The sequence below is a fragment of the Algibacter sp. L1A34 genome (genome assembly GCF_009796805.1).
Taxonomy (GTDB): Bacteria; Bacteroidota; Bacteroidia; order Flavobacteriales; family Flavobacteriaceae; genus Algibacter.
In genome coordinates this window covers 1,434,215-1,491,885 of record NZ_CP047029.1, presented here as the reverse complement: position 1 = coordinate 1,491,885, position 57,671 = coordinate 1,434,215, and the positions used below count along the sequence as shown (strand labels likewise).

General features: G+C 33.6%; 44 protein-coding genes and 1 tRNA gene (2 of these 45 running past the window's edge). 26 read left to right on the top strand and 19 right to left on the bottom strand.

The window, feature by feature from the left end:
- The 9 genes from GQR97_RS06505 to GQR97_RS06465 all read right to left on the bottom strand — a co-directional run.
- Window positions 1-246, bottom strand: partial view of an alpha-amylase family glycosyl hydrolase gene (locus GQR97_RS06505; protein WP_158846646.1) — the 5' portion only. It extends 1,416 nt beyond the left edge of the window; 246 of the gene's 1,662 nt are visible here — the first part of the coding sequence; it begins with the start codon at window positions 244-246; its stop codon lies beyond the left edge, outside the window.
- 53 nt (window positions 247-299) lie between these two features.
- Window positions 300-2,180 (bottom strand): alpha-amylase family glycosyl hydrolase, encoded by a 1,881-nt coding sequence (locus tag GQR97_RS06500; RefSeq protein WP_158846644.1) that lies wholly within the window; start codon window positions 2,178-2,180, stop codon window positions 300-302.
- 51 nt (window positions 2,181-2,231) lie between these two features.
- A complete protein-coding gene (locus tag GQR97_RS06495) occupies window positions 2,232-3,203 on the bottom strand; it encodes an alpha/beta hydrolase (protein ID WP_158846642.1) in 972 nt (323 codons plus the stop codon).
- Window positions 3,204-3,223: 20 nt separating this feature from the next.
- Window positions 3,224-5,176 carry a glycoside hydrolase family 13 protein gene (locus GQR97_RS06490; protein ID WP_233267615.1) on the bottom strand — a complete coding sequence of 651 codons (1,953 nt, stop codon included), beginning with the start codon at window positions 5,174-5,176 and terminating at the stop codon, window positions 3,224-3,226.
- Between the two features lie 18 nt (window positions 5,177-5,194).
- Entirely contained in the window at window positions 5,195-7,306 is a 2,112-nt protein-coding gene (locus GQR97_RS06485) for a glycoside hydrolase family 97 protein (protein ID WP_158851626.1), read from the bottom strand.
- 16 nt (window positions 7,307-7,322) lie between these two features.
- Window positions 7,323-9,629 (bottom strand): glycoside hydrolase family 65 protein, encoded by a 2,307-nt coding sequence (locus tag GQR97_RS06480; RefSeq protein WP_158846640.1) that lies wholly within the window; start codon window positions 9,627-9,629, stop codon window positions 7,323-7,325.
- A gap of 94 nt (window positions 9,630-9,723) precedes the next feature.
- Window positions 9,724-10,386, bottom strand: a complete 663-nt coding sequence (gene pgmB, locus GQR97_RS06475) for a beta-phosphoglucomutase (protein WP_158846638.1) — start codon at window positions 10,384-10,386, stop codon at window positions 9,724-9,726.
- Window positions 10,387-10,394: 8 nt separating this feature from the next.
- Window positions 10,395-11,762, bottom strand: coding sequence for an MFS transporter (locus GQR97_RS06470; RefSeq protein ID WP_158846636.1), 1,368 nt, complete (start codon window positions 11,760-11,762; stop codon window positions 10,395-10,397).
- A gap of 164 nt (window positions 11,763-11,926) precedes the next feature.
- Window positions 11,927-13,000 carry a LacI family DNA-binding transcriptional regulator gene (locus tag GQR97_RS06465; RefSeq protein ID WP_158846634.1) on the bottom strand — a complete coding sequence of 358 codons (1,074 nt, stop codon included), beginning with the start codon at window positions 12,998-13,000 and terminating at the stop codon, window positions 11,927-11,929.
- Between the two features lie 237 nt (window positions 13,001-13,237).
- On the opposite strand from GQR97_RS06465, the gene GQR97_RS06460 reads away from it, so the two are divergent.
- From GQR97_RS06460 to GQR97_RS06435, 6 genes are all read left to right on the top strand, one after another.
- Complete coding sequence (locus tag GQR97_RS06460) at window positions 13,238-16,159, top strand: SusC/RagA family TonB-linked outer membrane protein (RefSeq protein ID WP_158846632.1); 2,922 nt, start codon at window positions 13,238-13,240, stop codon at window positions 16,157-16,159.
- A gap of 11 nt (window positions 16,160-16,170) precedes the next feature.
- On the top strand, window positions 16,171-17,772 hold the full coding sequence (locus GQR97_RS06455; RefSeq protein ID WP_158846630.1) for a RagB/SusD family nutrient uptake outer membrane protein: 1,602 nt from the start codon (window positions 16,171-16,173) through the stop codon (window positions 17,770-17,772).
- A gap of 20 nt (window positions 17,773-17,792) precedes the next feature.
- Window positions 17,793-18,920, top strand: a complete 1,128-nt coding sequence (locus GQR97_RS06450; RefSeq protein WP_158846628.1) for a SusE domain-containing protein — start codon at window positions 17,793-17,795, stop codon at window positions 18,918-18,920.
- Window positions 18,921-18,945: 25 nt separating this feature from the next.
- Window positions 18,946-20,412, top strand: coding sequence for a SusE domain-containing protein (locus GQR97_RS06445; protein WP_158846626.1), 1,467 nt, complete (start codon window positions 18,946-18,948; stop codon window positions 20,410-20,412).
- Between the two features lie 144 nt (window positions 20,413-20,556).
- On the top strand, window positions 20,557-23,916 hold the full coding sequence (locus tag GQR97_RS06440; RefSeq protein ID WP_158846624.1) for an alpha-amylase family glycosyl hydrolase: 3,360 nt from the start codon (window positions 20,557-20,559) through the stop codon (window positions 23,914-23,916).
- Window positions 23,916-24,623 carry a hypothetical protein gene (locus tag GQR97_RS06435; RefSeq protein WP_158846622.1) on the top strand — a complete coding sequence of 236 codons (708 nt, stop codon included), beginning with the start codon at window positions 23,916-23,918 and terminating at the stop codon, window positions 24,621-24,623. The genes GQR97_RS06440 and GQR97_RS06435 overlap by 1 nt, the downstream gene beginning before the upstream one ends.
- Before the next feature lie 106 nt (window positions 24,624-24,729).
- Here GQR97_RS06435 and GQR97_RS06430 read toward each other — a convergent pair whose 3' ends face one another.
- From GQR97_RS06430 to GQR97_RS06400, 7 genes are all read right to left on the bottom strand, one after another.
- Window positions 24,730-25,536, bottom strand: a complete 807-nt coding sequence (locus GQR97_RS06430; RefSeq protein WP_233267614.1) for an endonuclease/exonuclease/phosphatase family protein — start codon at window positions 25,534-25,536, stop codon at window positions 24,730-24,732.
- A gap of 57 nt (window positions 25,537-25,593) precedes the next feature.
- The gene (locus tag GQR97_RS06425; protein WP_158846618.1) at window positions 25,594-27,180 is read right to left on the bottom strand and encodes a family 16 glycosylhydrolase; all 1,587 of its coding nucleotides are present in this window, start codon (window positions 27,178-27,180) and stop codon (window positions 25,594-25,596) included.
- 93 nt (window positions 27,181-27,273) lie between these two features.
- Window positions 27,274-28,800, bottom strand: a complete 1,527-nt coding sequence (locus GQR97_RS06420) for a SusD/RagB family nutrient-binding outer membrane lipoprotein (RefSeq protein ID WP_158846616.1) — start codon at window positions 28,798-28,800, stop codon at window positions 27,274-27,276.
- Window positions 28,801-28,891: 91 nt separating this feature from the next.
- Window positions 28,892-32,077, bottom strand: a complete 3,186-nt coding sequence (locus GQR97_RS06415; RefSeq protein WP_158846614.1) for a SusC/RagA family TonB-linked outer membrane protein — start codon at window positions 32,075-32,077, stop codon at window positions 28,892-28,894.
- Window positions 32,078-32,374: 297 nt separating this feature from the next.
- Window positions 32,375-35,143, bottom strand: coding sequence for a triple tyrosine motif-containing protein (locus tag GQR97_RS06410; protein WP_158846612.1), 2,769 nt, complete (start codon window positions 35,141-35,143; stop codon window positions 32,375-32,377).
- Between the two features lie 480 nt (window positions 35,144-35,623).
- Window positions 35,624-35,697, bottom strand: a tRNA-Ala gene (locus GQR97_RS06405).
- A 5-nt stretch (window positions 35,698-35,702) separates the two neighbouring features.
- Window positions 35,703-36,497 (bottom strand): universal stress protein, encoded by a 795-nt coding sequence (locus tag GQR97_RS06400; RefSeq protein ID WP_158846610.1) that lies wholly within the window; start codon window positions 36,495-36,497, stop codon window positions 35,703-35,705.
- 118 nt (window positions 36,498-36,615) lie between these two features.
- Between GQR97_RS06400 and GQR97_RS06395 the strand changes: the two genes are divergently transcribed.
- The 3 genes from GQR97_RS06395 (at window position 36,616) to GQR97_RS06390 (ending at window position 38,724) form a co-directional block, all read left to right on the top strand.
- A complete protein-coding gene (locus tag GQR97_RS06395) occupies window positions 36,616-37,950 on the top strand; it encodes an MATE family efflux transporter (protein WP_158846608.1) in 1,335 nt (444 codons plus the stop codon).
- A 42-nt stretch (window positions 37,951-37,992) separates the two neighbouring features.
- On the top strand, window positions 37,993-38,169 hold the full coding sequence (locus GQR97_RS19665) for a hypothetical protein (RefSeq protein WP_199269913.1): 177 nt from the start codon (window positions 37,993-37,995) through the stop codon (window positions 38,167-38,169).
- Window positions 38,170-38,268: 99 nt separating this feature from the next.
- Window positions 38,269-38,724 (top strand): 6-pyruvoyl trahydropterin synthase family protein, encoded by a 456-nt coding sequence (locus GQR97_RS06390; RefSeq protein ID WP_158846606.1) that lies wholly within the window; start codon window positions 38,269-38,271, stop codon window positions 38,722-38,724.
- Window positions 38,725-38,943: 219 nt separating this feature from the next.
- Here GQR97_RS06390 and GQR97_RS06385 read toward each other — a convergent pair whose 3' ends face one another.
- Entirely contained in the window at window positions 38,944-39,960 is a 1,017-nt protein-coding gene (locus GQR97_RS06385; protein ID WP_158846604.1) for a TQO small subunit DoxD, read from the bottom strand.
- Window positions 39,961-40,679: 719 nt separating this feature from the next.
- Between GQR97_RS06385 and GQR97_RS06380 the strand changes: the two genes are divergently transcribed.
- The 17 genes from GQR97_RS06380 (at window position 40,680) to GQR97_RS06305 (ending at window position 56,504) form a co-directional block, all read left to right on the top strand.
- Window positions 40,680-43,247 (top strand): tetratricopeptide repeat protein, encoded by a 2,568-nt coding sequence (locus GQR97_RS06380; RefSeq protein ID WP_158846602.1) that lies wholly within the window; start codon window positions 40,680-40,682, stop codon window positions 43,245-43,247.
- A gap of 6 nt (window positions 43,248-43,253) precedes the next feature.
- Window positions 43,254-43,667 carry a polymer-forming cytoskeletal protein gene (locus tag GQR97_RS06375; RefSeq protein WP_158846600.1) on the top strand — a complete coding sequence of 138 codons (414 nt, stop codon included), beginning with the start codon at window positions 43,254-43,256 and terminating at the stop codon, window positions 43,665-43,667.
- Window positions 43,621-43,857 (top strand): AtpZ/AtpI family protein, encoded by a 237-nt coding sequence (locus GQR97_RS06370; protein WP_317164126.1) that lies wholly within the window; start codon window positions 43,621-43,623, stop codon window positions 43,855-43,857. Before GQR97_RS06375 ends, GQR97_RS06370 begins: the two co-directional genes overlap by 47 nt.
- On the top strand, window positions 43,854-44,249 hold the full coding sequence (locus GQR97_RS19965; RefSeq protein WP_410488936.1) for a DUF6168 family protein: 396 nt from the start codon (window positions 43,854-43,856) through the stop codon (window positions 44,247-44,249). Before GQR97_RS06370 ends, GQR97_RS19965 begins: the two co-directional genes overlap by 4 nt.
- Before the next feature lie 91 nt (window positions 44,250-44,340).
- Window positions 44,341-45,441 carry a F0F1 ATP synthase subunit A gene (atpB, locus tag GQR97_RS06365; protein WP_158846596.1) on the top strand — a complete coding sequence of 367 codons (1,101 nt, stop codon included), beginning with the start codon at window positions 44,341-44,343 and terminating at the stop codon, window positions 45,439-45,441.
- A gap of 37 nt (window positions 45,442-45,478) precedes the next feature.
- The gene (atpE, locus tag GQR97_RS06360) at window positions 45,479-45,670 is read left to right on the top strand and encodes an ATP synthase F0 subunit C (protein ID WP_199269912.1); all 192 of its coding nucleotides are present in this window, start codon (window positions 45,479-45,481) and stop codon (window positions 45,668-45,670) included.
- A 75-nt stretch (window positions 45,671-45,745) separates the two neighbouring features.
- The gene (locus tag GQR97_RS06355) at window positions 45,746-46,246 is read left to right on the top strand and encodes a F0F1 ATP synthase subunit B (protein ID WP_158846594.1); all 501 of its coding nucleotides are present in this window, start codon (window positions 45,746-45,748) and stop codon (window positions 46,244-46,246) included.
- A 6-nt stretch (window positions 46,247-46,252) separates the two neighbouring features.
- Entirely contained in the window at window positions 46,253-46,789 is a 537-nt protein-coding gene (atpH, locus tag GQR97_RS06350; protein ID WP_158846592.1) for an ATP synthase F1 subunit delta, read from the top strand.
- A 27-nt stretch (window positions 46,790-46,816) separates the two neighbouring features.
- On the top strand, window positions 46,817-48,397 hold the full coding sequence (gene atpA / locus GQR97_RS06345) for a F0F1 ATP synthase subunit alpha (protein WP_158846590.1): 1,581 nt from the start codon (window positions 46,817-46,819) through the stop codon (window positions 48,395-48,397).
- A gap of 106 nt (window positions 48,398-48,503) precedes the next feature.
- Window positions 48,504-49,364, top strand: coding sequence for an ATP synthase F1 subunit gamma (gene atpG / locus GQR97_RS06340; protein ID WP_158846588.1), 861 nt, complete (start codon window positions 48,504-48,506; stop codon window positions 49,362-49,364).
- 142 nt (window positions 49,365-49,506) lie between these two features.
- Window positions 49,507-50,007, top strand: a complete 501-nt coding sequence (locus tag GQR97_RS06335; protein ID WP_158846586.1) for a hypothetical protein — start codon at window positions 49,507-49,509, stop codon at window positions 50,005-50,007.
- A gap of 58 nt (window positions 50,008-50,065) precedes the next feature.
- Window positions 50,066-51,529, top strand: coding sequence for an oligosaccharide flippase family protein (locus GQR97_RS06330; protein ID WP_158846584.1), 1,464 nt, complete (start codon window positions 50,066-50,068; stop codon window positions 51,527-51,529).
- A 16-nt stretch (window positions 51,530-51,545) separates the two neighbouring features.
- A complete protein-coding gene (gene dut, locus GQR97_RS06325; RefSeq protein ID WP_158846581.1) occupies window positions 51,546-51,980 on the top strand; it encodes a dUTP diphosphatase in 435 nt (144 codons plus the stop codon).
- Between the two features lie 49 nt (window positions 51,981-52,029).
- Window positions 52,030-53,049: a sugar phosphate nucleotidyltransferase gene (locus GQR97_RS06320; protein WP_158846579.1), complete on the top strand. Its 1,020-nt coding sequence runs from the start codon at window positions 52,030-52,032 to the stop codon at window positions 53,047-53,049.
- A 103-nt stretch (window positions 53,050-53,152) separates the two neighbouring features.
- A complete protein-coding gene (locus tag GQR97_RS06315) occupies window positions 53,153-54,508 on the top strand; it encodes a tetratricopeptide repeat protein (RefSeq protein ID WP_158846577.1) in 1,356 nt (451 codons plus the stop codon).
- Window positions 54,508-55,278, top strand: coding sequence for a DUF4292 domain-containing protein (locus GQR97_RS06310; protein WP_158846575.1), 771 nt, complete (start codon window positions 54,508-54,510; stop codon window positions 55,276-55,278). Before GQR97_RS06315 ends, GQR97_RS06310 begins: the two co-directional genes overlap by 1 nt.
- Complete coding sequence (locus GQR97_RS06305; RefSeq protein ID WP_158846573.1) at window positions 55,275-56,504, top strand: murein hydrolase activator EnvC family protein; 1,230 nt, start codon at window positions 55,275-55,277, stop codon at window positions 56,502-56,504. The genes GQR97_RS06310 and GQR97_RS06305 overlap by 4 nt, the downstream gene beginning before the upstream one ends.
- A 4-nt stretch (window positions 56,505-56,508) precedes the next feature.
- Here GQR97_RS06305 and GQR97_RS06300 read toward each other — a convergent pair whose 3' ends face one another.
- Together GQR97_RS06300 and GQR97_RS06295 are read right to left on the bottom strand one after the other, a co-directional pair.
- Complete coding sequence (locus tag GQR97_RS06300; protein WP_158846571.1) at window positions 56,509-57,219, bottom strand: ABC transporter ATP-binding protein; 711 nt, start codon at window positions 57,217-57,219, stop codon at window positions 56,509-56,511.
- Between the two features lie 6 nt (window positions 57,220-57,225).
- Window positions 57,226-57,671, bottom strand: the 3' portion of a protein-coding gene (locus GQR97_RS06295; RefSeq protein ID WP_158846569.1) for a DUF5687 family protein. It continues 1,027 nt past the right edge of the window; the window shows 446 of its 1,473 coding nt (coding positions 1,028-1,473); its start codon lies beyond the right edge, outside the window; the stop codon is at window positions 57,226-57,228.

Sequence of the window (57,671 nt, the reverse complement as noted above, 5' to 3'; positions counted from 1 at the left end):
TTGAGTAACACCTTTTAAATCCCCACCTTCAAAGCCACGGAGTTTACCCGTTTTAGCAGTCCTATTAAAGTTAATATCGTTAACTGTATCTGCGTTATTAAAACGGTCCGTAAGCAAAAAATAAACATTAGCACCTTCCCAAACAAACGGCGTTTTGACTTCGGGCTTAACAACTTCTGTTTTTACAGTTTTATTGCAACCTGTTAAAATAAATAGAACTATAATGGTAGCTAAAATTTGTTTCATTTTAATATGTTTTTTGTGTTTTAACCTCCTAAGACCTAAAGAAAGCTAGTAGTTTATTTCATTTTTAAGATGAAAGATTCTAAAGGCATTAAATTAATATTGACATTGCCGAGTCCATTTTCAACTACTAATTTTAATAGAACCTTATGATATAATTGATCTTCAAGCTCATATTCCCCATCAGATAACTGCCATGATTTAATAATATTTTCAGGTATTTTTAAATGAAAGTCAAATCTGTTTTCAGAATCAAAATTTGAAACAACGATAACCTTTTCAGAATCACTATAACGCACAAAAGAAAACAATTTATCAGTATAGTTTTCTGTGTGTTCTCGATTATACTGATGGATATCGGCATAATCGCCCATTAATGCAGAACTATTTATTGTAAAATTTAAAAGACGTTTATAAAAATCTCTCAAACCTTTTTCAGACTCGGTTAATTGTCCACCATCAAACTTTTTATCATTAACCCAACGTTGGTGAGCAGGAACTCCAATATAATCAAAAATCGATGTTCGGGTAGGCGCTCCAAAACCAGGCTCTTCGGAGGCGTCCTCACCTACTTCTTGTCCAAAATAAATCATTACTGGAGCTGTAGTTGATGTTGCCGAAACTACCATAGCAGGCTTTCCTTTTTCCGCTTTGCCAGCAAAATCAGGACTAGCGATACGTTGCTCATCATGGTTTTCTAAAAAATGAAGCATATGATGTTCAATATCTGCCAAATCACTTAGAATAGGCGGAATATTATCCGTTTTCCCATAACCCTGTACCACATGTTTTAATGTATCATAAAACTGTACTTTATCATACAGATAATCCATTTTTCCTTTTTTGATATAATCGCGATATAAGCTAGGCGTGTAAACTTCGGCTAACAAAAAAGCATCTGGTTTTTTCATTTTTATAGACGAATTCATATAACTCCAAAATTCGACCGGTACCATTTCGGCCATATCATAACGAAATCCGTCGACCCCAAAACCTAACCAATACAATGCAATATCTCTAAATTTCATCCAAGAATTCGGAACCATTTTATCTTCCCAAAATTCAAAATGTTTTTTATAATCTTCATTTTCAAATCCATCAGGTAATTCATCAAAATACTTTTCTCCTTCGGGCGAAATTCCATAATTTATTTTTACAGTTTCGTACCAATCGTTCATATTTGGCTTAGAAGCACTTGTGCCATTACCAGTCCACTTAGCAGGAAACTCAAGAAACTCACCATCAGCCAACACATTCTTCTCGCCACCCAAAGGCATATATTGGTGTTCCCAATCTGGCACCTTAAACATTTCGTTAGGGTTATAATAAAAGTTATTATTCGCATCGAAAACTACTGTTTTATTATCATTTTCGCCAAAATCCTTTATGCCTTTTGGTCTCGAAATACTTTTGTAATTTCTCGCAACATGGTTAGGCACTATATCCATAATAACTTTTAATCCAGCCGCGTGTGTACGATCAATTAAGGCTTTAAACTCCCCTAATCTATTTTCTACATTTACTGCTAAATCTGGATTTACATTGTAGTAATCTTTAACTGCATATGGCGAACCTGCACGACCTTTTACCACATCGGGATCGTCGTTAGAAATACCGTATTTGGCATAATCGGTAATTACATCGTGATGTGGCACACCTGTATACCAAATATGAGTTACTCCTAAATCTTTTATTTCATTTAAAGCTTTGTCTGTAAAATCGTTAAACTTACCTACACCATTTTCTTCAATGGTTCCCCATGGTTTATTATTAGTATTTGTATTACCAAATAAACGTGTAAACACTTGGTAAACTACTTCTTTTCTATTCATTACTCTGTTCTCTTGCTCAATGGTTTTATCCACCACTTTTTCTTCATTATTACAACTTAATCCGATAAATAAAAATACAACTATGATATATTTTACAGCTTTCATTTTGTGATTTTTTTTTAAACAAAAAAAGATTCTATTATTAACCTTCTAACCCTAGTTTTTTAACAAAAAAACTAATGGAACATCTAAACGTTTATTCCATGAATTCTCGGAATGATCAGCGCCTTCAAACTCAATATTCGCAGAGTTTTCACTAGTATATCCATTAACTTTTAAAATTCTATTTATTTCGGGTGTAAATTTTGGGTAATATGCATCTAATGTCTTTGTACCATAATCAAAGTATATCTTATGTGATTCCGGATTAGGCAAGTTGTTTTCCATATAATCTAAAATTGCTTTTGCCACCGGGTTGTTTTCTTTTGGTTCAGCACCCTCCCAATGTGTAGACAAACAAGCTGCTCTTCCAAAAATATTTGGGTATTCGCATATTGCATACATACTCATAAGCCCTCCCATACTTGAGCCAGAAACCATGGTGTTCTCTTGGTTTGTAAATACCGAAAATTCAGAATCGATTATTGGTTTTAACTCTTCAACTAAAAATTTTAAATAATTATCACCATTAAAATTCAAGCTAATTTTTTGAGATTTAGCCTCATTTATTATAGCCTCTTTATCAACATTGGTTAAGTAACCAAAAGCTTTCTGAGGAAATAAATCTTGCCATCGAATTTCGGGAATATTGTGAATACCAACTACAATAAAATCTTTAATCTTACCTTCCTTCACCAATTGTGTTGCCCATTCATCTACTTTCCACTCTTGCTTATTCCATGTGGTTGTAGAGTCGAATAGATTTTGCCCATCGTGCATATAAAGCACAGCATATTTTTTATCTTTTGAATAATTTTCGGGCAACCAAATATCGACTGGTCTAGATTTTATATATTTTGAAGATAGACTATCTATCCTTAATAATGCTCCGCTATACAATTGAGCGTTTGGTAGTTTTTTAGCATGTATATTAATCATTGTTTCTTCTTTAATTAACCTCTCTACTTTTGAAGTTTCTTTACACGAAACAAAAAGTAAAAACGTAATTATAATGATGTTTAATTTCATTTTATAAGTGCATTAAAGTATTACAACTTGGTTGTAAACATCAAACTTCCTTTTTCATTTAAAGTCATACTATCTTCCCAAACAAAGGTTTCGTCTGTTATAATATTTTTCAAGGTTTTACCTTTTAACCCAACTTCTGCATAACGATTTAAATCGAGTGTTATAGGCGTTCCATTTTTATTAATAATATGAAGAACCACCTCATCTCCAAGTATTCTAAACAGAAAATAAGTTCCCTGAAACGGTGCAAAATGCAACGTTTTACCATTATGAATAGCCTGACTGTTCTTTCTGAAATTTAGCAATTTTTTCAAATACAATTGCATGTCTTTTTGAACATCGCTTAACCCTTCTCCCGTAAATACATTTACCTTATCTCCTTGCCAACCCCCAGGGAAATCGGTTCTAATTAATCCATGATCGCCAGGTTTTTCAAAATCATTCATTAATATTTCGGTACCATAATAAATTTGAGGAATCCTAGGTAAAGTTAAAATATAACTCAACGCCATTTTCGTATTAGGAATATCACCTTTAAGTTGCGTAAAAATTCGACTCATATCATGGTTATCCGGAAAAACCATAAGGTCTTTCGGCGAAGCATAATAAAAATCGTTTGCCAAACCTTCATACATTCTTATTAAGCCTTCATCCCATGTTTCATCTTCATTTAAAGCTTTTACAATTGAATTCTGCATAGCAAAATCCATCGGTGATTTTAAATTTGAATCGTAACCATCTCGGTTATTTGCACCTTCTTGCCAGTAACCAATAAGTAATGGATTTATGGTCCATTCCTCTCCAACTATTGAAAAATTAGGGTATTCGGTCATGATACTTCCTGCCCAATGACTCATAAATGCTTTATCAGAATACGGATAAGTATCTTGACGAATTCCATTTAAACCAGCCGTTTCAACCCACCAAATACTATTTTGAATAATGTATTTAGCCATAAACGGATTGCGTTGATTAAGGTCTGGCATAGCCGAAACAAACCAACCATTAGTCATTTCTTCTTTATCAATTTTAGAAGCGTATAAATCTTGATTACTTGTGCGTCTGTGATTAGATGTTTTTAACTCGCCACCATTCTCAAAGTTTTCCTGATAATTCAGCCAATCTCTAAAAGGCAAATCCTTCATCCACCAATGCTCACTTCCACAATGATTAGCAACTTGATCCATTATTAGTTTTATACCATGAGCCTTACTTTTATTAGCCAATTCTAGATAATCATCTAGTGTTCCAAAACGTGAATCTATTTGATAAAAATCTGTCATTGCATAACCGTGATACGATGAGTTAGACATATCGTTCGTTAATAGCGGGCAAGGCCAAACGGCAGTAAAACCCATATCATCAATATAATCCAAATGTTCGATTATTCCCCTTATATCACCACCGTGGCGTGCATAATCATTTTTTCTGTCGATATTTTTTTCGCGAAGTTCTTCATCTGTATCATTACCAGAATTACCGTTTGCAAACCTATCGGGCGTGATTAAATAAATAACATCACTACTATCAAAACCAACGAATTCATCAGCTGGTTTTTTACGCGATTTCAATTCGTAAGTTTGAATTAATTCATTTCCGTTTTCAAACTTAAACGTTATGTTGAATTGTCCAGCTTTAGTTTCTTTTGAAATATCTAAATCGATAAAAAGATAGTTTGGACTATCTGCTTTATTTACTTTTTTAATTGAAACGCCTGTATATAAAATTTCTGGTATAGCTTCTGAAATATTTGGATGCTTTACCAACAATTGCACCTCGGTATTTTTAAAACCTATCCACCAATTCATTGGTTCTATGCGTTCAATCTCATTTTTATACTCGATATTGGATACAGCAAGAGACTCTTCTTCTAAAATTGAAGTTTTCTCTTCTTGATCACAAGACATATTCATTCCGAAAAAACAAAAAGTTAAAAATGAAAACCACGAATTTTGAATATTTAGATAGTTCATATTATATATGTTTTGAACCTATTTAACTTCCATAATACTAATTGCATAACCTCCGCCAGGAGCCGATAATTGCGATAATTTAGATTTACTCGTTACCGTTTTCGTAGTAATTTTATAAGCCTGCGGATTGGTTTTATAATGCGCGTCTTTGGCATCGGCATAAATAATTGCTTTATATTTTTTTCCTTTTTCTAAGAAATCGAATTTAATAGTCGAAACCCGAGATTCATTACCGTTTACATTACCAACAAACCAATTGCTGGAACCTTTTTCTTTTCGAGCAATAGTAACATAATAACCAGGTTCGGCTTCTAAATACACGCTCTTATCCCAATCGATAGCCACATCTTTTATAAACTGAAAGGCATCCATAAAACGCTCGTAATTTTCTGGCAAATCGGCTGCCATTTGTAACGGCGAATAAATCGTTACATAAAGCGCTAATTGATTGGCGATAGTACTATTTACATGCGAATTATTATTTGGATTAAGCTTGCTGATATCCATTTCAAAAATACCTGGCGTATAATCCATAGGTCCGCCAATTAAACGCGTAAACGGCAATACAGTAACATGGTTTGGTTTAGAACCACCAAAGGCTTGAAACTCGGTTCCTCGAGCAGATTCATTCCCAATTAAATTTGGGTACGTTCTGCTAATCCCCGTTGGTCTCACTGCTTCGTGCGCATTAACCATAATCTCATAATCTGCCGCTTTTTCTACACAATATTGAAAATGGTTTACAATCCATTGCCCATAATGATGCTCACCTCGTGGTAACATATCTCCAACATACCCACTTTTTACAGCATCGTAACCATTATCTTTCATAAACTGATAAGCCTGATCTAGATGTCGTTCGTAATTACGCGAAGAACCGGAAGTCTCGTGATGCATAATCATTTTTACACCTTTAGATTTCGCATATTTATGTATAGCTTCTACATCGAAATCTGGGTATGGCGTTACAAAATCGAATACATAATCTTTCGATTTCCCAAACCAATCTTCCCAACCTTCATTCCAACCTTCAACCAAAACACCATCAAAACCATGCTCGGAAGCAAAATCAATATATTGTTTCACTTTAGTATTATTTGCTGCATGCGTTTTATTTGGTTCCACTTTAGTGTAATCTGTAATACCGAGTTCCACACTTGGTAATTCGTCTGTATATTGCCAAGAACTTTTTCCTGTAATCATTTCCCACCAAACACCAATGTATTTCACGGGTTTAATCCAAGATGTATCTTCAATTTCACAAGGCTCATTTAAGTTTAATGTTATGTTAGACGCTAATATATCTCGAGCATCATCACTTATCATAATGGTTCTCCAAGGCGATGTGCATGGCGCCTGCATATAACCTTTATCACCTATAGCATCTGGTGTTAACCAGGACTCGAAAATCATGTTTTCATCATCTAAATTAAGATTCATACAAGAATAATTAACAAGCGCAGCTTCGTGTAAATTAATATATAAACCATCGGCAGTTTTCATTATTAAAGACGTTTGCACTCCTGTTTTAGAATACTGCTCTTGCGATGCGTTATCGGTTAAAGCTGTATCGAACAAACCTCTAATTTCTGATAATTTTGATTCTGTAAAATCGTATTCCTGAGAATCATAATCCCCTGGAATCCAAAAAGCCGTGTGATCTCCAGTCATGGCAAACTGCGTTTTTTCTTCTTTAATTACAAAATAAACAAGGTTTTCTTGTGACGGAAATTCATACCGAAAGCCCAATCCATCATTAAATAAACGAAAACGGATAATCATTTTTCTATCCGTTTCATTCTGAGTTAGAGTGATTGCTAATTCGTTATAATGATTACGAATATCTTTGGTTTCACCCCAAACTGGCTGCCATATATTATCGAAAGTTGCAGTTTCTGTATTTGAAATTTTGAAGTCGTTTAATAACGATTTTTCATCATCTTTCAACTCCAAGCCTAAATGACTTGGTTTAATTACCGGTTTGCTTTTATACCCCAACTTATAGGTTGGCACACCATTGAACTCTAACGAAAACTGCATATTTAATTCGCCATTGGGCGATTTCAGCTCTTGAGCATTTCCTAGTATTACAGAAAACAAAACAGCAATTATCAATATAAATGACTTCATCATTTTTTATTTTTATTTAAACAGTTATTAAACTATTTGGTGAAATACTTACGGGTACATTGTTGACTAGAATTTCCAAATCCGAATTACCTTCCAATTCAAATTTTGTATCGTTTTGATTAACATTAACTTTTAAAATTTGATTTCTAAAATTTACTTTAAATGAATAATCATCCCATTCTTTCGGTATTTTAGGAGTGAAAGAAAGCATATCATTTTTAACACGCATACCACCAAAACCTTCCACAATACTCATCCATGTTCCAGCCATTGAAGTAATGTGTAAACCTTCGTGAACTTCATTATTATAATCGTCTAAATCTAGACGTGATGTACGCAAATAGAAAGTATATGCTTGTTCCATTCTATCCAGTTTTGCCGCTTGAATACTATGTACACAAGGTGATAATGAACTTTCGTGAACTGTAAAAGGTTCGTAAAAATCGAAATGACGTTCCAATTCTTCATCGGAAAATTGATCTTCAAAAAAGTAAAGGCACTGTAAAGTATCGGCTTGTTTGATATATGGAGAACGTAAAATACGATCCCAACTCCATTTTTGATTTATTGGTCGTTGCGCTTTCTCTAAATGAGCTACTGTAATTAATTCCTTGTCTAAAAAACCATCTTGTTGCAGATACACTTGTTTTTCTTCTGAAAAAGGAAAATACATGTTTTTAGCAACAGCTTTCCATTGGGTTAATTCATCTTCCGACAACATAACCTTATTCATTATTCTATTAAAATCGGAAGGATATTCACTTTCAACCTTTAAAACATTTTCTAAAGCATATTTAAGACACCATTGCGCCAAATAGTTAGTATAAAAGTTATTATTTACGTTGTTTTCGTACTCGTTTGGTCCTGTTACTCCTAAAACAACATATTTGTTTTTATCTGAAGAAAAAGTGGTACGTTGCTCCCAAAAACGAGCAATTCCAATTAAAACTTCCAAACCTTTTTCGGGAATATAGCTATAATCGCCCGTGTAACGGTGGTAGTTAAAAATGGCAAACGCAATGGCGCCATTTCTATGAATTTCTTCAAAAGTAATTTCCCATTCATTATGGCATTCTTCGCCATTCATGGTTACCATTGGGTATAAAGCTGCTCCGTTTGTAAAGCCTAATTTTTCAGCATTTTCAATCGCTTTTTCCAAATGATTATAACGGTACTCTAGTAAACTTCGAGCTACGTTTTGGTCTTTGGTGGCCATATAAAATGGGATACAATACGCCTCGGTATCCCAATAAGTGCTACCACCATATTTTTCTCCTGTAAAACCTTTTGGACCAATATTTAATCTAGAATCTTTACCTAAATATGTTTGATTTAACTGGAAAATATTAAATCGAATACCTTGTTGCGCTTTTACATCACCAGAAATTGTAATGTCTGACATGCTCCAAATACGTTCCCAAGCTTGTTTTTGCTCTTCTAATAATACATTGAACCCCTTTTCCGTAGCTGAATTTAAAACGTTTTTTGCAGCTAAGACAAGCTCGTTTTTATCATGATTTGTATCCACAACATAACCACCAAACTTATTGATAGTGTAAGTTTCCCCTTGTTTTATTTTTTTTGAATAACTGAAAGAAACCGTATTAGATTCTGTTTTAATAATTGGATCGATCGATAAAGACTCTCCATTTATAAAAACCTCCGATTCCATAAAAGTACAGGTATGAAATTCGGTTTTCATGGTTTTGGCTTCAATAAAAGCCTGATTTCTTTCATTACAAATATTTAAAGTATCCCAAAATTTATCGTCCCAATTGGTATCTTCATTAGTAATTCCAGAGTCTAAATAAGGTTGAAATATAATTTCAGCATCAGAATTTATAAGCTTTACGCTGTATTCAATTGCTCCAACTTCATCCAAATTCAAACTTAAAAAACGTTTAGTTTCCACCTCAACAACAGTATTATTTTGAAGTGTTGCCGTAAAACTACGAGACAACCAACCCGCTTTCATGTTAAGTTCTCTTCTAAAATTTTCTACGGTTTTACAAGTATGCAAATCGAGTTGTTCTCCATTAATTGATACATTAATACCAATCCAATTTGGTGCATTCAACACTTTTGCAAAATATTCAGGATAACCATTTTTCCACCAACCTACACGCGTTTTATCTGGGTAATACACACCAGCAATATAACTACCTTGAAACGTTGCGCCTGAATATTGCTCTTCAAAATTAGCACGCTGCCCCATGGCACCATTTCCAATACTAAATAAACTTTCGGAAGATTTTACGCATTCGGCATTAAAACCTTCCTCTATAACGGACCAATTATCTGGTTTTATATAATCTTGATTCATTTGTTTTATATTTTGAGATTAAAGAGAATAAACAGTTTTTCGATAACCGAATACTTTCTACTTTCCTTCTTCTATATTCTTCTTTCTAAACTATTTATTTTTTCTTACTTATTATTTTCTCAATAAAATCGGAAGGAATTTCCGTTAGATCATTAAAATTATAATCCGCTTCACTTAATGTATTCTTATCACCAATTCCAACAGAAACCATATGCGCTCTATTTGCTGCTTCTACTCCTGCAATCGCATCTTCAAAAACGATACAATTTTCGGGTTTAAGGTTTAGTTTTTCGGCACCTATTAAAAACACTTCGGGATCTGGCTTAGCTTTAGAAACACTATTTCCATCAACAATACCATTAAACCTTTCAAACAAACCAACTTGTTTCAAAATTAATGGTGCATTTTTACTAGCAGAACCAAGTACGTATTTAACGCCTAATTCATCTAAAGTATCTAGTAATTTTAAGGCACCAGGAAGAATTTCATCTGCTCCCATTTTTGTGATATAGGTGAGGTAATGCTCATTCTTACTTATTAAATATTCTTGTTTTTTTTCTTCGGAAAGCGTAACGTTTCCAAGACTTAATAAAATTTCTAAAGAACGTACACGGCTAACACCTTTTAGCAATTCGTTGTTTGCCTCTGTAAACTCAAAACCTAAACTATCGGCAAGACTTTTCCATGCTAAATAGTGGTATTTTGCGGTATCTACAATAACACCGTCTAAATCGAATATTACTCCTACTGTATTCATTTTTCTTTTTATGATTGATATGAAATGGCTGATTTATTTGTAATTAAGAAATTACATAAGCCTGCAATTATTAAACTTCCTCCTGCCACAAGCATGGCATTAATGGCTTGATCGCCAATTAAACTTGACACATAATTGATACCTCCAAGAGCTGCAATTATTTGTGGAATAACAATAAACATATTGAAAATCCCCATGAACATACCCATTTTTTTTGGGTCTACCGAACTAGACAACATAGCATAAGGCATTGATAAAATACTACCCCAAGCAATACCGACTAAAGCAAAACAATACTTTAAATTTTCGGGACTCGAAATATAATACATACCAATAAAACCAAGGCCTCCTAAGATAAGCGACCCCATGTGAACATATTTTCGGTTAATATTTCTTTTTGATGTATAAAACGTTAAAAGCAAAGCAAAAACCATAGACGTTAATCCATAAATACCCATAGCCGAACCGACTAAATTCGATGCTTTTTGAAATGTTGTATTTGCGACATTAAAAGCTTCTTTTTGAACAAGAACACTCATATCATAACTTGCTTCAACGGGAGCAGGTGCATTAAAAATATGCTCGGTTAATGCTGGGTTTGCCATACTCCACATAGTAAAAAACGCAAACCAAGAAAAGAACTGGATAATACCCAACTTTTTCATGGTCATAGGCATATTACCAATGTTATTTATAATATCTGGAATGAATTGATTTTTCTTTTGTTTCTCCTTTTCAAAAGCTTCCATATCCTCTGGTGGATATTCCGAAGTTGTGAAAATAGTATACAAAACACTTAACAAAAACACAACTGCACCAATACCAAAAGCTACTTTTACCGACATAGGAACCACGCCTTGTGGCGCAGCATCCGAAACGCCTAATTGCGAAACCATCCAAGGTAAATTACTAGCCACCCAAGTACCAATACCAATAACTAAGGTTTGTACAACAAAGCCATATGAGCGTTGAGATTCTGGTAATTTATCGGCCACTAAAGCTCGAAAAGGTTCCATTGAAATATTGATGGAAGCATCTAGAATCCATAAAAACCCAGCAGCCATCCAAAGTGCAGAAGAATGCGGCACAAAAAACAAAGCAATAGAACTTAAAACGGCGCCTACTAAAAAATATGGGCGTCGGCGACCTAATTTTGAATGCCAAGTTCTATCACTCATATAGCCAATAATGGGCTGTACAAGCAAACCTGTTAAGGGTGCAGCAATCCATAACAATGGGATATCGTCATGACTGGCGCCTAATGTTTGAAAAATTCGAGACATAAAGCCTCCTTGAAGTGCAAATCCGAATTGAATTCCTAGAAATCCGAAACTCATGTTCCAAATTTGCCAGAAACTTAATTTACGCTTTTCCATTAAATAGTATATTATGGTTAATACTATTTGATAAGCGGTTTTATACCAATTTCAGTAAAAATGAAGATTGATATAACTTATCAAAACTTAAGTGAGGAGTGAAAATATAAGTTTTGATTTCGCTGTAAAGATATGAAAGATTTTAAATTTTCAAAGAAAAAAAATCATTTAGTAGATTCTCTTTCAATTATTTCGGTTTCAATTACTAGTTTTATAAAGTCGGCTTTTCTGTTATTATTTGCGATAAATGAATCCGGTTCCACATCGTCCGACTCCAATCTATCTATCAGTAAATTAGCGGCTTGCTCACCTATTTTCTGCCCATGTTGACTTACTGTTGTTAATGTTGGCGTGGCATGTTTTGAAAGCACACCATCTGTAAAACCAATAACTTGAATATCATCCGGGATATTATATCCTAATTTTTTAGCAACCTTCATTGCTGTAATAGCATAGAGTTCGTTTACAGCAAAAACCCCATCGATATTTGGGTTTAATTCAAAAAACTTACTTATTTCATTCTCTAAAAAATCAAGATGATCTGCAAAATTTAAACTATCATTAATTTTTAAAATCAGATTTGAATTCGGCTCAATTTGATTCCGTTCTAAAGCCTCTAAATACCCCTGAGTTCGCAACCTACCAACACTAACATAATCCATGGTGGTTAAAAGTGCTATATTTTTGCAACCGTTACTAACTAGCATACTCACTGCTTTTAAAGCTCCATTAAAATCGTCCACAATAACCTTATCACAATCTACTTCACTCACAACCCTATCAAACATTACAATTGGCATGCCTTGATTTATTGTGGCATGAAAATGATGATAGTCTTGTTTAAGCAATGTTTCCTTAGAAATAGAAAGAATAAAGCCGTCAATACTTCCATTGGCAAGCATTTCCATATTTATAATTTCTTTGGTAAACGACTCGTTAGAAAGCCCAACAATTACGTTATACCCGCGTTTATTTGCTACTCTTTCAATACCAAAAATAACGGTAGAAAAGAAATGATGAACAATCTCTGGAATAAGAATACCTATTGTTTTCGTCTTTCGGTTTTTTAAACTGAGTGCTATATTGTTTGGTCTGTAATTGTAAAGTTTAGCAAATGCCTGAATTTTTTGTGTTGTGTCTTCGCTAATTTCTTTGCTACCGCTTAAAGCTTTAGAAACCGTTGATATTGAGACTTCTAATTCGCGAGCAATTTGTTTAAGGGTTATCTTTCTTTTCATTGAAGTAAAATAACAAAAAATATACTTAACGCCATATAGATATTTCATTATTTAACACAGTCTGTTTCTATGAAATTCACAATTTAAGAGCTAAATAATGAAAACTTATCAACACGAAAACGTTTTCGCTAGGAATTTCGTAACTCAAAATTACAGTTTAACTTTCTCTTTACATATTTTTAACACGAGGATTGAAAATATAAACAACTAATTTAGACATTAATTAAACTAATTTGTATGAAGACAACTATTAAAAGATTGCTCTTCTTTTTACTGTTTGCACCTACTTTAATGTTCGGGCAAACTAAGCTAAAAGGAACAGTAACAGAAAAAGCAACTTCTATTCCACTTCCTGGGGTAAATATTGTAATTAAAGGTACCTCAACGGGAACAGCAACAGATTTTGACGGTCATTATCAACTTGAAGCTAATAACGGCGACATCCTTGTTGTTACTTATGTAGGCTTTCAATCACAAGAAATTACATATTCGGGACAAGCATCACTTAACATTGAACTTAGTGAAGATGCTGCTCAACTTAGCGAAATAGTAGTTATTGGATATGGTTCTACCACTAAAAAAGACGCCACTGGCTCAGTAGAAGCCATAACTTCGAAAGATTTTACTAGAGGAAACATTGTAACACCAGAAAACTTATTAAGCGGCCGTGTATCGGGTGTTAGCGTTACCACAAGCGGTGCGCCGGGTTCTGGTTCTCAAATTAGAATTCGTGGTGGTTCATCTATTAATGGGTCTAACGATCCACTTATTATTATAGATGGCTTACCAATAGATAACAATAGTGTAAAAGGATCGCGTGGTGTTTTGGCAAGTATTAACCCAAACGACATCGATTCTTTTTCTGTTTTAAAAGATGCTTCAGCAACAGCTATTTATGGTTCTAGAGCATCAAACGGTGTTATTATTATTGTAACTAAAAAAGGTAAATCTACATTTAGCGCAACTTATGATACGCAATACAGTTTTGGCGAAATAGCTAACCATATCGATGTATTTTCTGGAGATGAATACAGAGCGCTTATAGCATCGCAACCTTTAAATGGAACAACTTTAGATGAAAGTTTACTAGGACCAACTAGTACAGATTGGCAAGACGAAATTTTTAGAAATACGGTGTCCTCTCAACACAATATTTCTATGCAAGGGTCTTTATTTAAAGCCATCCCAACGCGTTTTTCTTTTGGGCTAACCAACCAAGAAGGCGCTTTAATGACTTCGGAATTTGAACGTAGAAATTTAGGTTTGGCTTTAAACCCTTCACTTTTTGACGATCATTTAAAAATTAATTTAAACGCAAACATGTCTTTTGAAGATAACCGTTTTGCAGACTCAGGACAAATAGGTTCGGCTTTATCTTATGATCCAACACAACCAGTTTATGATACATCATCTCCTTTTGATGGTTACTATCAACACCGTAATGGAACAACAGTATTAAACGGAACTACAAACCCTGTTGCTTCTTTACTTCAAACTAACAACGCAGGAGATTCTAATAGAGTTTATGGTAATTTAAATTTCGATTATAAATTTCATTTTTTACCAGAATTAAAAGCTGTTATAAACATTGGTTATGATGAAACTGAGGCTAAAGAAATTCAGTCAACATCTTACAACATGCCAACAAACGATCCTGTAAAGGGGAACACGTTGCGTCGTTACGAAAATAGAACCAACAAATTATTAGATGGTTACTTAAACTATAGCAAAGAATTCGAAAATTTCCGAACTGAGTTAATGGCCGGTTATTCTTATCAAAAATTCACCTTTAACGGAAACGATACAGGCAACTTAAGAGATCCTCAAACTTTTGCAAATACTTATGCCGATCCAGATGTGGTTTTAATTGGCTTTTTTGGTAGAGCAAACTTGACATTTTTAGAGAAATACTTAGTAACTTTAACATATAGACGTGATGGAACTTCTCGTTTTAGCGATAAAAATCGTTGGGGAAACTTTCCTGCTGCTGCTGTAGCTTGGAATATTAGTGATGAAGATTTCTTAAAAGATTCTAAAACCATTTCGAACTTAAAATTAAGAGCAGGGTATGGTATTACAGGTCAGCAATCTATTAGTGAGAAAGATATTTTCTTAAATAGATATAGGGGTGGTGATGCTAATTCACAATATCAATTTGGAAACCAAGTGATTCAATCTCTTATTGCTTCAGAAATAAATCCAGATATTAAATGGGAAGAAACAGCAACTATAGAATTTGGTATAGATTACGGTGTTTTTGATAATAGAGTTTCTGGTTCATTAAATTTCTTCCAGAAGAACTCTACAGATTTATTATTCTCTGCAGCAGTTGCAGATGGTACTAACTTTTCAAACAATATTATCCAAAACATTGGCGAATTACAAACTCGCGGTATGGAATTCTCAATTAATGCCGATATTATCAAACAGGAAGATTTCACAATCGACTTCAACTTTAACGCAACCTTCTTAGATCGTGAAATTAAAGAACTTGCTCAAGGTCAAGATGTAAAAACTGGAGGGATTTCTGGTGGTACAGGTAACAACATTCAAATGCTAAGAGAAGGTTTTGCGCCAAACTCTTTTAATGTGTACAAACAACTTTATGATACCTCAGGAAATGCTATCGAAGGTGCTTATGTAGATTTAAATGGCGATAATGTTATTAATGAAGACGACCGTTATTTAAAAGAAAACCCTGGTGCAGATGCTATTTTAGGTTTTCAATCTAACGTAAACTACAAAAACTTCGATTTCTCATTTAACATGAGAGCCAACCTAGGAAACTACGTTTATAATAACGTCAATTCATCTAGAGCACAATACCAAATAATTCAAGATAATGCAGTTTTAGGAAACCTACCAACATCGGTGTTAGATAACAACTTTCAACGTACAGCAGATGTTATTATCTCTGATATTTATGTAGAAGATGCTTCATTCTTAAAAATGGATAATATTACTTTAGGATATACGTTCCCGAAAGTTTCTAAAAAGTTAAAAAGCATCCGTTTATGGGCTGGACTTCAAAACGTATTCACTATAACAAATTATAGCGGATTAGATCCAGAAGTATCGGTTGGTACAGATCAAGGAATAGACAATAACATATATCCAAGACCAAGAACTATTTTGGCTGGAGCTAATTTTAAATTTTAAAAAACACAACTATGAAACCAAGATTTAAAATACAAAATACCGTTGGGATCGCACTACTTTTTTTCGCGACACTAACATCGTGCACGGATGATTTAGATATTGTTCCTAATGATGATCAAACCACATTAAGTGACGATCTTTTTACTAACGAAGCTGCATACAAACAAGTGTTAGCAGGTATTTATGCCAACTTAGCACTTACAGGAACAGATGGGCCAGGAAACTCAAATCTAAAAAACATTGATGCTGGAACTAGCCAGTTTGGACGCGTACTTTTATATGTACAAACCTTATCGGCCGACCAAATGATTTGGTCTTACGAAAATGACCCTGGTGCTAGAGAAATTCAAAGAAACACCTGGACAGCTCAAAACCCTTTATTACTAGGAATGTTTAGTAGAGCACACCTTTCTGTTGCTTTAGCTAACAACTTTTTAAGAGAGACTACAGATGATAAACTCGATGAAAGAAACGTATCTACAGCGATTAGAACCGAAATTGTAGCTTATAGAGCAGAAGCTCGCTTAATGCGCGCCATGGCTTATTACTACATGATGGATATTTTTGGGAAAGCAAACTTTGTTACCGAAAATGATGCGCTTAATTCCTTTCCTCCTGTTTATGAGAGAACAGAGTTATTCAACTTTATTGAATCTGAATTAATTGCAATTGATACTGATTTAGTAGACTCTAGACAAAATGAATATGGCCGTGCAGATAAATCTGTCGCTTATATGATTTTAGCTAAAATGTATTTAAATTCTGAAGTATACATTGGCGAAAACCATTATACAGATTGTTTAACTTATTGCGAAAAAATAATGGATGGTGGTTATACATTATCACCTAATTATTTATACAACTTTATGGCAGACAACAATACAAACTCTGCTGTAAACGAAATTATTTTCCCAATAGTTTCCGATGGTACAACAACTCAAAATTACGGACCAACAACCGTTATGATTAATGGTGAAGTTGGAAGTTTAGAAGAAAACGGACTAGAACTAGGTGTTAGTAAACCAGGTTGGGGCGGTGCACTTAGAATTAGAAAGCAATTAGCAAATTTATTCGATTCTTCTTTTGCAGACGATGATAGAAACACCATAATCTCGGCAGACAGACCTATTGATATTATTGAAATCTCTGATAAAGATACTGGATACGTTATTACAAAATACTCGAATGCAACCTCAACAGGAGGTGCTGGAGCAGACCAAACGTTTGTTGATACCGATTTCCCTTTATTTAGATTGGCAGATGTATACTTAATGTATGCCGAAGCCCACTTAAGAGGTGGTGGTGGTACCATTACCGACGCTGTTGCTTATGTAAATGCTTTAAGAACTAGAGCACACAACCCAAACACCATTTCTTCTGGAGATTTAACATTAGATTTTATTTTAGATGAACGTGCTCGTGAATTACATTGGGAAGCTCACCGTAGACAAGATTTAATTCGTTACAATAAGTTTACAGGCGGAAACTACAATTGGGCATGGAAAGGCAACGGAAGTAATGGTATTTCTTTACCATCACATTTTAATGTGTACCCAATTCCAACAGCTAGTATTGCAGCAAACCCTAACCTTACTCAAAATCCAGGGTACTAAATTAAAAACAAATAAAGACCATGAAAAAATTTAAAAACATTTCAGTGTTTAGCATTATTGGTTTAGTTTTACTATGCCTGAGTTCTTGCGACGACACTACCGATATATATAAAGTTTCAACGCCATCAGCACCAATTTTAGCCGATTTAAACTTTAGCCAAATAGAACTTGATGCCGATAACTCAAACAACCCAGCTTTATCACTAAACTGGGAAGAATCGGATTACGGACAACAAACCTCTATTAATTACGCGGTACAGTTCGCAAACGACGAGGCTTTTACAACACCTGTAACCGCATCTACCGTAACTGGGCGTAATAACCTTACATTATCTACAAGCGAAATAAATGCAGCAGCAGGTAGTGCTGGTTTAGATCCTTTTAGTTGGGCTACTTTATACACAAGAGTAGTAGCATCTTTAGGATCACAAAATGGAGAATCGACAGCATCAAACGCAATACAATTTGATGTATACCCGTATTACAACTACGTATTTAACGATTACTATTTAGTAGGAAACGGCGTGGCTCCAGGCTGGAACAACAACCTTAACAATCCACCATTATTTAGAGATGCCGATAACCAAAATTTATATTACTATACTGGTTATTTTGCTAACGCAGGAGGATTTGACGAAGGTCGATTCAAAATTTTAGAGAGCCGAGGTTTATGGCAACCACAATGGGGAGTTACTCCAAATGAAGGAGATGATACCCCTGCAGAAGCGGGTGATATTGCCGGAAATCCAACAACACAATCTGGAGACCCAGGACGTTTTGGAGTACCAAATGCTGGTTATTATCAATTTACAATCGATTTTTCTACTAAAAAATACACATTAACTCCGTTTGATTATTCTGGAGCAACAGATTTTTCTAGTATTGATATCCAAGGGTCAAGTACAGCAACAACCGCTTTAACACCATTGACTATTGACAGCCACATGTGGTATGCAGCAGCTATACATTTAACACCAGGAGATATTTCATTTTTAACAAACGCTGGCTCTACTTGGGGTGGCTCAACAGGATTCTCTGGAGTAGCTACCGATGGTGGCGAACAAGTTCCTGTAATAGTAGAAGATGATTACGATGTTTGGTTTAACGACTTCACTGGTCGTTACATTCTTGTGCCATTAAACTTATAATATTAATCCACTTAATAGAAAAAATATGAAATTTTATATAAACAAAATAAGCTTTCTGTTGCTTTTGTCAACAATGCTTTTCGCTTCGTGCGAAACCGAAGAGAGCCTAACAATTACCGCACCAGATGCTGAGTTTGTTCTAAATACACCTGGCATTAGTACAGTGTTTTTAAATTTTGCATTGCCAGATAATCCTGCATTTACATTGTCATGGGAAGATGAGGTTACAGGAAGCAGCTCATACACCATCGAAATGTCAACCGATGCTGAATTTACATCACCTATAACTTTAGGAACAACCGAAGCGAAAAATTTTTCAATGACGGTTGCAGAATTCAACAATGCAATTGCAAGCACTGGAGTAACAACCTTTAGAGACGTACCAGCGTACATGAGAGTTTCAGCTGGAAGTGAAATCTCTAACAGTATTTTATTACTAGCAACCCGTTATCCAACAGATGCACCGGTAATTTCTAGCCCTCTAGAAAGTGATGCTTTTGTATTATCAATAGGCTCTGTAGATGAAACTGTATTAACTGTAAATTGGACGGATGCTGTTTTAGAATCTTCTTTAGGAATCGACATAAACTACACCATTGAAGCCGCTATAGCAGGAAGCGATTTTGCAAGTCCTGTTTCTATTGGAACTACAACTAACGCTAATACGGTATCATCAACACATTCAGAATTAAATGCTGTTGCTATCGGAATTGGTTTAACACCAGAAGTTGCTGGCGATATGGATATTAGAATTATTGCTAAAAATATAAATGCAGGAGGAAACGAATTAACTAGAATTTCAGAAGTGGTAACCGTTTCTGTTACACCTTACCTTTCTGCCTTCCCTAACTTATATGTAGTTGGAGACGCAACATCACCAGGATGGAGCAATGATAACAACAACACACCATTGTTTAGAAATCAAGATGTACCAAACAATTATGTTTATATTGGGTATTTTGGAGCAGGAGATTTTAAATTACTAGAAACTAAAGGCACATGGCAACCACAATGGGGAACAAACGACGGAGCTGCTTTAGCAGTAAATACCGGTAGTGGTTCAGACCCAGGAACATTCAATGTAGCAACTGCAGGTTATTACTCTTATAATTTTACTACAGTTGGAGAATCTGGAAGTTTTACAGTAGAAGCTTACGATGCTTCAACAGCACCAACATATACTTCTATGGCTATTATTGGAGACGCTACACCAAACGGTTGGGATGGTGATAATGACACTAATTTTACTCAAGATGCAAATAACCCACACTTATGGTACATCAATGGTGTAACATTAACAAATGGAGGTTTTATCTTAATTAGAGCAAATGATGATTGGGCAGATGTTTGGAGATATTCAGGATCTAATGAACTTTATGGTAAAGCTAATTTATCTGGCGGCGGAGACAACATTCCGTTTAACGCAGAAACAGGAAGTTACGATTTCTGGTTCAACGATTTAGATGGAAGTTATAATATAATTCCGAACTAAATTATTCAACATACAAAAGAGGCTGGTTTTTATCAGCCTTTTTTTTCTCTAAAAAGAAGGTTGTAGAATAAAACTGTCAATTATAGTTTTCTTCAATAACATCTTTTATTTAAAGTATTCCAACTTAACTAAAACCTAAAACAGATGAAAAAACTGTTACTATTTTCTTTCTTGCTACTTAGTTTAACAGCTATTTCGCAAGTTACTATTTTACCTAATACTTTTGAAGTTACAAGCGAAATCACCATAACAGTGGACTTAAACAGTACCGCAACAGACTGCAATAGTATTTCCTCACCTAACAAAGTATATATGCACTCTGGCGTAGGAAACGATGCTGATGCTTGGGGTATTAAAACCATAGGTAATTGGGGCGTTGACGATGGCATTGGCGAAATGACAAACAATAACAACGGTACATGGAGCATTACTATAACACCATCCGTTTATTATAGTTTAACAACCGAGCAACAAAATGAATCTACCAAAATGGGTATGGTTTTTAGAAACGCATCGGGAAATCAAGAATTAAAAGCATCAGGTTGTTCCGATTTCTTTTTCGATATTGGTTCTTTTCAACTATTTTTAAACATGCCTACAGAAACAACAACCATTTTAAATGCTGGAGAAACATTACCTATCAATGCAACTTCAAGTACAACAGCCGATTTCACACTTTTAGCTAATAACATTTCTGTAGATATAGCAACGGGAGTTACAACATATACCAACAATTATATAGTAAACGAAACTACAACATTCGAATTACAAATTACCGATGGCACACAAACCCAATCTAAAACTTTTGAAGCCATAGTAACTCCAACAGTTACAGAAGCTGCTTTACCAACAGATTTATTGGATGGTATTAATTACAATGAAGCCGATAATACAAAGGCTACTTTAGTACTTTACGCACCAGGGAAACAATTTGTACATGTTATAGGCGATTTTAATGACTGGACAATTGATGATGCTTTTTTAATGAAAAAGGACAGTAGTAAAGATCGTTTTTGGATTGAATTAACAGGATTAACACCACAAACCAACCACATGTATCAATATATGGTTGATGCTTCAATAAGAATTGCAGATCCTTATTCCCCAGTAGTTTTAGCAGAATCTAACGACCAATATATTAATGCGGTAACCTATCCAGATTTACCAGCATATCCAACAGGAAAAACCAATCATAGCGTCACGTTATTAAGAACAGGGGATGCAACATATAATTGGCAAACAACTAATTTTACACCACCAGAAAAAACCGATTTAGTAATTTACGAATTATTACTTCGTGACTTTGATGCCTTACACAGTTTTGATGCTTTAAAAAGCAGACTCGATTATATTGAAAATCTCGGTATAAACGCCATAGAGTTAATGCCTTTAAATGAATTTGATGGTAATGAAAGTTGGGGTTACAACCCATCGTTCCATATGGCGCTCGATAAATATTATGGCACACAAAATGCTTTTAAAGCTCTTGTGGATGAATGTCATCGTCGTGGTATTGCCATTATTGTCGATGTCGTTTTTAATCATGCTTCAGGGCAAAACCCATATTACCGCCTTTGGAACACCGATAACGGAAATTACGGAGGAACAGCATCTGCCGATAATCCCTTTTTTAACCAAACAGCAAAGCATGCTTACGGTGTTTTTAACGACTTTAACCACAGTGAAACAGCCACACGAGACTATGTAAAACGCGTTACGCAATTTTGGATTGATGAATATAATATTGATGGTTTCCGATGGGATCTAACCAAAGGTTTTACACAAAATTGTACCGAAAACAATGAGAGTTGTACAGGTAGTTATCAACAAGACCGTGTAGATGTTTTAAAACTATATGCCGATTATCAATGGGATAAAAAAGATGATTTCTATATAATTTTTGAACATTTAGGTGGTATAACCGAAGAAAGCGAATGGGCAAACTACCGTGTAAACGAAGGCAAAGGCATTATGCTTTGGAATAATTTAAACGGTTCTTATAGCGACGCTACTATGGGTTTCTTTGATAATGGAAAATCGAACTTCGGAAACGTTTCATATAAACAAAAAGGTTTTGCACAAGCAACATCATCAGTGAGTTATATGGAAAGTCATGATGAAGAACGCATGATGTACAGAAACCTAAATTTTGGAGCTTCAAATACACTTTACAATGTAAAAGATTTAAATACCGCTTTAAAACGTGTAGAAACTGCAGGCGCATTTTTCTTCACCGTTCCTGGTCCAAAAATGATTTGGCAATTTGGTGAATTAGGTTATGATATTTCGATTGATGAAAACGGAAGAGTTGGTAACAAACCTATTCTTTGGGACTATTTAGATAACGTTAATAGGAAATCTGTTCATGATACTTGGCGCAATTTAATTAGGCTTAAGCTTGAGGAACCTATTTTTAAAACTTCTAATTTTGAAGTAGATACCGATAAAACATCAGGCGTAAAATCTATACACCTGACCTTAGAGAGCGCCACGGAAGATCAAATAAAATATGTCACCATTCTTGGTAATTTCGGAATTACTGCACAAAACATCACTCCAGATTTTCAACAAACAGGCACTTGGTATAATATTTTAAATAGAAATACACCTATGGAAGTTACAAATGCAACCGCTTCCATTACTCTAAAAGCTGGAGAATATATTATCTATGCCGATAAACCTTTTATTAATCCAGAAGATTTAGATAGCGATGGTGTTTTAAATGAAGATGATAGTTGCAGCAACACAACCTTAGGAGCTACTGTAGATGCCAATGGCTGTGAAATATTTAGCTTGCCGGCCAATAATTTTAGCTTACAAATAGGTAATGAAACTTGCAGAAACAGCAACAATGGCTACATTAATATTTCCGCAGAAAAAAACCTAAATTACACCGCAACAATTATTGGAAATAACCTGAATAGTGAAGATACTTTTACAAGTACTTTTATTAAAAATGACTTAAACGCAGGCGATTACAACATCTGTATTACCGTTGAAGATGAGCCAGAATATAAGCAATGCTACAATGTAACCATTACAGAACCAGAAAACTTATCTGTACTTTCTAGACAAACAAACGACAAAAAAGGGATTACACTAAATTTAAGCGGAGGCACACTTTACAAAATCACGCTCAATGGCACCATTACAGAAACTTCTAATTCTGCCATTGAACTGGATTTACAAACAGGAGAAAACCAAATCACCGTAGAAACCGATAAAATTTGTCAAGGTAAATATGAAGAATCTATGTTTTACAATAACAGCATGTCGGTTTTTCCTAATCCTATATCAAACAACGAATTAACCCTTTATTTAGGTGAATTACAAGGCGAAAAAGCTAACGTAGAAATATATTCTCTTTTAGGAAAACGCGTTTATAACAACGAAACAAAAACCAATACACTTAAAATTGATGCCTCTAAATTCAATAAAGGTATTTATATACTAAAAGTGGTTACAAAAACAGTGAATAACAGCTTTAAAATAATTAAGAACTAATGAGAAATTCAACTAAATATATCTTCGGAAGCTTTATTTTTTGTCTGTTACTTTTAAACTGCAGCAGCAGTGATAATGATGGAAATACAGAAAATGAAATCGATGCTCCAAAGGCGACAACTTTAATTTTTCCTAGTGAAAACTCGGAGTGCACCGAAGGTTCTAACATAACAAGTACAGAAAGTACTATTCTATTCAAATGGAATGATGCTCAAAATGCAACATCATATCAATTATTCATTAAAAATTTAGACACACAAACTACAACCAATTACACAAGTTCGGTTTCAGAAAAAAGTGTTGCTATTTTACGAGGCACGCCATATTCTTGGTATGTGGTTTCTAAAAATACAGTAACAGAAACAGCACAAAGTAATACTTGGAAATTTTATAACGCAGGCGAAGCAACATCCTCTTATGCGCCATTTCCAGCGGAATTAGTTAGTCCTGCTCTATCAGTTTCCTTAGCAGCATCGACCACTAACTTATCTCTACAATGGTCGGGAGAAGATGTTGATAATGATATTACAGAATACGAAGTCCTTTTTGGAACCGTAAATCCGCCAATACAATCGCAGGCTACCACAAGCAGCAATAATGTTTCGATAACCGTGGGCTCTGGCAATACTTATTTTTGGCGTGTTATCACTAAAGATGATAATAACAACACTTCGGAATCTCAGGTTTTTGAGTTTACCGTTCAATAAAGCTCAACTTAAAAAAAAACACTTTGAGACCTGATGTAATTTATATCAGGCTTCAAAAGTGTTTCTTATTAAATAAAGTATTCTGAAACGTTCTTCTTTTAGAGAGTTATTTAATGATTAATTCGGTTAAAACAGGAAAGTGATCTGAAGGATATTTCAAATCCACCAAACTCGATAACACACCATATTTTTCAACTTCAATATTAGTTTTAGAAACAAAAATATAATCAATTCTACGAGTAACTAGTTTTTCAGTCTTAAAACCATTAAAAGTACCATTAGAGCCAAAAATTACTTTTGCTAAGCCTTTAGAATCGTCCATACTTTGTCTAAGTTCCGTAATTAACTCGGTGTTAGGTTCGGCATTAAAATCTCCCATTAAAACAATAGGCAAATTATTTGTGTTAAGCGCTTTTATTTTATCCTGAATTAGAGCAACACCCTGCAATTGCGCTTCGTGCCCTTTATGGTCTAAATGGGTATTAAGCACCCAAAACTTGGTGTTATTTTCTAAGTTTGTAAACAAACCGTATGTGCAAATTCTGGGATATGCAGCATCCCAACCTTTAGAAATTTGATTTGGTGTTTCTGAAAGCCAAAACGTGTTTTCATTCTCAACTTTTAGCTTTTCAGCATTATAAAATATTGCAGAAAATTCGCCTATATTTTTACCATCACGACCAACACCGATGGCGTTATAGCCCGTTAAAGCTCTTTTTAAATCGGCCATTTGATTTGGTTTCGCTTCCTGAACCCCCAAAATATCTGGACTATTAAACAATACTTGCTCACTTAAAAAATCTTTTCTGTTTGGCCATGCATTATCTCCATCTGAGGCGACATCTAAACGGATATTGTAAGTCATCATCTTTAAGTTTTGACCTTCCTTTTTAATTTCATTATTACAACTCATTATACTCAAAATTAGAGTGAAACATACTAAAATATTGTATTTCATATCTACTTCTATTTAGTTTTTTTGTTGAAAAACGCGTACATAATCGACCACCATTTTCTGGGGAAAAATAGAATCATCTATGCCTTGTCTCCCGCCCCACATACCACCAACGGAAACATTCATTATTAAATAAAACTGATTATCAAAAGGCCATTCTGCAGTGGTTTTATGTTCATTTTCAATATGATTGTACACCACTCCATCCAAAATAAAATCTATTTTTTCGGGCGTCCATTCTACAGCAAACATATGAAATGTATCATTAGGCTTATCAATAAAAATAGTTTTGCCCTTTTGCGTCCCTTTTGTATGATTGTAAGCCTTAGTGTGTATAGTACCATGAATGGTATCATTATCATAACCAACATGCTCCATGATATCAATTTCGCCACTTTCCGGCCAATCTATACCTTCCCTCTTTTCACTCAGCATCCAAATTGCTGGCCACATACCGCGACCTTTAGGTAATTTTGCTCTAGCCTCAATACGGCCGTATTCCCATGCTGCAAGACCTTCTGTTTTTAATCGAACCGATGTATACTGGGCACTATCAATTTCAGACTTATATTTTTGCCATCCCTTAATCTCAGGGTTTTTAAAATCCTTATTAGCAACTTTCTCTTTATGAGCTTCAATAATTAAATACCCGTTTTCTACCCTTGCATTTTTTAAACTATCGGTAAAATACTGTTTTTCATTATTAGCTTTAAACCCATAATCATAGGTCCATTTTGCTGAATCGGGCTTGCCTTCATAGTTAAACTCATCGCTCCAAACAAGTTGATATCCTTTATTTATAGGGCTCTTATCAATGCTTTTAAAAACCAATTCAGGTTCGTCTGTTGTAATATAATCGAAATTATTTACAAGTAACCACTCAATGTTTTCAGCCTTATTAGCTGTCCAAGCATTTAGCGTTAATCCCATTTTTTTGGCCGACGAAATCCATTCCGGATGTTTTTTCAACTTATAAACCAAATAATCTAATCCTGAAATACCATCTAAACTTAATGTTTCTGGTGCCTTTGACCCATCTAGATACTGGGTTTTTGCTTGCGCATCAAGCGTTTTAATTTTCTTGAGAGTATCGTAACTAAAACTAATATAAGTCAAAATATAAGGATCCGCCTTTAGCTCTTTAACCAAAGAGACAACGTTTTCGGCAATGTCCGCATTTCGCCCTTTAATTTTAGAAGGTTTTATTTCGCAGACCAAACCTGTAGAATCATTATTGGTTATTCCTGCCAAAATATATGCTTTTAAAGTGGGGAGTATTTCACCGTTTGATAATTTGAATTTGGACAATTCTGCATAAGTAGATTTTTCCACCTCTAATCCGTGATATTCTGCATCGTGAGCAACAATGAGTACATTATCTGCAGTCATTCTAACATCAAACTCCGAACCTGTGCATCCGAGAGCAATAGCTTGCTTTAATGAAGCTATTGAATTTTTAGGTAAATTTTGACTTTTCCATGCGCCACGGTGCGCTATAACCGGGTTTTTGGCAAAATTTATTTTTGTGTTAGAATTTTCATCACAGGAATAAAAACAAACTATTAATAGTATTGAAAAAATTTTACTTATTAGTTTTAACATAATCTATAGTCATTAAATATTTTAAGCATCAAAAAATCTAAAGACAAATAATTCGTCTTTAGATTTTTTATAAGTTTATATCTTACAGAATTATTACTGCAAGTACCAAGGTGTTTTATTTATACCATCATACCCATCGTACTGATCATCAATAGCCTTTTGATAATTATCAGGGTTTGTTGTTTGTTCTGACACCGGATATTTCCAACGCTTTGGGTAAACCGAAGTATCATCAGGATTTAAACTTGTTGCTGGATCTAACGGATATTCAGGAAAACCAGTTCTTAAAAATTGGGGATAATTACCTCCATTACCCTGAAAGAAATCTATTAACCAACGTTGTGTTAAAATTTGTTTTAATCTATCTGCTTTGGTTCCTGTAGTGGCATAAACTGCGTCTCCAGTAAAATAATTATCAATATAAGCTTGATCGATAGCCATACCCTGAACATAACCATCTGTATTTGGCAAATCTTTATAATATTCAAGCATAGCTTTTACTCCATTTTCGTAATATTCTTGAGCATTTCCGGTAACCCAACCTTCTTCAATAGCTTCAGCAATAATAAAACATTGTTCGGCAAAAGTAAAACGCAACAAGGGCTCTCCATCCATAAAATTAACATAACGTGAGTTTAATAAAGAATAATCGCCATTATCTTTGTTAAAAGCTAATGTAGTTGGATCTAAAGATGTTAAAGCACCTTCGTAGGCATCAAAATCAGAAGCAGAATTTCCAGCATCTAATAATATTTGTGCAGGTTCGGCAAAATAAAACAATCTGCGATCTTTATTTGTTTTCAAGAAATCGACAGTTAGTTTTGAAATAGCTGTATTAATTCTAAGGTTTTCACCATTATAGAATTGATGGTTAGCATTTGAAATTTCGGTGTAAACCAATTTGAAATTATCATCGTTACTTTCCAATAAATTACCTGCACTTACTACAGCAGCAAAACGAGCCTTTTGATCATCTGTAGCTTGTTTACTTATGGTTTGTATCACTTTTAACTGCATAGCATTACATAGCTTTTGCCATTTTGCAGCATCACCATCATACATAATATCTCCATCAAAATTATAACCTTGGGCAAAATAGGCTTCTGCTGTTTGTAAATCGTCTAAAATTTGAACAAATACATCTGCTTGTTTGTCGTAAATAGGTCGTGTAATCCCTTCGTCCGCCATACCTGCTTCAGAATAAGGCACATCACCCATCGCTAATGTTGCCGATAAGCCGTAATATGCTTTTAGATATAACGCTAAACCCTTATAAGATGCTTCAGCTTGGTTTCCTTCGGCAAATTGCGTCATAAACTTCAAATCGGTAAGCATACTATAATCACCAAAACTACCAAAAGATGCAAAATAATATTGTGCTGAACTTGGAATACTTGGATCTAAGGCAGCAATATGTTTATTGAATAAGTTACCTGATACAAACTCAAAGACTCCACTTCCGTTGGTTGTAAATGTATTTTTCAATACTTGGGTTGCTAACATATCTGGAGCAACAATGGTAGATGCATCTGGATTTGTATTTATATCTTCAAAATTGCTACATGAATATGTAAAAGCAACTAAGACTGTTAATAAATATATATATTTTAAATTTTTCATTTGTTTTTATTTAATTGTTATCAGTAAAATAGAATTTGCTTGGTATTTAATATTGACATTGCAACCTTGCTTATTTCTATATGTGTTTTTACTAAAATGAAACTTTAATATTGGCACCAAGATATCTAACTGATGGATCGGCAAAATCTTCAGTTCTATTATCTGGATCGGAATATTTATAATCTTTTGACCATAACAACACGTTTTGACCTATTAAACTAATAGATGCACTTTTAGCACCCCAACTACTTAAATACATTGAAGGAATACTGTAACTTAAAGATATTTCACGTAGTTTAAGATAGGTTCTAGAAAAAGCATCGGTTGTTGTTCCTGTGCCTCCCCAAGCGCTACTGGCATGCAAATCTTTGGCTGCTCTTAAATATGTTGTTGCTATATTATTTGTTTCAAAAACGCGAGTATCACTAAGGATGGTACCATCGGTATCAAACTCAACTGTTCCGCTGGTAACCATAACACCTTCACCTATATAATTTGATGATCCTGGTGTTGCAACATCTAAGGCTCTTTCTGGTGTTACCGAATCTGGATGCACACCTGATTGCCACATATAACTCTCGGTTCTAGAACTAGATAGACCGCCAACTAAACCATCAAAAGAGAGAAATAAACTAAAATCTTTATAACGTAACGTTGAGTTTGCTCCCCATATCCAATCTGGATTAGAGTATCCGTATACAGAACTGTATGGATTTTTAACTATCCGTCCATTGCTGTAAACGTGTTGACCTGTTGTTGGATCCGTCATAAACTCTGCTCCTACATAATGATCGGTGCGTTCCCCTACTTTAATCCATGGTCTACTATCATTTTGCGTATATGTTTGATCTATTTTAGCATAAACATCTTTATAAGTTGACCAGTTAACACCTAAATCCCATTGAAAATCGTCTGTTTTAATTGGAGTTCCGGTAAGCGCTAATTCCCAACCTTTACGATCTACTTCATCATCTTTATTAAGCACAACTCCTGTGTAACCAGATGCTGCAGATAACGCACCTGTTTCTAAAAAATCGTACATGTGTTTCTTGTAGTAAGACGCATCAATAGTAAAGCGTTTTTTAAAGAACATCGCTTGCAACCCAACCTCGTAAGTATTTGCGCTTTCTGGACTTATACTTGATAAATTGTATAAATTATTAGGAGCACTTGCTCCGTTTAAATCATTCCAAGTACCTGGAGATGTACTAAAAACACTATTAATATCGTAAATACCTGCAGGTTTTTTAGATTGTGTCCATGAGCTTCTTATTTTCAACAAATCCAACCAATCTCTAGTAGATTCCTTTATTAATTCTGACACCACAAAACTCCCTGAGAAAGATGGGTAAAAATAAGATTGTTTTGAGTCTGGAATACCTGGGCCAGCCAAAGTAGAACTCCAATCGTTACGCCCCGTGATATCAACATAAATTAACTTATTCCAAGACAAACCTAATCGACCAAAAACCGAATTAACTTGTTGTTGACTTATACTTTCATTTACAGAAGCAGGATTTACAGAAGCATTTAATGAGAAAAATTCGGGAATAGAAATACCTCCTTCAGTATTTGCCGTTAAATTATCATTCCTTTGGTAATATATCGTTCCTCCGGCAAGGTATTCAACCTCAAATTTATCATCAAGAAATTTTCTATCACCAGAAAGTAATACATCATTATTTATACTGAAACCTTGAGTTTTACCTGTTACATAAGCACCTGTTCTTGAGCCATTCCATGTAGAAGACGCACCAGGTACAGATGTATTTCCTGTAGATGTATAAGACCCTTGAGACACTCTAAGCTGACCACGATCAACGAAAAAATCTAACCCAGAACGCACCGTTGCTTTTAACCAATCTGCCACATCATAACTCATGGTTAAATCAGCATTAAAAATGTCGCGAGATACTTCGTTGGTTTTTTGATATCTATCAAAATAAGGATTGTTTTGATTTTTACCGCTATAATTATTGTTTTCAAAATCGTATCCGTAATGGTTGTTTTGTAACTCCCCAGGAATTAACCAATAATTATCTTTGTAATCACGTACATCCCAATCTGCAGGACTCCAAATTAATAAAGAATACATTGGGTCGTAAGATGTATAACCGTTAGACCCCATGTTTGGTGATTCTCTTTTAGAATAAGAGATGTTTGAACTTAATTTAAACTTATCTAAATTAACATCTCCACCAAAAGAATAGGTGAATTTATCTAACTTAGAATTTGGATATTGTCCTTTTTGCTCTATCCAGTTAACAGAACTTCGTAAAGCAATTTTATCTTCCTTAAATGCAATACTTATATTATTATTTGTAATAGAACCTTGCTCTAAAAAGTTTTTAAAATTATCCTTACCAATTGCAGAATACTCAAACTCACTAAACACCTTAGCAATAGGGTCCCATTGCGTTTGCAACGAGCCATCCATCACTTGCCCCCAAGATTCGTCGGTATTTATGTTATAAGTATTGTTAGTACCTCGACCGTAAACACTTTGACGCTCTGGAATAGCTAAAAACCCTGCCGAATACATGGTGTTACTTGTTAAATTAACACTAAAACCATCGTCACCAGTACTTCCGTTTTTTGTTGTGATTAAAATAGCACCGTTGGCTCCACGAAAACCATATAAAGCAGAAGCCGTTGCTCCTTTTAGAACAGACATAGACTCAACATCTTCTGAAGAAATATCACTAAGCGTTCTATTTTGATATGCAATACCATCTATTACCAATAATGGCTCTTCCCCTCTAATTGTTATTTCCGGAGCTACATTAAAATCGGTTGAATTATTTACCAAAAGCCCAGCAACCTTTCCCGAAAGTGATGTACCAATATCTACGCCTGATACTTTTTGAATAGTTTCTCCACTTATTTCTTGTACTGAATATCCCAGTGCTTTTTGTTCTCTCTTTATACCTAAGGCCGTAACAACAACTTCGTCTAAAGCTTTAACATCTGGTTGTAGTATAATAGTAAGAGATTGGCTAGAAATAGAAACTTCTTTAGTGATGTAACCCACGTAAGACACCTCTAAAATAGCGTCGTCTTTTGTTACATTTATAGAAAATTTACCATCAAAATCGGTAGATGTTCCATTATTAGTTCCTTTTAGAATTACGGAAGCACCAGGTAAAGGCATTCTTGCCTCGTCTAGCACGGTTCCATTTATTATATTTTGAGCTTGTGTCGTCGACATTGTAGCCACAAACAAAAACAGCATACATAGTATTGTTTTTGTTTTTTGATTACATCGTTTTAGTTTCATAAAAATGTTGTTTTAAGTTTGATGTCAAAATTAAAACTTGAATGAATTTTTTACTCGAAAATAAAATTAAGTCTATGTAAAGTTAATCTCTAAAAATAAAAAGGCTCTAATTTTTAAAGTCGATAAAAAACGAACATTGTATTAATTGAATGTAAAAATCGAGCGATTGCATCGGAAACCTCTAGCAATAAGGGATAAATCGCATTTTTAAAAAAAGCAAACAACAAGTCAATAATAACAAGGGTTAACAGCTGTTGTAGTGGTAATGTCGTGGTGAAATTTACGATTGTCGTGTTACTAGAACTTTAACATATAGTTAACTAGACTGTCCTCATGCTCTAAACCTAATTTTTTACGTAAACGGTAACGTTTGGTCTCGACACTTTTAGTTGAAATATTTAAAAGTGGAGCCATTTCTTTTGAAGATAAATTAAGCCTTAAATATGCACAAAAACGTAAATCGTTTGGTGTTAAATCTGGATGCTCCTTTTTAATTTTACCAAAAAAATCTTTGTCTGCATTGTTAAAGGCTTTCTCAAAAAACGACCAATCTTTATTGTCGTTTAAATTATTATCAATAAGCTTTATTGCTTCAATGTTATCGTTGTCTTTGCTATTTTTAATTTCTTTTTTAATCTTGTTTAAAACCTTATTCTTTTTAATAATACTCATGGTAGAAATAGCTAACTCTCTATTTTTACTCTCAATATTACTATTCAGTTTTTCATTTTTTATTTTCATGACTAGCTGCTGGCTCTTCAATTGTTCTTTCTCGAATTTTTTAATATAATAACGTTTATAAGCCTTGTGCGTAATAAACACAATTACAAAAAACAACAGAACATAAGCCGCAATAGCTGTATTTGTAAAATACCACGGCCTACAAACTTCAAAAGTATAAGCTGCTATATTTTGAGATAATATGTTACCTATTTTCGCTTTAACCTTAAAGGTATAAGTACCAAAAGATAAATTCTCGAATGTAACTGCCGATGCTTCTTTCCATTTACTCCATTTATCGGTATCACCTTCCAGAATATATTGATACTTTACACCCACGTAACGCTCGTATTCCGGAACGGCATAATTAAACTCTAATAAACCGTATTTAAACTTAAAAACTCCCTTTGTGCTAATAACCTGAGGAACGACAGAATCATTATTAGTATGCAATGCGACTTTGTTTAAATAAATTAAATGCCTATCTATTTTATGAGTCTCATTAAAGTCTAATGTAATATATCCATTTGCTGTTCCCAATACATAAGTAGATGGCGTAATAGATGAAATATTTTCAAACCCAAAAATACCTTTTCGAAATTTTAATGGAATGGGAATATTGGTTATTACCGATGCGTTTGTAAAATTATCATTTTCAATGAAACTTACATTTTTTTTAGAAAAAGTCCATAACCTTTCTATTTTATCAACTACAAGCCTCCCTGATATATAATCGCTTTTATCAATAATAGTACTCAATAAGCTATCACGCTTAAAGGCCCTATTTTCTTCAGAATACTTATAAACACCATATTCAGATGCATATAGCACATTATCCTTATACTTTATTAAACTAGAACTTTCACCTAAAGGCAAGCTTGCTTCAATATCTAGCTTTTCTACTTTAGTTAAACTATCGTCGAGCTTCAACTTAAAAACCCCTTTATATTCGTGATTAACCCAAACTTGGTTTTGATGGTTTATTTCAAAATACCTCGAGGAGTTTTCAAAGCCTTCAACTTTATTTCTAACCCGCCATTTATTATCCAACTTTTCTAATACTAAAAGTCCGCTATAATTCCCTTGAAGTAGATAATTTTTATGTTGAGGTATGGTTTTGAAACCCCATGCACCAAGTGTATCACTAATTTTTTCCGATTTATCACTATCAATAATAAAGGTGCCAAAATGATGACCGCAAAACAAATACTCATCATTTAAATTAAACAACTCCCAAACCTGACCAGCAGTACCTTCAATAAACTTAAAAGCATTATTAACTTCGTGAAGCTCTCTATAAAACAAACCTTGGTTTGTACCGATGTATAAATTATTTTTAAAAACTTGTGTAGTATAAACGGTTCCCAAAACACCTTCGTAATCGATAAAGCTTTTAATTGGAGATTTTACATTAATGCAATTAACCCCATTATCCAATGCCGCCCAAACATTTTTAGCATGATCCTCAAACAACGATAAAACCGTATTATTTGTTAGCCCTTTTTTCTGATTAATTTGATACTTAAAATCTCCTTTAGAACTTAAATGAATAACTCCATCGGAAATTGTGCCAATAATAAAACTATCATCTTTTAATTGAATACTGCTAAATATATCGATGTCGCTTAATAAAGCTGCGGCTGAAATATCCCAGGCTGTTAATTTATTATCGGACAAATTAAAAAAACCTGAACTCCGTGTTACTAGCACTAAATTTTGATTGCTTTCAAAAATATTAATAACACGATCTGTTTTTAAAACCTCGTCTGCAGCTATTAGTTTGGATTTTCCATTTTCTACAAGGTAAATTCCTTGATTAGCTACATGATAATATATTCTATTTTTAACTTTGAATATTTTATAGATATTCTGTGTTGCAGAAACAATTTTGAATGTTTCAGTTTTAGGATTATAAAAGTAAATTCTTTTACTTGTTTGAAAAACAACCCACTCATTATACTCCAAAATATTCCAAACTTGATTGTCGTTTAAAACTCCAACCTCTAACTTAGGCCTTAGTGAAGTATAAATTAAAGTACCTACGTTATTTTTTTCCCAATACCCTAAATCGGCATAACAGCCCGTATAAATTCTATCTCCAATAGCGTTAACGGCTCTAATAATAGTTTTATTTGGTGAGCTATACGTTTTCCATTCTGAGCCATTATACTCCAGCAAACCTTTATTATTTGCTACATATATAAATTGATTTTCAGCCTGAGAAATCATCCAGTTTTGATTATCACCACTGTAATCCTCTGTAGTAAATCTTTCAATTGGCGGCAACTCTTGTCCAAACCCTAAAAAGCAAAACAAAAGCAACAAAAAGCACAGGGGGATTTTCATACCGAAAACAAGTTATTCTTAAAAGATTTAAAGCAAATATAACCTACTTTAAAATAACTTAATATTAACTTTTACTGGAACAAATTTAGAGCGATAAAATTATAGGTAATACCATATTTCCCAATTGTATTAGACAAAAAAAAGAGCACCAATATTAGCTGTATAAAGCATAAACCAAAAAAAAACTTTTTTTAACCACATAGCATTACTCAATAAGGAAGACAAAGTGAATGAGGTAAACCGTAATTCATTATTAAATTATATTTATACATTTAAAAGCTTAATTAATAACAGCTATTAATGTCGATATTTCAAACAGAGAAAAAAAAGGATGTAATGCCTCAATTTGAATCATTCTTAAATAAAAAATAACATCAAACAGAATTAATTTAATTCAATTTACCGTACACAAATCGTACAAATTTAAAACATAAAAACCCGCAAAACACCTAAAAAAAAGCGCTTTACAGGTTTTATCTGTGGAGAAGATCGGGCTCGAACCGACGACCTCTTGACTGCCAGTCAAGCACTCTAGCCAACTGAGCTACATCCCCAAATATTATTTCAATCCACGTAGCACTAAAACAGGTAAGTTGCTGTAGAAATCCTTTTTAAGAATGACATTTTTTTCCCATTTTTTAACAAAGAAACCACGCTTACGGCGTACCACACAAAGCATATCTGGATTGTGCGATCTGTAATGTTCTAAAACACCTTGGAATGTGGTAGCGTTCCCGCTTTTAGTTACACTACTTGCTAACTCTCCTAAAGTTTCATTAACATCAAAATCACCATCATTGTAATATGGCGTTTTAACAAGTAATAAATTCACTTCAGCTTTAAATATTTCTTTTACTTCTTTTAATGGATTTAATGCTTTTTTATTTTTGATTATAGCCGATTTCATTGCTAATAAAATACTTGTTACCGGCTTAAAAACATAACCTTCCGGCACTATAAGCGCTGGAATATTAGTTTGTTTTATAATCTTACCCGAGGTTTTACCTAAATAAACTTCATCTTTTATGGAATTAGTTCTAGGCTCGACTAAAATTAAATCTACATCTCCAGTTTTACAAGCCAACTCTAACGTATCAATTAATTTTCCTTTTAAAACTTTTACAATAACATCAACATTCTTAGTATCAATTTTAGAAACTAAACTATCTAAAAACTCTTTACTTTCGCGTTGTATTGGCCCATCAACCCGAATCATAGTTCCAGCCTTTGTATAAACATTATACACTTGCACTACAAAAAGCTTAGCACCAACGGCTTCTGCAAAATCTACTGCATATTGTAAATGACTTAACGCATTTTTCGACGACCCAACAGGAACTAAAATATTCTTCATAATAACTAATATTATATATTAAATTTGCTGTTTAAAGAAGCAAAAGTAAACATTAAAACGATTCATTTAACTGCAATATAAAAATTGCTAGCTAAATATACAAAATCAAACACACCTTGTGAGCACAAACATTAGTTTTAAACATATAAATAAATTGGCAATACCAGCATTAATAGCCGGAATTGCAGAACCCATCTTATCTATTACCGACACCGCCATTATTGGAAACATAGATAGCAACGCAACAGAGTCTCTCGCAGCTGTAGGCATTGTGGGTACATTTATTTCCATGCTTATTTGGATTTTGGGACAAACTAGAAGTGCTATTTCGTCCATTATTTCTCAATATTTGGGAGCTAACAAATTACATGAAATTAAAAACCTGCCAGCACAAGCTATTTTTTTAGTAACTATGCTAAGCCTGCTCATAATAATTGGTACCTATCCATTCGCGACCTCAATTTTCAAGCTATACAATGCCACAAACATCATTTTAGATTACAGTGTCGATTATTACAGAATTCGTGTTTTCGGCTTCCCTTTTACCTTATTTACTATGGCTGTTTTTGGAGTATTCCGCGGTTTACAAAACACCTATTACCCGATGATAATTGCCACTATTGGCGCATTTTTAAACATTGGACTCGATTATATTTTTGTTTTCGGCATAGAAAACTACGTTCCTGCCATGAATATAAAAGGTGCAGCCTACGCCAGTTTAATTGCTCAAATTATTATGGCAATTTTAGCAGCCATTTATTTACTTAAAAAAACCGATATCCCACTAAAACCAACGTTTCCATTAAACCAAGAAATCAACAAATTGGTTGTCATGATTCTTAATTTATTCGTGCGTACCTTAGCTCTAAACATCACATTATATTTCGCCACACGCTTTGCCACAGGTTACGGCCCAACACAAATAGCAGCTTATACTATTTGCATAAATTTATGGTTTTTTGCAGCTTTTTTTGTCGATGGCTACGCAAGCGCTGGCAATATTTTATCAGGTAAACTGTATGGGCAAACAGCGTATTCTACATTACTAAAACTAAGTAATAAACTTATACGCTACGGCATTATTGTTGGCATCATGCTAGCTGTTTTCGGAGCCCTTTTTTATTATCCCTTAGGGCGTTTGTTCACCAAAGACCCCGAAGTTCTTTCGTTATTTTATAGTACCTTTTGGCTAGTGTTAATCATGCAACCGTTTTGCGCCTTAGCTTTTATTTTCGATGGTATGTTTAAAGGTTTAGGGAGAATGAAATTTCTAAGAAACGTACTTTTATGTGCCACAGGACTCGTATTTCTACCCATTTTATTTTGGCTAGATTCTCTAGGCTACCAACTTCACGGCATATTCATTGCGCTCACCTTCTGGATTATTGCACGCGGTATTCCTTTAATTATAAAATTCCGAAAAATATTTATTCCGCTGTCTCAAAAACATTAACTTTGTATCGTAATTATTATATAAAATACGCTAAAAATTATAATGAGTTTATTAATAAGTTTTTTTCAAGAAAATAGCATTGAAAAAAAAATACAAGACGCCCCCGATAAAGCTTATGAAATAGGTGTTTTTATTGGCGCAATGCTGCCTTTTATTCTACTCGTACTTTTAGCTTACCTTATTTACAGATATAATAAAAATAACAATAAATTTTTATAATATGGATATTCTCTCATTTATAAGCGGAAATGGATTATTTCTGCTATTAGCCATAGTATTAATCGTTGTTTACGTAGTAAACCGTAGAAAAAGAAGATAATGGGCAATAACATTCGTATTACAAAAAAATTCGCTTTCGAAACCGGTCACGCACTATATGGCTACGACGGAAAATGTAAAAACGTACACGGCCATAGCTACAAGCTATCCGTAACCGTAATTGGCGAACCTATTACAGATAACACCAATGTAAAATACGGTATGGTTATCGACTTTGGCGATCTTAAAAAAATTGTAAAAGAAGAAATTGTAGATGTTTTCGATCATGCCACAGTTTTCAATAAAAACACACCACACGTAGAACTAGCAAAAGAACTTCAAGCTCGCGATCACAATGTGTTATTGGTAGATTACCAACCAACTAGCGAAATGATGGTAATTGATTTTTCAAACAAAATCCAGAAACGTTTACCAAATCATATCAAATTACACTCACTAAAATTACAAGAAACAGATAGCTCGTTCGCGCAGTGGTTTGCTCACGATAATATTTAGGGCGTTACCCAAAAGGGTCGGGCTTTCACTACTCGCTCCTCCTAAGGTCGGGAGCTCAAACAAGCCGTTCAATCCCTAACGCAAATTCGTCTTATGTATTTTTGTTTTAGGCTATAAACTAAAAATCGCTTTTTCTAATCGTAAAACTTCTTATAAATAAAAAAGAGCAACTTTGAACAAATTTTAAAGTCGTTCTTTTTTTTCATCTTTTATTAGTTGTCATTTTTTTAATTTAACCACCCAAAAAGCATCACTTATATCGGTGATTTTAATAGTATAATTACCTTTAGGCAAACTATCTAAACCCTTATTAAATAAATTAATTTTTGCTTTCGCTCCTAAAGGCACAATTAAACTATGCGCACCAGCCTTTACCTTAGCAACATAATAATTTAAAATACTTTCATCTTCTAATAAAGCCAAATCATCTTGAGCATATTTAATAACAGTGCTATTTTGCTCATCCAACAATTCTATACCAATTATCCAAGCTCCGTAAACATCAACGCCTTCAGTTCTAAAAACATCAAACGAAAGTTTATTATTATCAATCATGCCATTAGTAATTTCTAACTTCGGTTTTACCGATTTGTTATGCAGCGTCCCCCATAATCCACCATGAAATATTTGGTTTGTCATTAAAGTCATTCCAAAAATCAAAATAGAACCAATTAAAACAACCTTAGGAAACACTCCTTCTCTAACAGGCAACATACCTGAACCTAGCCACGAAAACCACTTCTTATTAGTAATAGAAAAACCATTCTTAATTAAGTAATTATCCACGGAATACTTACTACTACCACTTAGAAATAACACAAATCCGGCGGCTATACCTAACACCCCAATTTGCCATTCATCTAAACAAGTTGTGCCTATCCAGCCCGAACCAAGAAGAATACCCATTGCTAAACCAAAAACACCAATACTCATAATTCGAGTAAACAAACCGAACATTATAAACAAGCCCACAATACCTTCTACAATAGTAAAGGCAACCATATTTATCCATAAAACATCTGGATTTTCTACTAAATATTGAATAATAGGTTTTATACCCAATGCGTTTGGCAAAAAGTGATTAAACTTAACTCCAATATATCCTGCTAAATCTGGATCTAACTTATCTGCTAAAATCGTCCGCCTAAAAAAAGCAGAAAAATATGTCCAACCCACAACCAATCTAAGAGCAAGAACTAAGAGTCCTGCATCATTTTTTATACTAATATTTTTCATTTTATTTTACTTATCTAAAATTAATAAACACCCAGCAAAGTACACTGGATAACATTTTTTAAAAAAAAGATGCTTATAGATAAACTTTAAAGTTCCGATACAAAATATAGTAAGGAACAAAAGAAATGGAGTGATTCTTTGTTTTATAAGAGTCAAAAGGTTGCCTCCTATGTTCAATTACACTAAAATAATGAACTAAGTTTAGTGCACAAGCAGGTAAAAACTGAAGGGATAATCTTGAAACTGTTAATACACTATCGGTTACTTCAAACGTATTGCAATTTGAATTACCAATAGTTGTTTTACTCTTATTTAAAACTTCAGTTTGAAGAGTCCCGAGTTCCAATTGGATAAATTTCCTAACCTTGCATGGCGAAAGCAATAACAAAATCGCTAACCCCAAAGTAGAGATCACAACATTCGTTTTTCTTATATTTAATTTGTCTTTCACTATGCAAATTTAATACTAAAAAACAAATTCTTCCTTTTTTATAAAAACATTTTTCAACCCAAACAAGCTATTCAAAAGCAACTGGCACCAACCATTAAAATTAATGGTAAAAAAAACAATAAAGTAAAACTAACTTTCTATTAAACATCCAAAACCCAACTAATTTCATAAAGTAAAAGGTTTAAATCCAAAAAGATGCTTATTTTTACGACACTATATAATAATACCCTGAGTTTCTTGTTATTATTTTAGACTTAAAACACCAGCATTGAAAACATCGTTTAAAACTATATTATTCCTTTTAATAGCGACTATTTTAATAGTGAGTTGCTCACGAAAAAAAGACAAATTCATTAGTCGAAATTTCCACGCAGTCACCGCCGAATTCAATCCGCTTTTTAATGGTTACAATGCTTTAGAAGAAGGTAGAACAAGTTTAAACGACGCTTACTTTGATAACTATTGGGATTTGCTACCTATAGAACGTATGCAGATTTCGGAAGAAGTAATGCTGCCTGGCCAATCTAAAAACGAAAACTTTTCTCGTGCCGAAGAAAAAGCAGTTAAAGCCATCCAGAAACACAGCATGAATATTAGGGGTAAAGAAATAAACCCACAAATGGACGAGGCTTACCTCCTACTCGGTAAAGCAAGATATTTCGATCAGCGTTTTGTACCTGCCATAGAAGCTTTCAACTATATTCTTTACAAATACCCTGCGAGCGATAAAATAAACCAAGCTAAAGTGTGGCGTGAAAAAACCAATATGCGTCTGGATAATAACGAGTTGGCTATTAAAAACTTAAAACGCCTTTTAAAACAAGAGGAATTAGAAGGTCAAGATTTAGCCGATGCTACATCCATGTTAGCACAAGCATATTTAAACACAAAATCTATAGATAGTGCAATTACCGAATTAGAAATCGCATCTAACTCAACGAAAAATAACGACGAGCGTGGGCGATACCGTTTTATTCAAGGACAACTTTACAACCAACTCGGCCTAAAAGATAGTGCTAATTATGCTTTCGACAAGGTTATAGATCTTAATCGAAGAACACCAAGGATTTATATGATTACCGCTTATCTCGAAAAATTTAAAAACTTCGATTTCGAAAACGGGAATAAGCTAGAGGCCGTAGAATTACTTACAGAACTTGAGGAGAACCGAGAAAACCGTCCGTTTTTAGATAAAATTTATTATCAAATTGGTGATTTTTATTTAAATAATGGATCAGATTCTTTGGCTGTTGCCTATTACAATAAGTCATTACGCACCAATTCCCGAGATAACATATTAAAATCAAAAGACTACGAAACCCTTGGTGATATGTATTTCGATAATTCGGAATATGCGAGAGCCGGTGCTTATTTCGATAGTACCATGAGTAATTTAAAGCTTAATTCAAAACCTTTTCGAGTTATTAAGCGCAAACGTGATAACTTAGAAGATGTTATTTATTACGAAGCTATCGCTAAAACAAACGATAGCATTTTACACTTAGTTAACTTACCAGAAGCTGAAAGATTAATTATTTTCGAATCCTTTATAAGCGAACTTAAAATTAAAGCAGAAGAAGAAAAGGAAAAAACGGAAGCTGCAGAACGGAATTCTAATACAGGGTTAATTACAACAAATAACAATAATACTATTGGCTCGCGAGGTGGTTTACCCGGCCAGGCTGCACTATTTTATTTCTACAATCCAACCACAACATCTTACGGTAAAAACGAATTTGTTAAAGTTTGGGGCAACCGTGCTTTAGAAGATAATTGGAGATGGTCTAGTAAAAGCAATAACATTACTAGTAATAATGCTGCAGGATCGGCCAACGATTTATTAGCTTTAGCATCAGATGAAGAAAAATTTGATCCGCAGTTTTATATTTCTAAAATTCCTGCAGAAGAAAAAGAAATCGACAGTATTTCTAAAGAAAGGAACTATGCTTATTATCAATTAGGATTAATATATAAAGAGAAATTCAAAGAATATCAGTTATCCAAAACTAAGTTTCAAAACTTACTAGAAAGCGATCCTGAGGAACGATTAATTCTTCCTTCAAAATATAATTTATATAAAATCTATGAGCTTTTAGGTGAAAATGATGAAGCCTCGATTGCAAAATCTGAAATTATTAAAGACTATCCCGACTCTCGCTATGCAAATATTTTAGAGCATCCGGAATTAGTTTCTGATAAAGATGAAAACAGCCCAGAAAGCTTATATGAAGCTTTATATAGCTTGCATGGAAAGCAAAACTATGCAGAAGTTATTTCTAAAAGTGAAGACTATATAAAACGCTTTGATGGCGAACCTATTGTTCCGAAGTTAGAACTTTTAAAAGCAACTGCAAACGGGCGTCTAAATGGTTTTGAGGCTTACAAAAAAGGCATCAATCATTTATCTGTAACTTATGCCAACACTAACGAAGGTAAACAAGCCCAAAAGATAATAAATGAAGTGCTTCCAAAAATTGCAAGCACCGATTTTATTGAAGCTATAGATAGTATTCCAGCACATTACAAAGTAGTTTTTCAGTTTAAAAATTCGGAACGAGCAAATATTCCAGAATTTCAAAAAACACTGGATTCTGTTTTAAAAGATATTAAATATTATAAATTATCATCATCTGTAGATTTATACAGTCCCAATACGACCTTTGTTTTAGCTCATGGATTAAAAAATGAAACCGTAGCTAAAACATTTACTCAATTATTAACCGATAAAAACAAAAAGAAGATTATTAAACCTTTCTTCGTAATTTCATCGGCGAATTATCAAGTTGTTCAAACTCATAAAAATCTAGAATCTTACTTAACTATAAATAATCAATAACACGTTATGTTTTCAGATAACAAAAAAAACAAAAAAATGGCAGATGCTACTACAAACCAAAATATTATAGCCAAAGGCACCAAAATCGTTGGTGATTTAATTAGCGAAGGCGATTTTAGAATTGATGGCGACGTCGAAGGCAACATTAAAACTACGGGCAAAGTTGTGGTTGGTAAATCTGGATCTATCAAGGGCTCTTTACAAGGTACCGATGCACATTTTGAAGGGTCCTTTATTGGGAAGCTCAATTTAGCTGGAACCTTAACATTAAAATCTACCGCAAACATTGAAGGCGACGTTGTGGCTGGAAAATTAGCCGTTGAACCTGGCGCTACGTTTAATGTGTCATGTGCTATGAAGGGTTACAAAAAAGATGGAAATAATGGCGGACAACAAAAAGCAACCCAAAAAACAACTTAAACAAATTGCAACGCTATCAGGGATTGCCATACAAATGGGAATTACCATATATCTATTTGTGGTTTTTGGCAAATGGTTAGATTCGAGTTACAACCCCTCTGGTAAACTTTTTTTAATAGTTTTCACCCTAGCAGGTGTTGCTATATCTTTGTATGCTGTATTAAAACAAATAAATAAATTAGACCCTTGACAATTAAAAAACTCATTATTAACGGCTTCATCCTTATTGCGGTTGCTGTAACTTCGTTTTTTATTCATTTTTTAGTAAATCGGTCTATTGAAATTAATAAACTTATTTATTCTTACAGTGTTAATGTTCTAATGGCTTTTGGTGTTATAATATTAATGTTTTTCCTTCAAAATAAATTTAAAGATCAATTAGGGTTTGTTTTTATGGCAGCAAGTATGATTAAGCTTATTTTCGTTTTTCTTCTTTTTTACCCAAACTATAATGCTGAAGGAGATTTAAAACGAATAGAATTTTTAGCTTTTTTTATACCATATGTAATTTGCCTAATTACCGAATGCTCTATTTTATCAAGGTTCCTCAATGATTTAGATGGTTCTAAAGCGTCAAAATAGAGCACAGTAAATAATTTAAAATTTTGTTTTTCACTTTTAATATAAAAACATACCTTTGCAGCGATTTTAAGCCCACTATTAATAAAGTGATATGCAAAATATAATGTCTTTAAAAAATATTTGTTTATTGTTTGTTTTTCTAACAAGCATTTCTTTCGCTCAACAAGAGATGCATTTGGAAAAGATTGCTGTTGAAACTCAAGATAAATCAGATGTTAAAACAGAAATAAAAGAATACATTAATCATCACTTATTAGACTCACACGATTTTAGTTTGTTTTCTTATGAAGCAGATAATGGTGAGCACAAATACATTGGTTTCCCTTTACCTGTAATTTTATGGGATGCAGGATTAAAAGTATTCTCTTCATCAAAACTACACCACGGTGAATCGGTTGCCGAGGTAGATGGAAATTATTATGCATTACACCATAATAAAATTTACAAAACGGATGCTGCTGGAACTATAAACTTAGATGAGCATCACCACGCTTCAAATAAAAAACCAATTGATTTTTCAATAACTAAAAATGTGTTTACAATATTTTTAGTTGGTTTACTTATGTTTGCTATGTTTAGCAGAATGGCTAAAAAATACAAAACAGGAAGCATGCCTAAAGGAATGGGTAGATTCTTAGAGCCTATCATTCTTTATATTAGAGATGATATTGCTGTCCCTAACATTGGACCAAAGAAATACAAACGTTATTTACCATATCTATTAACTGTTTTCTTTTTTGTTTGGATCATTAACTTGTTAGGTCTAACACCGTTGGGTGTAAATGTTACTAATAACATTGCAGTAACTTTAGCTTTAGCATTAACAACATATTTTCTTACAACATTTACAGCTAACAGAAACTACTGGGCACATATTTTTTGGATGCCGGGTGTGCCGTGGCCAATGAAAATTATACTAGCTCCAATTGAATTATTAGGTACGCTAATTAAACCTTTTTCATTAATGATTCGTTTATATGCTAATATTACAGCAGGACACATTGTGTTAATGAGTATTATCGGTTTAATGTTTATATTTAAAAACTGGCTAGGAAGTTCATTATCATTTGGTTTAGCATTTGCTTTATCATTGCTAGAGCTTTTAGTAGCCGCTTTACAAGCATATATATTTACAATGTTATCTGCTTTATATTTTGGATCGGCCGTTGAGGAACACGGAGATGATCACTAAAACTTTGAATGTTTAATTTTTAATTTATATATACATTATGACAATTCCAACTATTGTAGGAGCAGGTTTAATCGTTATTGGTGCTGGTTTAGGTATCGGTAAAATTGGTGGATCGGCTATGGACGCAATTGCACGTCAACCAGAAGCATCTGGAAAAATCCAAACTGCTATGCTTATTGCTGCAGCCCTTATTGAAGGTATCGGATTTGCTGCATTATTTGCATCTTAAAAAAACAAAAAGCAGCTTTAACGGTTGGTTAAAGCTTCTTTTTTAAAATTAAAGATTTATTAAAAAAATATATAAATGGAAAAGTTAATTAACGAGTTTTCAATAGGATTGTTCTTTTGGCAATTTGTATTGTTTATTGCATTAGTGCTACTTCTAAGGAAATTTGCATGGAAGCCAATACTTGACGCTGTAGAGAAGAGAGAAAGTGGTATAGAGGATGCTTTAAAATCTGCGAAAAACGCAAAATTAGAAATGGAAAACCTTCAAGCAGATAACCAAAAGTTATTGCAAGAAGCTAGAGCTGAACGTGAAGGTATGCTTAAAGAAGCACGCGACATGAAAAACAACATGATCGAGTCAGCCAAATCTGAAGCACAAACTCAAGCTAATAAAATGATAGTTCAAGCGCAAGCTGCTATTGAAAGCGAAAAGAAAGCCGCATTAGCAGAACTTAAAAGCCAAGTTGCTGGTATTTCTTTAGAAATTGCCGAAAAAGTAATGCGTACAGAATTATCTAACAACGACAAGCAATTACAATTGGTTGAAACGATGTTAGCTGAAAAATCATTAAACTAAATTATAATGGCGGGAGCAAGAGCAGCAATACGTTACGCTAAAGCATTATTAAGTTTAGCATCAGATCAAAATACAGCCGATGCTGTTGGCAATGATATGAAGCTAATCTCTAATACTTTGGCTACAAGTTTAGATTTAAGCGAAGCACTTCAAAGTCCTGTAATTCCATCTTCAATTAAAAAATCAACTTTATTAGAAGTTTTTAAAAACTCTAATAATTTAACAAATAATTTAATTGATACTTTAATTACTAATAATAGAATTAATATTTTGGGCGATATCGCTGTAAAATACAGTCAATTATTAGATAAATCTAAAGGAATTGAAGTAGCAACCGTTACTACAGCAGTAGCGCTAACAGATACATTAAAGAAAAGTGTTTTAGCAAAAGCTAAAACTTTTACAGGAAAAGATGTAGAAGTAGAAAATATTATAGATGAAAACATTATTGGTGGTTTCATTTTACGTATTGGTGACTTGCAGTACAACGCAAGTATTGCCAATCAGCTTAACAAACTAAAAAGAGAATTTACATTAAACTAAGGTCTTTAGATCTAAATAAACAATAAGATGGCAGAAGTAAAACCAGCTGAAATATCAGCAATCTTAAAACAACAACTTGCAGGTTTCGAAGCAAGTGCTACTTTAGATGAAGTAGGAACTGTATTAACTGTAGGGGATGGTATTGTTCGTGCTTACGGATTAGCTAATGCCCAATACGGCGAATTAGTAGAATTCGATGGTGGTTTAGAAGGCATCGTACTTAACCTTGAAGAAGACAATGTAGGTATTGTACTTTTAGGAACTTCAGTAGGAGTTAGAGAAGGTTCTACAGTTAAACGTACTAACCGTATTGCTTCTGTAAAAGTAGGAGAAGGTATTGTTGGTCGTGTTGTTGATACATTAGGTAACCCAATTGATGGTAAAGGACCAATAGCTGGAACAACTTATGAAATGCCTTTAGAACGTAAAGCTCCTGGTGTTATCTATAGAGAACCAGTAACAGAACCGTTACAAACAGGTATTAAAGCAATTGATGCTATGATTCCAGTTGGTAGAGGTCAACGTGAGTTAGTAATTGGTGACAGACAAACAGGTAAAACTGCAGTTTGTATTGATGCTATCTTAAATCAAAAAGAATTTTACGATGCAGGCGAGCCTGTATATTGTATATATGTTGCTATAGGTCAAAAAGCTTCAACAGTAGCACTTATTGCTAAAACTTTAGAAGAAAAAGGCGCTTTAGCTTACACAACAATAGTAGCTGCAAATGCATCAGATCCTGCTGCAATGCAAGTTTATGCACCTTTTACAGGAGCATCTATTGGAGAGTATTTTAGAGATACTGGTAGACCAGCTTTAATTGTATTTGATGATTTATCAAAACAAGCTGTTGCTTACCGTGAGGTATCTTTATTATTACGTCGTCCACCGGGACGTGAAGCATATCCTGGAGATGTATTTTACTTACACTCTCGTTTATTAGAGCGTTCTGCAAAAATCATCAATAATGATGCTATTGCTAGTGAAATGAATGACTTGCCAGATTCATTAAAACCATTAGTAAAAGGTGGTGGTTCTTTAACTGCTTTACCAATTATTGAAACACAAGCAGGAGATGTTTCTGCATATATCCCAACCAATGTGATTTCTATTACAGATGGTCAGATTTTCTTAGATGGAGATTTATTTAACTCTGGTGTACGTCCAGCAATTAACGTAGGTATTTCGGTGTCTCGTGTTGGTGGTAATGCACAGATTAAATCAATGAAAAAAGTATCTGGTACTTTAAAATTAGATCAAGCACAATACCGTGAGCTAGAAGCTTTCGCTAAGTTTGGTTCAGATTTAGATGCAGTTACTTTAAACGTAATTAATAAAGGAAAACGTAACGTTGAGATTTTAAAGCAAGCACAAAACGATCCTTTTAAAGTTGAAGATCAAGTAGCAATTATTTATGCTGGATCTAAAAACTTATTAAAAGACGTTCCTGTTAATAAAATTAAAGAATTCGAAAGAGATTATCTTGAATTCCTAAACGCTAAACATAGAGGTGTTTTAGATACTTTAAAAGCAGGTAAATTAACTGATGAAGTTACAGATACATTATCATCTGTATGTAAAGAGCTTTCAGCTAAATATAAAGCATAAAACATTTTGAATTTATGAGTTAGAATTGTCTAACTCATAAATTCTTTTAAATTATAAAATTAACGTCACTCTGATGGCAATCACAGAGTCTTTATAAAAATAAAGAATGGCTAATCTTAAAGAAATACGTAACAGAATATCATCGGTATCTTCAACGATGCAAATTACCAGTGCCATGAAAATGGTATCGGCTGCAAAGTTAAAAAAGGCACAAGATGCTATTACCGCAATGCGTCCTTATTCAGATAAGTTAACCGAACTTTTACAAAGTTTGAGCGCCACTTTGGATGATGATTCTGGAAGTGCATACGCAACGCAACGTGAAGTAAAAAAGGTGCTAATTGTAACAATAACCTCTAACAGAGGTTTAGCTGGTGCTTTTAACTCTAACATTATTAAAGAAGTTGCGAAATTGACTTCTGAAACTTATGCAAACCAAGAGGTTTCTTATCTTGCTATAGGTAAAAAAGGAAATGATGCCTTTAAGAAAACTAATAATGTTATTGATAACAAAAGTGATATTTACGATCATTTAACTTTTGATAACGTTTCTGAAATTGCCGAAATGTTAATGGATAAATTTATTACCGCCGAATTCGATAAAATCGTAATGGTTTATAATAGATTTAAAAATGCAGCAACACAAATTGTAACAACAGAGCAATTTTTACCTGTTGAACCAGTTGAGGGCGGAGTAGATAATATTCCTTATTATGTTTTCGAACCATCAAAACTAGAAATTGTAGAGGAATTGATTCCTAAGTCTTTAAAAACACAATTATATAAAGGTATTCGCGATTCTTTTGCAAGTGAACACGGCGCTCGTATGACTGCTATGCACAAAGCAACAGATAATGCAACCGAGCTAAGAGATCAACTTAAATTAACTTACAACAAAGCACGTCAAGCTTCTATTACTAACGAGATTTTAGAAATTGTTGGTGGTGCAGAAGCATTAAATAATTAGACGAAACTTTATATTAGCTAAAGAGATTTTCAGTAGCTCATTAAAATATTAAAAGGCCCTTCAAGTTATATAACCTGAAGGGCCTTTTCTTTTTGGCATTAAAATTGAAACTATGCTTTTATAAATTCAAACGAATATTAAAATGAAATTTTTAAAACTCATATCATCTGCTTTTTTACTTTTAGTTATATCGTTTGCTTTTACACAATGTGCAAGCTCACAAAAGTTACAAAAAAAAATACCGTTTGATCTTGGAGAGACTTACTTTCAAAACTGGAATTCTGGTATAAAACATGGTGATTCAGGCACAAATTTATATATTTCCATCAATGCCAATAATGAAACTGCTTTAGATAGCGTCTACTTTAAAAATCAGGTTAAAAAGCTAGAGCTATTAAAAAACAACATATACGTTGCACATTTTATAACAAAACAAAAACCTCATATAAACCTAAGTAGTAATCGTGAAGAAGAATATGGGAATACCATCCAAAAGCAGACAAAACCGATTCCCTTTGTTTTAAACAATGACGAATGCGTAATTACCTTTAAACATGGTGAAAAAACTATGTATTATAAAATCTTGAATATCTCTGAAAAACCATCAATTAACTATCCAAGCACAACACCTAACAAGCAATAACTTATCTTTGCATTACGTTAGCTAAAACCGTATTTTTAGCCCATCAAACAAGCAATCATTGAGCGCACTTAAATCACTATTCAAACAAACTTTTATTTATGGTTTAGCCACGGTTTTGCCAAGAATGTTAAGTTTTATGCTTGTACCTCTCTATACAAGTGATGGCGTGCTTTCATCGGTTAGTGAATATGGTAAGGTATCGGTTATTTTTTCATATTTCGTACTATTCAACGTCATACTTGCCTATGGTATGGAAACGGCTTTTTTTAGATTTTTCAATAACGAAGAGGATAACACTACTGTTACAGGAACTTCAACAATATCACTTATCATTTCGTCAATATTCTTTTTCGTTTTGGCATTATTTTTTCAAAACCAAATTGCTTCATTTATAGATATTGACGTAAAATACATTAACCTTGTTATTTGGATACTACTTTTAGACGCTTTAGTTATTATACCTTTTGCGTGGCTAAGAGCAACGCAGCAACCCATGCGCTATGCTGTAATAAAAATTTTGAATGTCGCTATTAACTTAGGATTAAACCTCTTCTTTTTACTCGCTTTAAAAGATTTATCATATAACTTTTCAATTTTCGATAGTATTTGTAAAGACAACTTTGAAATTAGTTACATATTTATAGCTAATCTAATTGCAAGCGGAATAACTCTACTTTTAATGTTTCCTTTCTACACGAGAGTTAAATATATATTCAATTCCGATCTATGGAAACGTATGATGCGTTACGCCTACCCCGTTTTAATTGCTGGCGTTGCTTTTTCTATAAATGAAACATTCGATCGTATTCTACTAAAAAAACTATTACCAGAAAACATTGCCGATACCGATATTGGCATGTATTCTGCATGTTATAAGCTAGCACTGTTTATGACGCTTTTTGCAACAGCCTATCGCTTAGGTATTGAACCTTATTTTTTCAGTCACGCAAAAACTAAAAATCCGCAAAAGAACTATGCTAGAATACTAGAGTTTTACGTAGCACTAGGGTCCATTATTTTGCTTGGCGTTGTTGTTTTTGCCGATGTTTTAAAACCAATAATTGTTAGAAGCGAAGATTACTGGGAAGCTATGTGGGTAGTGCCTATTATTTTAATGGCAAACTTTTTCTTAGGTATTTATCATAATCTATCGGTTTGGTACAAAATTACAGACAAAACAAAATTTGGTGCTTACATCTCAATAGCTGGCGCCATTATAACTCTAACAATCAATATCCTTTTTATAAAAGAATATAGCTATAAAGCATCTGCCGTGGCTACACTTTCAGCTTATGCCTTTATGATGATTTTATCCTATTATTTTGGACGAAAATATTATCCAATTCCATATAATCTAAAAAAAATATTATTATATCTTATCCTTTCCATTGGTCTAGCCATATTGTCCTTTTATCAATTTAGAGGCAATTATGTTGTAGGCATATCAATGTTAATTGTATTTTTGGGAATCGTTTATTTTTCAGAGAAAGATGATATTAAAAAAATCTTAAAAACGAAGTAAAACGTTAGTAAAAACCATGCAAATAAAAATAATAAATAAATCTAGCCACGAGTTACCGCACTATGAAACCATAGCATCGGCGGGTATGGATTTACGAGCAAATATATCAGAAGCTATCACGTTAAAACCTTTAGCGAGAACTATTGTAAAAACAGGGCTTTTTATCGAGTTACCAATAGGTTTTGAAGCACAAGTACGCCCACGAAGTGGCTTAGCTGCAAAAAAAGGTGTAACCGTTTTAAACGCACCAGGAACCGTTGATGCTGATTATCGTGGTGAAATTGGTGTGATTTTAGTTAATATTTCAAACGAGGATTTCATTATTGAAAATGGTGAACGTATTGCACAATTAGTAATTGCCAAGCATGAACGTGCCGAATGGATAGCTGTCGAAGAATTATCTGAAACCTCAAGAGGTGAAGGCGGATTTGGAAGTACAGGCGTAAGATAATCAACTTAAACAAAACCAATTCCTCACAAAGGAATAAAATAGACTTACTATGAAAATAATAGTTCCAATGGCAGGACGAGGATCTCGTTTACGTCCACATAGCTTAACCGTACCAAAACCATTAATCCCAGTCGCCGGGCAACCTATTGTTCATCGTTTGGTAAAAGATATTGCAAAAGTTTTAAAACAACCTATCGAAGAAATTGCCTTTGTTTTAGGCGATCCTGCTTGGTTTGGTGACGATGTTGTAGATAGTCTAAAAGCATTAGCCGAAAACTTAGGGGCAAAAGCCTCTATTTATCGTCAAGATAAACCATTAGGAACTGGCCACGCTATTATGTGTGCAGAGCCTTCACTTTCTGGCCCAGCAGTTATTGCTTACGCCGATACATTAATACGTGCCGAATTCGATTTAGATCCAACTGCCGATAGTGTTATCTGGACTAAACAAGTAGATAATCCAGAAGCTTATGGTGTTGTAAAGTTAAACGATAATAAGGAAATTATAGAGCTTGTTGAAAAACCAGAATCTTTTGTTAGCAATCAAGCCGTAATTGGTATTTATTACTTTAAAGATGTTGCTGTTTTAAAAGGAAAGCTACAAGAAATTCTTGACGAAAACATTATGAACGGTGGCGAATACCAAATTAACGACGGTATAAAACGCATGATGGCCGAAGGCAAAGTGTTTAAAACCGGAACTGTAGATGAGTGGATGGATTGTGGAAACAAAGCTATTACCATCGAAACTAACCAACGTATGTTAGGTTTTTTAAAGGCAGATGGTGAAGAGCAATTAGTAGCTTCATCGGCGAAATTAGAAAACTCGAACATTATAGAACCATGCTTTATTGGTGAAAATGTAGTGCTTAACGATGCTACGGTTGGACCTTTTGTATCTATCGGAAATAATACAGTTGTTGAAAATTCGACTATTAAAAACAGTTTAATTCAAACAAATTCAAACATTAAAAACGCAAATTTAGATAATGCTATGATTGGAAATCACGTGAAATACGACGGAGATTTTACAAGTATTAGTATTGGTGATTATTCTGTTTTAGAATAATTTTGTCCACTCCCGTGAAACAGGAAATTTTATAAATTGAAGTTTACATTATTAATTAAAATCTAACTCTCAACTTTAATGATAGTTGAAAGGTCTTTTTAAAATGAAACAAAAAATCTACTTATTCATTTTTACCATTGGAATGTTAATCTTTCCGGAGGTGAACTATGCGCAAGTGGATTTTAACAAATTACCAAATGATGATTTAGGTAATAATGACGATGAGTTCCAAGAGTTATTTTACGAAGCTTTAAAACAGAAAAGCATTGAGAATTTCGATCGCGCGGCTGAAAATTTTCAGAAATGTATTGCTTTAAATAAAGCAGTTCCTGTTTTATATTTTGAATTAGGGAAAAGCTATTTTAAACTTAAAAATTATAACGCTGCCGAAGATGCTTTGAAAAAAGCAGTAGATTTAGAGCCCGATAACGAATGGTTTCTAGATGAACTTTACGGTTTTTATGCAGGACAAAACGATTTAGACAATGCCATTAAAACGGTTAAGCAACTTGTTAGTTATCATCCCGATTACAAAGAAGATTTAGCATCACTTTATGTGAAAACTAAAAAGTACGACGAGGCTCTTCAACTTTTAGATGAATTAGATACCAAGTTTGGAGTTTCTATCGCTAGAGATCGTTTACGAAATATAGCATATGAAGCGACAGGTCGTAAAAAAGATCAGATAGAAAATTTAGAATCTCGTGTTGAAAACAACCCTGATAAAGAGTCGAATTATTTAGCGTTAATTTTCCGCTACAGCGAAAACAATAACAAAGAAAAGGCTTTTGAAACAGCAAAGGAACTTCTTAAAGCGAACCCGAATTCGCAATTAGTACATTTGGCATTGTACAAGTTTTATTTAGATGAAAACAATACAGACAAAGCTATTGAATCTATGAAAATTGTTGTGCAAAGCACACAAATTAAACCTGAAGCTAAAGTAAAAGTATTATCAGATTTTGTGAATTTCGTTAAACAAAACCCACAATACGAAGCCGATTTACTAGAAGCCACAGCTATGGTAAGCCAGGAAGATAACGAAAAATCGTTATTAGAAATGGGCCAGTATTACTTGTCTAAAAATGATAAACCAAAAGCTCTAGAGTATTTCGAAAAAGCTTTAGCTCAAGACAGCAATAATTTTGCGGTCCTAAAAAATATTTTATTGCTTCAAATAGATTTACAAGATTATAAACAGGTTGAAGAAAAAAGTACAGACGCTTTAGAAAAATACCCATCGCAACCTTTGCTATACTTAATAAACGGCGTGGCTTTAAATAACCTAAACAAACCTAAAAAAGCAATCGATGCTTTAGAAATTGGTTTAGATTATATTATTGATGATGTTAAAATGGAAGCCGATTTTTACAGCCAATTAAGTAAAGCTTACACACTTTTAAACAATACCGACAAAGCGAAAACGTTTAGTGACAAGGCACAACAATTAAAAAATTAATGAACAAATCTATATATTACATTTTAAGTTTTATCCTCCTACTAAGTTTTAGCTGTAAATCGGTGCGAACAATTACTGGTGGAGCTGGCGATTTAAACATGTCGTCCAAAGCTGTTATTAAAGAGAACACTAAGAAAAGACCAGATTTTAAAACACTGCAAGCTAAACTTAGAATTAACTTTAATAAAAACGGAAAGTCGCAAACCAATACCGTAAGTTTTAGAGCTAAAAAGGATGAAGTATTATGGATGAACGCTCCATTTTCGGTAATTAGAGCCATGATAACACCCGAAAAAGTTGGCTTCTACAACAAATTAGACAATACTTATTTTGAAGGTGATTTTAGTTATTTAAGCAAATTATTAGGAACAGAGCTCGATTTTCAAAAAGTACAAAATTTACTTTTAGGCGATGCTATTTTCAACTTAAATAGTGGTTCTTACAGCACTTCGATTATTGATGAAGCCTATGTACTTCAACCTAAAAAACAACAGCTTTTATTTGAAATTTTCTTTTTAATAGATCCGTCTTTATTTAAAATAAAATCGCAACAAATAAGTCAACCTAAAGAATTCAGACATTTACAAATCGATTATTTATCACATCAAGAGGTTGAAAAACAAATTCTTCCAGAAAATATAAAAGTAATTGCTGTGGAAGGTAATGAAGAAACCATTATAAATCTCGAATTTAAAAGTGTTGCTTTAAACGAAGACCTACGTTTTCCGTTTAAAATACCTTCAGGTTTCAAAAAAATTGAATTGGAATGATTTTAGGAAAATCTTCATATAAAATAATATTTCTACTAGGCTTTTTGCTTTGTGGCTCTCTTAGTTTTTCTCAAAACAATAAACAAAAAGAGTTAGAAACACGTCGTCAGGAATTACGTCGCGAAATTCAGAAAATAAACGAATTACGTACCGAAAACAAAACGATTGCTAAGTCGAAACTTTCTTTAATCGAAGATTTTAATCACAAAATAAATGTGTTGGATAACTTAATTAAGGTTACCAACCGCCAAGCCAATTTACTAACGCGTGAAATAAACACAAACCAGAACAAAATAACCAGTTTAAGAGACGAACTCAAGCAATTGAAGGCTGAATATGCCGCAATGATTGTAAAGTCTTATAAAAGTAAAAATCAGCAAAGCAGGATTATGTTTTTATTGTCTTCAAACAATTTTAAACAAGCTTACAAACGCGTGCAATACATGCAACAATATGCGGATCACCAAAAAAAACAAGGTGAAACAATTAAAGCAAAAACACTGGAATTACAAACAATAAACACCAGCCTATTAAAGCAAAAAGGGATTAAAAACAAACTTATTGCTGAAAACAAGGTGACACAAAAATCTTTAGAAAGTGAGCGCAGACAGCAGCAAGCTTTAATGAAAGAGATTCAAGGTAACATTTCACGTTACGCTAATCAAATTAAGAAAAAAGAAAAAGAAGCCAAACGTATTGATGCAGAAATAAATAAAATTATTAGAGCAGCTATAGCAAAATCGAATAAAAAGGCAGGTAAATCGACGAGTTCAAAAACTTTTGCTCTAACGCCGGAAGGCTTAGCATTAGCTAAAAACTTTGAAGCCAACCGTGGTAAATTAGTTTGGCCAGTAAGTAAAGGTGTCGTACAAATGGGTTATGGTAAACAACCTCACCCAGTAATAAAATCGCTAACTATAAATAGTAACGGTGTGCGTATTGCAACCGAAAAAGGCGCAAAAGCTAGAGCTGTTTTTAATGGCGAAGTAATTGGAGTTGTTGCTAATAAAAATGTGAATCCGTTTGTAATTATTCAACACGGAAATTATATTACCTATTACAAAAACTTGTCTAAAATCTATGTGAAAACCGGAGATAAAGTAACTACAAAGCAGGATATTGGTGAGGTATTTACCAATCCTTCAACTGGAGAAACTATTTTGAGTTTTGTAATTTCTAAAGATACGAATACTCAAAATCCGGCGAGTTGGATTTATAAAATGTAATTTTCTATTCTACAACTTCTTCACCAGCAAAATGTGCCTCCAATTCTTTTAGAGTTGCTTCACTAGTTTGTAAATCTTTCACTACCATTCCTTTTTCTAAAACTACAATACGCTCGCAAACATCTGTTACATGCGATAAATCGTGACTAGAAACTAATACGGTAACGCCTTGTTTTTCGGCTAAATCTTTAATAATACCTTTTAAACGGATTTGTGTAGTTGGATCTAAATTCGCAAAAGGTTCATCTAGAATTATAACTTCAGGATTGCCAATAAGTGCGGCAACAATACCCGCTTTCTTTTGATTTCCTTTACTTAAATCACGTAAGTACTTTTTCTGACCTAAAATTTCACCGTGAAAAAAATCAGCAAATTGACCTATCAACGCATCAACATCTGCTTTGTTTTGATTCCTTAATTCACCTATAAAATAGAAATACTCTTCTGGTGTTAAATAACCTATCAGAAAACTTTCATCTATAAAGGCAGAAGTAAAGGGTTTCCAATCTTCACTAGTGTTAACTTGCACACCATTATTTGTAATAAAGCCCGTTGTGGGTTGTATTAAATCTAAAAGCAAGCTAAAATAAGTAGTTTTCCCGGCTCCATTATTACCAACTAAACCAAAGCTTTGGCCTTTGGGGATGTCTAAAGATTCAATGTTTAAAACTTGAATTCCGTTATATGTTTTTGATAAGTTTGATGTTGTTATCATAATCCTTTAATTATTTTGTTTGTAAGCTGATATAGTTTTGTATTTCTCTGCTTTATACACTTTTTCAATAATACCAAAAACCTTGTTTTTAAATAAAAATCCTGCAATACCGACGAGTGATACTAGTACAAAACCAAATACTTCTCCTAAAGCAAAATGACCAATAGCATAAATAACCATAGGTAAAACTAACTTAGGAATAGTTAATAATAATGTTTTGGCATTAAACGATTTTTTATCGCCAAAAGCCTTTTTATTAGATGTTAAATCTATTGGTGTTTTAATATAAGCGCCTCCCCAAAGTACCATATGTGAGTTTACACCAATATTATAAATAGCTCCTACCACTACAGCTGCGTACGCTTGCCATCCAAAATATAAATAAAATGAAGCGAAGATGGTCGATACGATAGTTGCGAAAACCATTAAATACCATTTAGAAGATAGATACT

Coding starts and splice junctions, on each gene's coding strand:
- GQR97_RS06500 (WP_158846644.1), bottom strand. CDS start 2,180: ATGAAAGCTGTAAAATATATCATAGTTGTATTTTTATTTATCGGATTA.
- GQR97_RS06495 (WP_158846642.1), bottom strand. CDS start 3,203: ATGAAATTAAACATCATTATAATTACGTTTTTACTTTTTGTTTCGTGT.
- GQR97_RS06490 (WP_233267615.1), bottom strand. CDS start 5,176: ATGAACTATCTAAATATTCAAAATTCGTGGTTTTCATTTTTAACTTTT.
- GQR97_RS06485 (WP_158851626.1), bottom strand. CDS start 7,306: ATGAAGTCATTTATATTGATAATTGCTGTTTTGTTTTCTGTAATACTA.
- GQR97_RS06480 (WP_158846640.1), bottom strand. CDS start 9,629: ATGAATCAAGATTATATAAAACCAGATAATTGGTCCGTTATAGAGGAA.
- pgmB (WP_158846638.1), bottom strand. CDS start 10,386: ATGAATACAGTAGGAGTAATATTCGATTTAGACGGTGTTATTGTAGAT.
- GQR97_RS06470 (WP_158846636.1), bottom strand. CDS start 11,762: ATGGAAAAGCGTAAATTAAGTTTCTGGCAAATTTGGAACATGAGTTTC.
- GQR97_RS06465 (WP_158846634.1), bottom strand. CDS start 13,000: ATGAAAAGAAAGATAACCCTTAAACAAATTGCTCGCGAATTAGAAGTC.
- GQR97_RS06460 (WP_158846632.1), top strand. CDS start 13,238: ATGAAGACAACTATTAAAAGATTGCTCTTCTTTTTACTGTTTGCACCT.
- GQR97_RS06455 (WP_158846630.1), top strand. CDS start 16,171: ATGAAACCAAGATTTAAAATACAAAATACCGTTGGGATCGCACTACTT.
- GQR97_RS06450 (WP_158846628.1), top strand. CDS start 17,793: ATGAAAAAATTTAAAAACATTTCAGTGTTTAGCATTATTGGTTTAGTT.
- GQR97_RS06445 (WP_158846626.1), top strand. CDS start 18,946: ATGAAATTTTATATAAACAAAATAAGCTTTCTGTTGCTTTTGTCAACA.
- GQR97_RS06440 (WP_158846624.1), top strand. CDS start 20,557: ATGAAAAAACTGTTACTATTTTCTTTCTTGCTACTTAGTTTAACAGCT.
- GQR97_RS06435 (WP_158846622.1), top strand. CDS start 23,916: ATGAGAAATTCAACTAAATATATCTTCGGAAGCTTTATTTTTTGTCTG.
- GQR97_RS06430 (WP_233267614.1), bottom strand. CDS start 25,536: ATGAGTTGTAATAATGAAATTAAAAAGGAAGGTCAAAACTTAAAGATG.
- GQR97_RS06425 (WP_158846618.1), bottom strand. CDS start 27,180: ATGTTAAAACTAATAAGTAAAATTTTTTCAATACTATTAATAGTTTGT.
- GQR97_RS06420 (WP_158846616.1), bottom strand. CDS start 28,800: ATGAAAAATTTAAAATATATATATTTATTAACAGTCTTAGTTGCTTTT.
- GQR97_RS06415 (WP_158846614.1), bottom strand. CDS start 32,077: ATGAAACTAAAACGATGTAATCAAAAAACAAAAACAATACTATGTATG.
- GQR97_RS06410 (WP_158846612.1), bottom strand. CDS start 35,143: ATGAAAATCCCCCTGTGCTTTTTGTTGCTTTTGTTTTGCTTTTTAGGG.
- GQR97_RS06400 (WP_158846610.1), bottom strand. CDS start 36,497: ATGAAGAATATTTTAGTTCCTGTTGGGTCGTCGAAAAATGCGTTAAGT.
- GQR97_RS19665 (WP_199269913.1), top strand. CDS start 37,993: ATGAGTTTATTAATAAGTTTTTTTCAAGAAAATAGCATTGAAAAAAAA.
- GQR97_RS06390 (WP_158846606.1), top strand. CDS start 38,269: ATGGGCAATAACATTCGTATTACAAAAAAATTCGCTTTCGAAACCGGT.
- GQR97_RS06385 (WP_158846604.1), bottom strand. CDS start 39,960: ATGAAAAATATTAGTATAAAAAATGATGCAGGACTCTTAGTTCTTGCT.
- GQR97_RS06375 (WP_158846600.1), top strand. CDS start 43,254: ATGTTTTCAGATAACAAAAAAAACAAAAAAATGGCAGATGCTACTACA.
- GQR97_RS06370 (WP_317164126.1), top strand. CDS start 43,621: ATGGAAATAATGGCGGACAACAAAAAGCAACCCAAAAAACAACTTAAA.
- atpB (WP_158846596.1), top strand. CDS start 44,341: ATGCAAAATATAATGTCTTTAAAAAATATTTGTTTATTGTTTGTTTTT.
- atpE (WP_199269912.1), top strand. CDS start 45,479: ATGACAATTCCAACTATTGTAGGAGCAGGTTTAATCGTTATTGGTGCT.
- GQR97_RS06355 (WP_158846594.1), top strand. CDS start 45,746: ATGGAAAAGTTAATTAACGAGTTTTCAATAGGATTGTTCTTTTGGCAA.
- atpH (WP_158846592.1), top strand. CDS start 46,253: ATGGCGGGAGCAAGAGCAGCAATACGTTACGCTAAAGCATTATTAAGT.
- atpA (WP_158846590.1), top strand. CDS start 46,817: ATGGCAGAAGTAAAACCAGCTGAAATATCAGCAATCTTAAAACAACAA.
- atpG (WP_158846588.1), top strand. CDS start 48,504: ATGGCTAATCTTAAAGAAATACGTAACAGAATATCATCGGTATCTTCA.
- GQR97_RS06335 (WP_158846586.1), top strand. CDS start 49,507: ATGAAATTTTTAAAACTCATATCATCTGCTTTTTTACTTTTAGTTATA.
- dut (WP_158846581.1), top strand. CDS start 51,546: ATGCAAATAAAAATAATAAATAAATCTAGCCACGAGTTACCGCACTAT.
- GQR97_RS06320 (WP_158846579.1), top strand. CDS start 52,030: ATGAAAATAATAGTTCCAATGGCAGGACGAGGATCTCGTTTACGTCCA.
- GQR97_RS06315 (WP_158846577.1), top strand. CDS start 53,153: ATGAAACAAAAAATCTACTTATTCATTTTTACCATTGGAATGTTAATC.
- GQR97_RS06310 (WP_158846575.1), top strand. CDS start 54,508: ATGAACAAATCTATATATTACATTTTAAGTTTTATCCTCCTACTAAGT.
- GQR97_RS06305 (WP_158846573.1), top strand. CDS start 55,275: ATGATTTTAGGAAAATCTTCATATAAAATAATATTTCTACTAGGCTTT.
- GQR97_RS06300 (WP_158846571.1), bottom strand. CDS start 57,219: ATGATAACAACATCAAACTTATCAAAAACATATAACGGAATTCAAGTT.